We start from the raw sequence: 57,213 nt of genomic DNA on the forward strand, positions 1-57,213 counted from the left end.
TTGCCCTCAGCCATTGCGGTGTTGCGATCACCCCAATGACAAACGAGGCCGGAGCATCATAACAGACGCTCCGGCCTCTCAATGTATAAGGCGGCACTTGTGGTGCCGCCTTGGATCAGCTTGTAGTGCTGATCGTACCCGCGAGCTGGGAGGAGGAGCTGCTCAAGCGGGTCTCGTATTCCGAAAGCCGGGGCGAGTGAGGGAGGATCATCGCGCCGGCCAGAAAATCAGAATACGTAGCTGGTGGCGCCCTTGCGGCGCAGTTCTTCGCGGCTGGTGCCCAGACCCTTCAGCGTTTCGTCGTCGAGGTTCAGCAAGGCGCCGTTGACGTAGCGGGCAACCTGACGTTCACGAGCTTCTACCACGCGGTTGAAAGCACTGCGGAAGAAAGAATTTGCCATGGGAGTAATCCTTTTGGAGCGAGCCTTGTTCGGCGCCCGTTCGATGATTGAGATATAGGTTATTTTGCACTGCACAAGGAGAGGGCTTCCATCATTGGTGATATGCGTCCAGCGCATAGGACGCCGTGAACCTCGCGTTAATTTGACGGTAGATGTGTTCCGTCATTCATCTTCGGACTGGCTGGCACACCCCGCCAAAAATCGTCTAACATGGCATGGTGTTGTCGGAATCAAGCAGCCGGAAATTTGCACCCATGTTTCAGTCTTTCGAAGTAAAGTCGTCCCCACAATTCGGCCGTGAGCGTGTCACCGCGTTGAGGGCGAGGCTGGCCGAACTTGGTATCGATGGGTTTCTCGTGCCGCGTGCCGACGAATATCAGGGCGAATACGTGCCCGCGTCAGCCGAACGGCTTGCCTGGCTTACCGGCTTTACCGGTTCGGCTGGCATTGCACTCATCACGCAGCGTGAAGCCGTGGTTTTCGTTGATGGACGTTACGTGACGCAGCTTGCCGAGCAGGTGGACGGTACGGTCTTCACCGGCGGCGACCTCGTCAACGAACCGCCGCATATCTGGCTGCCGCGCCATGCGCCCAGAGGATTCCGGTTAGGTATCGATCCGTGGCTTCATGCGGGTGCCGAAGCGCGGCGCCTCGAAAAGGCGCTTGGGCAGATCGATGGCGCGCTGGTGCTTCTGGATGGCAATCCGCTCGATGCTATCTGGAATGATCGTCCGTCCGAACCGCTCGGCCCTGTTTCGATCCAGAAGCAGGAGCATGCGGGCCTGCTTGCCGGCGAAAAAATCGCGGAGATCGCCAGGCACGTGAAAGAGAAGAACGCAGCGGCGGTCCTCATAACCGACCCGTCGTCCGTCGCATGGATATTCAATATCCGCGGCGACGATGTTCCGCATACGCCGCATCCTTTGAGCCGCGCCATCATTCCGGCCGAAGGCAAGGCTGAAATCTTTCTGGATCCAATGAAGACCGGTATCGAGGTCTCAGCCTATCTCGCGCAGCTTTCCGTTCAGCGCCCGCCGTCCGAATTTCTCGCCCGACTGTCGGCTTTTGCGAAGGATGGCGGAAAGATCCTGATCGATTCCGAGCTGACGCCGCTGGCGCTGACGAAGGCTATTGCCGCTGTCGGCGGCGAGGTGGTGGAGGCTTCCGATCCCGCAAAACTGCCCCGGGCCTGCAAGAACAGGGCCGAGCTGGATGGCTCGGCTCAGGCCCATCTGCAGGATGGTGTGGCGATGGTGGAATTTCTCCATTGGCTCGATGCGCAGCCGCCCGGTTCGATTACGGAGATCGATGCGGTAAAGGCGCTGGAGGCGGCCCGTACTCGTGTGGGCCAGAACATGCAGAACCCGTTGAAGGATATTTCCTTCGACACAATCTCCGGAGCCGGCGAGCACGGTGCTGTCATCCACTACCGGGTGACGACCGAGACGGACCGCAAACTTGAGGCTGGCGAACTTTTCCTGATCGATTCCGGTGCCCAATATATCAACGGTACGACCGACATCACCCGCACTGTCGCTGTTGGCGCCGTAGCGGAAGACTGGAAGCGCTTCTTCACACTGGTGCTGAAAGGGATGATCGCCATCAGTGCGGCGCGTTTTCCGAAGGGGACGCGGGGCTGCGATCTCGACCCGCTCGCCCGCATTGCGCTCTGGAAGGCTGGAGGGGACTACGCCCACGGAACGGGCCACGGCGTCGGCTCCTATCTTTCGGTCCACGAGGGGCCGCAACGCATCTCACGGCTGGCGACACAGGAGCTATTGCCGGGCATGATCCTTTCCAACGAACCGGGCTACTATCGCCCCGGCTCCTTCGGCATCCGCATCGAAAACCTGATCTATGTGAAGGCGGCAGAAGAGATCGACGGCGGCGATCAGCCGATGCTCGCCTTCGAGACCCTGACATGGTGCCCGATCGACCGCCGGCTCGTCTTGCCGGCGCTGATGACGTTGGAAGAGCTCGGATGGCTCAACCGCTATCATGCCGACGTGCGGGAAAAGCTAATGCCGCTCGTCGATAATCAGGCGGTCAGGGATTGGTTGGTGGAGGCCACCGAGCCGCTGGCGTGAGCCGCGGAACGATCAGAAGCCGAATAGGTGGCGGCTTGCCATTGCCGCCGCCCAGCCGGCGGCGAGCATGATCAGACCCGGATAACGCAAGCTGACGAGAAGCGCCACCGACATGGCGATCTTCACATCCCATCCGCCATTGAAGAAGGCGGGTGCGACCAGTGTGGTCAGGACAGCTGCTGGCACGGCATTCAGCGCCTGTTCCATCCGGGGAGGGATGGTCTTCATCCGCGTGATCAGGACATAACCGCCGACACGCGTGAGAAAGGTCGCAACTGCCGCGGCGAAGATCAGCAGGAGCATTTCCGGGTTGAGAACCTCGCTCATGTCAGGCCTCCGCCTTCTCTGCCATAGGCTCCGGTTCGCTCGCCGGCAGCGGCAGCAATGCCGCCACCGCTACCCCGACCGCCGCGCCAATGCTGACATGCCATGGGGAGCCGACAAAGTGATAGGCGGCAATGGATCCGAGCGTGCTGGCAAGCACGACAGGATAGAAACCGGAGCGCCTGCGAAAACCGAGCACCAATCCCATGAAATACGTCGGCAGCAGGACGTCGATCGCCAATGTCCGCGGGTCGCCCATCATGCTTCCGAACCAGGCTCCGACGGTGCTGAAGAACAGCCAGGGAAAGTAGATCGAAAGCCCGAAACCGAGATACCATTCAAAGCTGACACCCCGGCCGTCCTCACCGCGCTTCACCGACTCGGCAAATTGTGGGTCCGTCAGCAGGAAAAAGGCGAAGAATTTCTGGACCGGTGAGAAGTGGGTGATGAAGCGCGTCAGCGCTGCCGAATAAAGGATATGCCTGAAGTTAACCGCGAAGACCGAAAGCACGATCAGCCAAGGGGCGACATGGTGGCCGAAGAGTTCGATGCCGACCAACTGGCTTGCCCCCGCGTAGACGGTGGCGCTCATGATGGCCGCATCGAGCACCGACAAGCCATTGTCGACAGCCACGGCACCGAACAGGATCGCAAAGGGCGCGGAGGAAATCGCAATGATAGCTCCGCCCTTCAGGCCATCGATGATGTCTTCGCGCTTCATGAAAAAGTCCTTTGGGACGCTTTAGGGCCGTGCCGAATTCAACGCAATTGAATATGGCTGATGGGACGATCGATTTCGCTGAACTGTCATTGGCTGCAGCCGTTCCCGCCGATCAATCAGCTAGCACGTCCTTGCTCGAGATGATGTCGACGCCGTTGGCTTTCATCTCGGCTATCGCAGCCACGACTCCTTCCGGATCGATCCCGCGGCTGGCGTCTTCTATGAACCGCACCTTTACATCCGGCAGCATCTCGACCGCATCGAGCACCGAATATCTGACGCAATAGTCGGTGGCGAGGCCGCAGATATCGAGTTCCGTCACCTGCTGCGCCTTCAGATATCCCGCGAGGCCCGTCAATGCCGCCTGATCGTTGTCGCGGAAGGCGGAATAGCTGTCGACAGCGGGGTTTTCGCCCTTCTGCTGAATATAGTCCACGGCTGCGATGTTGAGGTCCGGATGGAATTCGGCGTCGGGTGTTTCCTGCACGCAGTGATCGGGCCACATCACCTGCAGCTTGCCGGAAAGCTTTCCCATCTCGAAAGGCTTTTTACCTGGATGCTGTGAAGCGAAGCTCCCGTGATTTTTCGGGTGCCAGTCCTGAGACGCGACAATAACGTCGTATCCACCGTCCTCGATCAGCCGATTGGCGATTGGCACCACGTCGTCTCCGTGCGGCACGGGCAGGTTGCCACCAGGGCAGAAGCCGTTCTGGATGTCGATCAGCAGCAGGGCCTTCATTGCGACTTCCTCCGAATCTTGCTTCCAACAAAATGCCCATCACGGCGCCAACGATCAAGCCGGCCAATGCAAAGCGCCTTTCTAGGCAGATCCAAAGGTACCCTTTGGGTTCTGCCTCTGGAATGCCTGCAGCGATTACTCTGGTGTCCGCTCATCCGCTTGAAACATCGCAAAAAATTCCCCCGAGCGATGTTGCCGGCGTCATCGGCGGGCGCTAAATCGTGAGGCATGACACAGGATATCAGCCAGACACTCCGTATCGCCGTCGCTCAGCTCAACCCAACTGTCGGCGATATAGCCGGCAACCTGGCCCTTGCGCGGGAAGCGCGCAGGGACGCCGCCGGCGAAGAGGCAGACCTTGTTCTCTTCACAGAGCTCTTTATCTCCGGATACCCGCCAGAAGATCTCGTCCTCAAACCGGCTTTCCTGGCTGCCTGCCAGAGGGCTGTCGAACAGCTGGCGGCCGATACTGCCGATGGTGGTCCCGGCGTCGTCATCGGCTTTCCGCGACAGGGGGAGGCGGGCCGGCACAACTCGGTTGCCTTGCTGGACGGTGGCAAGATCGTTGCGATACGGGACAAGGTCGATCTGCCGAACTATGGCGAGTTCGATGAGAAACGCGTTTTCACGGAAGGATCGATCTCGGGGCCTTACAACTTCCGGGGCGTCAGGATCGGCATTCCGATATGCGAGGAGATCTGGAACGACATGGGCGTCTGCGAGACGCTGGCGGAAAGCGGAGCGGATATCCTGCTCGTGCCGAACGGTTCCCCTTACTATCGGGGCAAAGTGGATGTCCGCCATCAGGTCGCCCTGCGTCAGGTGATCGAAAGCGGTCTGCCGCTGCTGTTCGCCAACCAGGTCGGGGGACAGGACGAGCTTGTCTTCGACGGCGCAAGTTTTGCTTTCAACGCCGACAAGACACTCGCCTTCCAGATGAGCCAGTTTGAACCGGCAATCACCGTGACCGAATGGAAGAAGGCCAACGACAGCTGGCGTTGTACGCGCGGCCCGATGGCGCGTATTCCCGAAAAGGAGGAAGCGGATTACCGCGCGTGCCTGCTGGGCTTCCGCGACTATGTCAACAAGAACGGCTTCAAATCGGTGGTTCTCGGGCTTTCAGGCGGTATCGACTCGGCGCTCTGCGCGGCCATTGCCGTGGATGCCCTGGGAGAGGAACGGGTGCGCACGGTGATGCTGCCCTATCGCTACACGTCAGAAGAGTCGCTCAAGGATGCGGCCGATTGTGCCAAGGCTCTTGGCTGCCGCTACGACATCGTGGCGATTGCCGAGCCGGTCGACGGATTTTCATCGGCATTGTCGGAATTATTCGAGGGAACGGACGAGGGCATCACGGAGGAGAATCTGCAGAGCCGTGCGCGCGGGACGATCCTGATGGCGATCTCCAACAAGTTCGGTTCCATGGTGGTGACGACCGGCAACAAATCGGAAATGTCGGTGGGTTATGCGACGCTTTATGGCGACATGAACGGCGGCTTCAATCCGATCAAGGATCTTTACAAGATGCAGGTCTACGGGTTGTCCGCATGGCGCAACGAGCATCTGCCGCCTGGCGCGTTGGGATCCGGCGGCGAGGTCATCCCGAAGAACATCCTTGCCAAGGCGCCGTCTGCGGAATTGCGTCCCAACCAGACCGACCAGGATTCGCTGCCGCCCTATCCGGTACTCGACGATATCCTCGAATGCCTGGTCGAGCTGGAAATGGGAACGGAAGAGATTGTAGCCCGGGGTCACGATCTGGCGACCGTCCACCGAATTGAGCACCTGCTTTATCTTGCCGAATACAAGCGGAGGCAATCCGCACCCGGTGTAAAGATCACCAAAAAGAACTTCGGTCGAGATCGGCGCTATCCGATCACCAACCGATTCCGGGACCGGTGAGGGCATGGCGCTGCGGAGTTCTGTCGAGATCTACAATATTCGCACCCGGCAATACCGGGTTGTCTGGCAGACTGAAGCTCTGTTCGAAGCGCCGAACTGGTCGCCGCGTGGTGACTATCTGATGCTCAACAGCGACGGGCTGATCTACCGGCTGTCACCGCTGGGTGACAGCGCTCCCGTTCCAGTCGATACCGGCTTTGCGCGTGAGTGCAACAACGATCATGGCATTTCGCCGGACGGCTCGCTGATCGCCATTTCCGACAAGGTAGAATTCGGCAAGTCGGCAATCTATGTGCTACCGGCGGAGGGTGGTGATCCCCGGCTGGTGACGGAGAAACTGCCCTCCTACTGGCATGGCTGGTCACCGGATGGTGGAAAATTCGCCTATTGCGGTATCCGCGACGATCTCTTCGATATCTATACGATCGATAGGGAAGGCGGCGAAGAGACACGATTGACTTTCGGAGAGGGGCGGAACGACGGGCCCGACTATTCTCCCGACGGCGAATGGATCTATTTCAACTCCAGCCGTACCGGCATCATGCAGATCTGGCGCGTACCTGCGTCGGGAGGCGCAGCGGAACGTATCACCGACAGCAATTACGGCGACTGGTTTCCTCATCCGTCACCAAAAGGAGACAAGATCGTTTTCATCTCCTACGACGCGACGGTATTCGATCATCCGCGCGACCAAAACGTCCGCGTGCGGCTGATGGACATGGATGGCGGTCATGTGGAGACCTTGTTCGAGTTGTTTGGCGGGCAAGGCACAATGAATTCGCCCAACTGGTCGCCGGATGGAAACGAGTTCGCCTATGTGCGCTACTTCCCTGTCGCATGAGGGGCTTGAATGCGTGAGGCCGCTCATGCATAACCGCGACGTCAGGTGCCTGCCGCTGGCAGGAGAATCGGGAATCCGGTGCGAGACCGGAACGTGCCCAACGCTGTGAGGCGGACGCTTGCCGCAAAGTAGATGCCACTGGGATTTCCGGGAAGGCTGCGGCGAGCGGATGAAGCCAAGTCAGAAGACCGGCCTGTCGAGATAGACCGACCCGCGTGGACGGCGGCAAGGTTTTTTTGGTGCCCTGCTTTATTACGCGGGGTGTCAGCATTGTTGGGGATTAACGATGCGACCTGATCTTTTTGCCGATGCCTTGATGCCTGCAGAAGAATTCCCGGAACGTGACCGTGCTGCGGTCTACCGGGCCATAGAGACGCGCCGTGACGTGCGCGATCAGTTTTTACCCGAGCCGCTTCCGGACGATCTCGTTGGGCGGCTGCTTGGGGCGGCGCATGCTGCGCCGTCGGTCGGTTTCATGCAGCCGTGGAATTTTATCCTGGTGCGTGACCCGAAGGTCCGTGAAGCCGCCTGGCAGGCCTTCTCGCGGGCCAATGAGGAAGCGGCGGAGATGTTTCCGCAAGAACGACGCGAGGTCTACCAAAACCTGAAGCTGGAGGGCATCCGCAAGGCGCCGCTCAGCATTTGCGTCACCTGCGATCCCGAGCGGGCAGGCCCCGTTGTCATCGGTCGCACTCATGATCCGCGCATGGACGTATTCTCGTCCGTCTGCGCGGTGCAAAACCTTTGGCTGGCGGCACGGGCCGAAGGTGTCGGAGTGGGCTGGGTCAGCATTTTCCACGAGGCGGACCTGCGGACACTGCTTGGTATCCCCGAGGGAATTCAAATCGTTGCCTGGCTTTGCGTCGGCTACGTCGACCGCCTTTATCGAGAACCGGAGCTGGCGGTAAAGGGCTGGCGCCAGCGGCTCTTGCTCGAGGACCTGGTATTCAACGACAAATGGGGCCGAGCTTGATCACTGCTGGGGTTGTGGGCCGGTAGACTTCGGATTGGCAAGATCAATGCTTGTATCCGGCAGAAACTGGGGGCCCACTATGCGAACCTTCTTGTTCGGATCGTAGGTGCGCTCCAACGGCGGAGGCGGCGGCAGGTTTGCCGCTTTCGTTTCCTTCGGATCTTTTGTCCGCAGGTCGGTCACTCCTGAATAGGGCTCCGGTTTCGGCAATTCGATCCCCTGAACCTTCAGCCGCTCTTTCCGCTCCTCTTCGACATCGGAAGGGAGGCAGCCGTTCGATCGGATCGACGCAAGAATGGCATTGCGTTCATCCGACGAGCGCCAGAGCTGGCGTGCATTCTCCCGATCCGCCGTCAACGCGTCGCGCTCACGCTCCATCGCGCCAAGCGCATCGCGCATCTCGTCGCAGGCGCCGCCATTAGCGCTGCCACCGAAGACGACGATGCTGCCGCCGCAGCCGCTGCGGCGCATCTCGATTCGATGCCGACGAATGTCGCCGTTGATCTCGCTGAGATGTTGCGAATAGCGCCGCATCTCGGCGGTGTTGCCGATGATTTGCGGAGCATTGTTGAGTTGCCGGTAAAGCGCCGCGCAGGTGCCTATATCCCGCGCGGAAGCCATGTCGGGTGCAAGCAGAATTGGGGCGATCAGCAGGTTGCGAATGCGCATCAGTCGATGTCCGGCGATCTCTAGAATCGGTAACCGCATCATGAGGCAGGCCAGTTGACAATATCATAAGCACGCTCTCGCAATCTGCGGAGCCAGTACGGATTATGCGGTTCACAGGCCTAGGACTGCAGAGCGAAATCCGGTTGTGAGGCCTCCACAACAGCCAGCGCTGCCATGTTTACCACGCCGCGCGACGTTACCGAGGGCGAGAGGATATGTGCAGGCAGCGCCGTACCCAACAAAATCGGTCCGACATGAAGTGCATCGGTGAGATTTCGAACGATCCCCAACGAGATATTGGCCGCGTCCAGGTTCGGGAAGATCAGAAGATTGGCCTCTCCGGTCAGCGAGCTGTCTGGCATGGCGCGCTTGCGCAGGTCTTCCGAAAGCGCGGAGCCGCCCTGCATCTCACCGTCGACTTCCAGTTGAGGAGTCCGTTTGCGTACAAGGCTGAGGGCGGCGCGCATCTTTTGTGCGCTTTCGGAATCCCGAGAACCGAAATTCGAATGGCAGATCAGCGCCGCTTTGGGGACGATGCCGAACCGCTGGACTTCCTGGGAGGCGAGAATGGTGATTTCGGCGATTTCCTGTGCGGAAGGATTGTAGTTCACGAATGTATCCGTGAAGAAAATCGCGCCCCGTTGAGAGATCAAGAGGCTCAGGCCCGAGAAGGCGCAGACGCCCTCCCTTTTTCCGATAATCTGCTCGACGTCGCGCAGATGCCGATCATAACCGCCTTCCACGCCGCAAATCAGCGCGTCAGCCTCGCCGCGCTTGACGGCAAGCGCCCCGATTACTGTGTTGTTGGTGCGCACGATGGTGCGCGCAGTCTCCGGGTTGATGCCCCTGCGCCCTACCAGAGCGAAATAATCATCGACATATTCGCGGTATCGAGGATCGTCTTCCGGATTGACGACTGCGAAATCGACCTCAGGCCGAATACGAATGCCAAAGCGCTGAAGGCGCGCCTCGATGACCGACGGGCGGCCGATGAGGATGGGCGTGGCGGTCTTTTCCTCCAACAATACCTGCGCGGCGCGAAGCACGCGTTCATCTTCGCCCTCCGCAAAGATTACGCGCTTTTTCTCGGCGGTCTTGGCGGCGGCGAAAATCGGCTTCATGACAAAGCCAGAGCGCCAGACGAAGCGGTTGAGCTGATCGAGATAGGCGTCGAAGTCCTGGATCGGGCGGGAGGCTACGCCGGTTTCCGCTGCGGCTTTTGCGACGGCCGGTGCGATGCGCAGGATAAGCCGGGGATCGAAGGGTGAGGGGATGAGGTAGTCGGCGCCGAAGACGGGCGTTTCGCCGGAATAGGCGCGAGCGGCAACGTCGGAAACCTCCTCGCGGGCAAGTGCCGCGATCGCCTTGACCGCCGCCATCTTCATTTCCTCATTGATCGTCCGGGCGCCGCAATCCAGCGCGCCGCGGAAGATATAGGGGAAGCAAAGGACGTTGTTCACCTGATTCGGAAAATCCGAACGACCGGTGCAGATCATGGCATCCGGACGGGCGGAGCGGGCGAGTTCCGGCATGATTTCCGGTGTCGGGTTGGCGAGCGCCATGATGAGCGGCTTCGGCGCCATGCGCGCAAGCAGTTCTGGTTTGAGCACTCCGGCTGCAGACAATCCGAGGAAGACGTCGGCATCGTGGATGCTGTCGGCCAAAACACGCTTATCGGATTTCTGGGCGTAGATTTCCTTCCACTCGTCCATGAGCGTGTTGCGGCCGTCGTAGACCAGGCCTTCGATGTCATGAACCCAGATATTTTCCTTCTTCGCTCCGAGCGAAACGAGAAGATGCAGACAGGCAAGCGCCGCCGCACCGGCGCCGGACGTGACGATCTTCACGTCGCCGATATTCTTGCCGGCGAGTTCCAGCCCGTTCAGGATCGCGGCTGCCACGATGATCGCTGTGCCATGCTGATCGTCGTGAAACACCGGGATGTTCATCTTTTCGCGCAGCCGGCGCTCGACCTCGAAACATTCGGGAGACTTGATGTCTTCCAGGTTGATCCCGCCGAAGGTCGGCTCCAGCGCCGAGATGGTAGAAACCATCGTCTCGATACCGCGGGCTTCGATTTCGATGTCAAAGACATCGATGCCGGCGAATTTCTTGAAGAGGACGGCTTTGCCCTCCATGACCGGCTTCGATGCCAGCGGGCCGATATCGCCGAGGCCGAGCACGGCCGTGCCGTTGGAAATCACCGCGACAAGATTGGAGCGGGCTGTAAAATCGGCAGCCGCATCGGGATTGTCGCGGATCGCAAGGCAGGGAGCGGCGACACCCGGCGAATAGGCAAGTGCCAGGTCGCGCTGGTTTCCGAGCGGTTTGGTCGCCTGGATTTCGAGCTTGCCGGGGCGGGGATAGCGGTGGAAGAACAGCGCCTGCTCGTCGAGATCGCCCGTGGCCGGCACGGCCGGCGATTTTGGTTTATCCTGCGCGTTCATGGTTCCTCCTGGCTTGTTTTTTCTGCATGGGCTGATGGTAAGGAGAGACCCTCCTTACATCAATCGGCCGGGTGCGACAGCAGCTAATTTGCGGTGATAGCGGAAATGGAGCGATATCGGAGCGCCGCTGATCGGGGTTTTCCCGGAGCCTGTCATCATCCTGAAACACGAGTCTGGTTTTGAAAAACAAAGAAGCGGCGACGAAAGGACGACTTCGTGACCGGGCAAGTGGAAACAAGGCATTTCAGAACGCTCTTTATTTCGGACGTGCATCTCGGCTCCAAGGCCGCCCGAACTGACTTCCTGCTGGACTTCCTGCGTTATCATGAAGCCGATACCATTTTTCTCGTGGGTGACATCATCGACGGCTGGCGGCTGAAACGGAACTGGTATTGGCCGCAGGGGTGTAACGACGTTGTTCAGAAACTTCTGCGCAAGGCGCGCAAGGGAACACGCATAGTCTATATTCCCGGCAATCACGACGAATTCCTGCGGTCGTTTCCCGGCACGCATTTCGGCGGAATAGAGGTGGCCGAGCGAGCAATTCACGAGATGGCTGACGGCAGGAAATACCTCATCTTGCATGGCGACGAGTTCGATGTCGTCGTTCGCAACGCGCGCCTGCTCGCCTATCTCGGCGACTGGGCCTACGACGCGGCCATCGTCATCAACCTCGGCCTGGCTGCTATCCGCAGACGCCTCGGCATGCCTTACTGGTCTTTCTCCGCCTGGGCAAAGCTGCAGGTCAAACATGCTGTCAACTTCATTGGCGAGTTTCAGCGCGTCGTGGCCGAAGAGGCGCGCCGCCATAACGTGGAAGGCGTGATCTGCGGCCATATTCACCATGCAGTGATGGAGGACATCGACGGCATCCATTATGTCAATACCGGCGACTGGGTGGAAAGCTGCACGGCAATTGTCGAACATCAGGATGGCAGGCTCGAAATGATTTCCTGGCAGCGGGATACCGCTGCCGCCGAGATCAAGGCACTGGCGGCGCCGCAGGTCGTCGAGGACATGCGGGCTGCCTGAACTGCGATACGTGTCAGCTCTGCCTAGGGCCATTTCTTGCCATAGGCATAGGCAGGGCTCTGTGTTAGGTAAGCGGCAAGTTTCAGCAACCTACCCGTGAAATCGTGATTCCTACACAGACGGCGCCCGCCGCGCCCCGGTTCTTCCAATTGCGCTGCGCACTCGCCTATGGCGCACCACTGGGAGTGAACGGCGTCATTTTGCCTTATCTGCCGGTTTGGCTCGACGGACTTGCCTTTTCCGAATTCGAAATCGGGATTGTGCTGGCCGCGCAACTTCTCTTGCGGGTGTTCGCCGCGCCGGTGGCCGGCGTTTTTGCCGACCGGCTGGGGGAGCGGACGCTGATGCTTGTTTGGTCCGGCGCGTTGTCGTTGTCGACGGCGCTGGCCATGTTTTTTACGGACACCTTTTGGCCTGTGCTGTTGATCGTCAGCCTCCAGGCGGCTTTCTTTGCGCCTTATGCGCCGATCGTCGAATCCGTCGCAGTCACAGGTGTCCGGCGTTGGGGATTCCAGTACGGCGCCATGCGCGTCTGGGGCTCAGTCGGCTTCATGGCTGTCGCGCTTATCGTCGGAGAGCTTCAGGGTTACTGGGGTTTTCAGACGATCCCGCCCGCAGTGGCGGTCGGATTTGTGCTAACAGTCTTGGTTGCGTTTGCCGTTCCGAGGCTCGGTCAAGCCGTGATTCGACCCGCCAATGCCGGTTTTAATCCCAGCTCGATCCGTCGTGTCGACTTGCATGTGTTGATGATCGGAGCGTCGATTGCTCAGGCTAGCCATGGAATGTTCTATACCTTCGGCACGATCCACTGGCAGCAGATCGGCTTCTCGAGCGGATCCATCGGAATATTGTGGAGCGCCGCGATCATTTTCGAAATCGTCGTATTTTTGACGGCCGGCAGGCTCGCGAAGTCCGTATCGCCTTGGACGCTGTTGCGGATCGGCTGCGCGGCGGCGATCCTGCGCTGGAGCCTGTTTCCATTCTCGCTGGGGTTCTGGGGCTACATGGCGCTACAGGGCCTGCATGCGTTTTCGTTCGCTTTCGTGCATCTGGGACTTCAACAACGCCTGGTAGAGTCAGTGCAGGAGCATCAGGAATCCACGGTGCAGGGCGCGTATGTCTTCTACAACGGCGTGTTTCTGGCAATTTCGACCATATTGTCCGGTTTTCTTTACCGGCAATTCGGGGTGACGAGTTACCTCGCGATGTCGCTTCTCGCCTTGATCGGGCTGGCAACGATCGCATTTGCGGCTCGCATTCAACCCCAGAGGTCAGGGTCTGGCGGATAAACCAGCGAACCCTCGTAGCGAAGGCCGGTCGGCCTGTCCCTTGCAAGCAGCAATGGCCCGTCGAGATCGGCGTAATCGGCTTCCTGCGCCAATAAAACAGCCGGAGCCATCGCAAGCGAGGAGCCGACCATACAGCCGAGCATGACCAAAAATCCAAGTCGCTGAGCCTCGGCCTTCATGGCCAGTGCTTCCGTCAGGCCGCCGGTCTTGTCCAGTTTGATATTGACTGCATCATAGCGATCGCGAAGGCTTTCGAGATCTTTTGTCATGTGCACGCTTTCATCGGCGCAAACCGAGACCAAGCGCCGGATATTGGCCAGGGCCGCATCCTTGCCGGCGGGTAGAGGTTGCTCGATGAGCGACACGTTCAGTTCCGCCGCGACAGCCATGTGGTGCGAGAGATTTTCTTCCGTCCATCCTTCGTTGGCGTCCACGATGATGCGTGCGTTCGGAGCCGCTTCGCGAACGGCGCGAAGCCGTGATTCGTCATCCTCGGTACCGAGCTTGATCTTGAGGAGCGGGCGTTGAGCATTTCTGCGGGCATCGGCAGCCATAACCGCGGGCTCGCCGAGTGAAAGCGTAAATGCCGTAACGAGAGGCTTCTGGCTGGCTGCGCCAATGAGGTCTGCTACCCGGAGGCCGTCGCGCTTCGCCTCCAGATCCCAAAGCGCGCAATCGACTGCATTCCGTGCGGCCCCCGGTTTCATCCGGGTCTGCAATTCCTCGCGCGTCAGCCCGCTGTCGACAGCCTCCGTGATCGACTGGATATCGGAAAGGACGCCATCAAGGCTTTCGCCATACCGTTTATAGGGCACGCATTCGCCGCGTCCGGAGAAACCGTCTTCGCGGATCGTGCAGGTAATGACTTCGGCTTCAGTTTTCGAGCCGCGCGAAATCGTGAATAAGCCGGCGATCGGAAAAGTTTCTATTGTGGCTTCGAGGTGACGGCGCATGGTTTTACGCATCCTTTTGACGCAAATACCTGTGAGGCGGCTTTATTGCTGATCCTGAAAATGCGATCAACCGTATCGTATTGAAACCTCAAATGACCAGTGACTGCGAAAGAAGCCGTGACGTCCAAGGCAGCCGAAATCAAGGCCGAAGATCTGCCAGGCGGCGAACGTTATCTTTTGGCGGGCGACTGGCGAGGTTCGACAATTTCTCCGATCCTGAATGATCTTGAAAGGCTGGAACGCGCCCAGGGGCAGGGCAGGCTGGAGATCGATCTCAACGGCGTCGGCGGCGTCGATACGGCTGGAGCGTGGCTGATTCGACGGCTGATGACGTCCAAGGTTGAACAGGGCCGCGACGCGGTCCTTACCGGGGGCGAAGGACCGATCCGGGAACTGATCGGCGCATTGCCGGAAAAGGCGCCTGCGCCTCCCGCCGAGAATGGAAAGAAAGGCACGCTTTTCGAGCGGATATTTGCTCCGAGCGGCAAGATCATGGTGGGGCTCGGCGGCGATTTTTATGCTGCCATGCACATTCTCGGTTCGGCGGTCCGCGGCGCGCAGATGAAGTTCGGCCGAGGGGCGGGGGTTTCTCCCGCATCGGTGGTCACCCATATCGACCGGATGGGCGTGCGGGCCGTGCCGATCATCGTGCTGATGTCGTTCCTGATCGGCGCCATCATTGCACAGCAGGGCGCTTTTCAGCTCCGGTACTTCGGCGCGGAAATCTTCGTGGTCGACCTTGTCGGCATACTTCAGCTTCGCGAGATCGGGGTTCTCCTCACGGCGATCATGATCGCCGGCCGCTCGGGCAGCGCGATTACCGCGGAGATCGGTTCGATGAAGATGCGCGAGGAAATCGATGCGCTGACCGTCATCGGCCTCAATCCGGTGGGCGTGCTGATCTTTCCGCGCCTCGTGGCGCTTACAGTGGCATTGCCGCTCCTCACCATCATCGCCAATTTTGCCGCTCTTTTCGGCGCGGCGGTTGTTGCCTGGGCTTATTCGGGCATCACTTTCGACACATATCTGTCACGTCTGCATGAGGCGATCGACCACACGTCCGTTGCATCGGGAATGATCAAGGCGCCGTTCATGGCACTGGCGATCGGTATCGTTGCCGCCGTGGAGGGCATGAAAGTCGGCGGCAGCGCCGAATCTCTCGGGCAACACGTCACGACCTCCGTCGTCAAAGCAATCTTCGTCGTTATCCTCATGGATGCGCTTTTCGCCATCTTCTATTCGGCAATCGATTTTTGATGGGGGCGGGGTTGGAAGAGGCGGTAGAGGGTAACGGCAAGGATAAGCCAAACAGTGGCCAAGTCGTGCTTTCGGTACGTGATGTCACTGTCGGCTTTGGTAATCAGGTGGTGCTCGACCGTTTGAATCTCGATGTCTATCGCGGCGAAATTCTGGGCTTTGTGGGCGCTTCGGGCACCGGCAAGTCCGTTCTGATGCGCACGGTTCTCGGCCTTCTGCCGCACCGGTCAGGCGTGATCGAAATCCTCGGCATCGACTATGACAACGCCTCGGAAGAGGAGCGCATGCAGGTGGACATGCGGTTGGGTGTGCTGTTCCAGCACGGGGCACTGTTTTCGGCGCTGACCGTCAAGGAGAACATCCAGCTTCCGATGCGCGAATATCTCGACTTGCCACAATCCTTGATGGACGAGTTGGCTTATCTGAAGATCGAGATGGTGGGCCTGCCGCCGGATGCCGCCAACAAATACCCATCGGAGCTTTCAGGCGGCATGATCAAGCGTGCCGCCCTGGCCCGCGCGCTTGCGTTGGACCCGGATCTTGTATTCCTGGACGAGCCAACGTCGGGTCTCGATCCCATAGGGGCAGCCGATTTCGATGCGCTGATTGCCAAGCTGCGCGACACTCTCGGGCTGACGGTTTATATGGTAACACACGACCTCGACAGCCTTTTTTCGGTCTGTGACCGTATTGCCGTGCTTGGTCAGAAACGGGTATTGGTGGAAGGTACTCTTGAAGATATGTTTGCTCATGACGATCCATGGGTTCAGTCGTATTTCCGCGGAAAGCGGGCGCGGTCTGTCGTAATTCAAGAAAAGCGGCCGGCTGCGGAAGTAGAGAAGTGAACTAATCCATGGAAACCAGAGCCAATTACGCCCTTGTCGGTTTCTTCACGCTGCTGGTGATCGCCGCCGCCTTTGGCTTCGTCTACTGGATGGCGCAATCCGGTCGTGGTGGACCTACGGCTGAGCTCGCCATCCGCATCCCCGGATCGGCGAACGGCCTTTCCGTCGGCTCACCGGTCCGTTTCAACGGTATTCCGGTCGGTTCGGTCCGTAACCTCACCATCGATCCAGACGATCCGCGCTACTCGATCGCGTTCACGGAGGTAAGAGCGGATGCACCGGTCTACCAATCCACGCAAGCTGCTCTTGAAGTGCAGGGGTTGACCGGAGCGGCTTATATCGAGCTTTCAGGTGGCGCGAAGGGCGAAGAGAACATCCTCCAGAAGTCGTTGGAGACCGGTCGACCGGCCGTTCTGATCGCCGAGCAGTCGAGCGTCACGAACCTGCTCGCCACTGCCGACAAGATCCTCGACCGAGCCGACGCGGCGATCAGCGATATCCAAGGGTTCGTCGCGGATGCGCGCGGGCCGCTCACTCAAACCATTCGCAACGTCGAAACCTTCACCGGGGCTCTGGCTCAAAATTCCGACAGCATCGACAAGTTCCTGAACAGCTTGTCCACGCTGTCTACGACGATCGATCGCGTCTCCGGCACATTGAATTCGACCCTTCAGGCCGCCGAGCGGCTGGTGAGCGCGATCGATGCCGAGAAGATCAACGCGGTCGTGGCCAATACCGAACGAGCCACCCGAAATATCGCGAACGCTTCCGACAATTTTGGCGATCTCGTCGCCAACGTCAGGAACGCGGCGGCAAATTTCGAACAGGCAGGAACCCAAGCCCAGAGCGTATTGCGGCGTGTCGATACGGTGATGAGTTCGGTTAGTCCGGAGCAGGTGAAAACAACTATCGGCAATATAACGGCCGCGTCGGAAGACGCCCGGCAGACGATCAGTTCGGCGCGCGACGTGGTCGACAGCTTCGCCAATCGCAGGGAAGACATCGATCGCGCGGTTGGCGACTTCACCGAACTGGCCCGAAAGCTGAATGAGGCATCCAGCCGCGTCGACGGCATTCTCGCCAAAGTCGATGGCCTCGTCTCCAGCGACGATTCGCAGGGGCTTTTTGCCGAAGCGCGCCGGACGCTCGAATCCTTCCGGACCGTGGCCGACAACATCAACGCGCGAGTCGGCCCGATTGCCGACAATCTGTCGCGCTTCTCCTCAAGCGGTTTGAGGGACATCCAGACATTGGTGAACGACGCCCGGCGCACCGTCCAGTCGCTCGACCAGACAATCAACAATTTCGACCAGAACCCGCAAAGGCTGATCTTCGGCGGGGAGACAGTGAAGCAGTATGACGGCAGGACACGCCGGTGACGCGGGACGCCATTTGGAGACTGGGATTTTGATGACTGGTACGGAGTTATTAACGCGACGCGCAAACCGCCGCCCGCTCCTCGTCGCGCTGCCACTGGTGGCGGCGCTTGTCACCGGCTGTGGCAGCAGCGCGAACAACGATACGTTCGATCTGTCAATCACCCCAGCAGGCCAGGGGCCTTCGGCACGCAACCGGCAGATCCTGATACCCGAGCCGACGGCCGTCAAGCTTTTGAACAGCGAGCAGGTGGTGGTTCGCGTTTCCCCGTCGGAAATCCAGTATCTTGCCAACTCCCGATGGGGAGATCGCCTGCCGGCTCTCGTTCAGTCAAAACTCGTCGAAGCGTTCGAAAACTCCGGTCGTCTCGGTGGCGTCGGTAAACCGGGGCAGGGCCTCGCCATCGACTATCAGGTGGTGACCGACATCCGGGCCTTTGAAGTAAGCGCCGGCAGTCCCCGGGTCGCCGTTGTCGAAATTTCGGCAAAGCTGCTGAACGACCGCAACGGCACTGTGCGCGGCCAGAGCGTCTTCAAAGCCACCTCGCCAGTCTCCGGCTCCGAGAACCGTCATTTTATCGAAGCGCTCGACAAGGCTTTTGCCAAGGTTGGGGCGGAGATTGTCGACTGGGCGCTCAAGTCGATATAGGGCGTCGTTTCACCGCCTGGGGCAGCAGCCAAATCCGCAACTAAAAAGGCCGCCTTTGAGGCGGCCTTTTTAGTCTGTCTATTGTCGTTGCCTTCAGTTGAACCGGCCAGCGGCATGGGCGAGCATCGTATAGACCTTGCCCGTATCCGATGTGAGGTAACTCTGGGTGACAGTCTTGTCGCGGTCAGTGCGGGCGACATCGGCGAGCAGCTTTTCGAAGTCCGCGATGTAGCGGTCGACAGCGGTACGGAATTCCGGCTCCCGCTCGTACTTGCGCTTGATCTCGTCGAACGTCTGCTGACCTTTCAGCGTATAGAGACGGCGAGTAAAGACATCGCGTTCGCCGCGCTGGTAGCGGCGCCACAGGTCGACCGATGCGTCGTGATCGATCGCCCTGGCAATGTCCACGGAGAGCGAATTCAGCGACTCGACCATGTGGCGAGGATTGCGATTGTCTCCATTGCTGCGGGGTGCCGGCGCAGGTTCGGCTGTACGCACCGGCTGCTGCTGGCGTGGTACCGGAGATTCGCCCAGTTCATCGCGCGATGCGCCGCGGAGCAGATTGCTGATCCAGCCGTCATCGCTGGCATTGCCGCCGCGGGGGGCCGGTTCAGGCGCGCGTGAAGCCGGCGTCTGGGCAGGCCGATCAAGCGGAAGCGCGCCTCGCAGCGAGCTTGCGCCATATGTATCGCTGCGAGGAGCAGGCGGAGCGGGCTGCGGCGGGACAGGCGCAGGAGCGGCAGGCTGGGGACGAGCAGGTGCCGGAGCCGGACGGCTGGCGGAAGCCTCCGAAACTTCGAAATTCTGCGTCGAGCGTCCAACCAGGGCAGAAATGTCCTGGAGGGCCTTGATCTGTTCGGCGACTGCACGACGCATTGCGGCAGCGCTTTCTTTGGCCTCTTCCGGAAGATCGAAGGCACCGCGCTTGAGTTCCGAGCGGGTCGTATCCAGCTCGCGCCGGATGTCCTGGGCCGAACGCCGGATTTCATCGGTTGCGCCGGAGAAGCGATTGATGGCTTCCTCGACCGACTGGCGCAGCGTCTCGCGAAGTTGTTCTGCGGCACTGCCGGACCGGTCAGTGGCATCCGACAGAAGCCGCTCGACGTCGGTGAGGGACGCAGAGATACTTCCGCGCATCCGTTCGGAAAGGTCGCGCGTTCTTTTCTCGGCATCCGACAGGGTCGACTCGATGGCACGGGTGGCGTCGCCACCGGCATTGACTAGGGCTTCCCGCATCGCGTCGGCCGTTACTTCGGCGCGATGCTGGGTTTCACCGAGCGTGCGGCCGATGTCGGCGAAGGAGGCATGCAGGCTTTCACGCAGTCGCGAGCCGACCTGCAGGGAGCGTTCCTCGGCCTTTTCGAAAGCGCTGTCCACAAGGCCTGTGAGGTTGCGCATCGTCCCTTCGATTTCTTCCGAGCGCTTGAGCAGGCCGCCTGCCAGGCTGCGGAGCGCATTCTGACGTTCATCCAGGGTGCTGGCGAGGTTAGACTGCGCAGCACCGAGGAGGTCAGATGCCTCAGACAGCACTCTGGAGTGTTCGTCGAAGCGGCTGACGATACCGCCGACTTGCTCAAGCGTCTGGCCAAAGACTTCAGACATCCGCTCGATGTTGGTTTCGAGCATACGGGTCGAACCCGACACGATATCTGCAACATGGCCTGCCGATTGCGAGAAGCGGCTGGCCGTTGCGCCGAGCTTGCGGTCGGCCTCGGCGAGATGTTCAGCAGCGACGTCCGCGGTGCTGCCGATATCCTGCGCTGCCTGCTGAACCATGGCGCTGATGCTGGAATTGCTTTCAGCGAGCTTGTCGATGAGGCTGTTCACAGCCGCGGACAATCCCTGCTCAACATAGCGCATGGTGCCGGCGGCATTTTCAGTGCGCTGGGTGATGGCCGCCAGGGTATCGTTGGTCCGGGTGGCGATGGCGTCGATGAGCGCGGAATTCTCGTTGCGGATTCGGGCAGCGGTTTCCTCGGCCGTCGCAGACAGGCGTTCCGCACCCTGTTGGGCGGCACCCGTGATCTGCTCGACGGCAGCGCGGCCAGTCTCGGCATATTCCTCGACCATCGGTTTTGCCTTTTCGTCGAGAAGGCGGCTGAGTTCGGCCGAGCGGCTGGCGAGCATGGAATTCAAGTCGCGAGTGCGGTTGTCGAGCGCCGAACGGATCGCCTCGCCGCGGGCCGCGAGTGCGCGGTCTACGGCGTCCATGGCATTGTCAAGCTGGTCTGCCGTTTCCGTGAGCGTGGTGCGGATATCGTTGCCGCGTTCGCCAAGCGCCTTCTGGGCATCGTCGAGAGCCTCGGAGATTGCCGTTACCTGCTTCTTCACGAGGCTATCGGCTTCGGCGACCTTGTTGACGATCGCGTTCCCGGCTTCGGAGAAGGCATGTGCGACAGTCGCAGCCTGGCCGGCCAGCCTGTTCTGCGTCTCGGAAATTCGCCCGACGATCTGGATTGAGCGGTCCTCGATCGCCTTGGTAAATTCGCTGTTGCGGTTTGCCAATTCTTCCGTGAACTCGGCGCCTGCGCGGGCAAGCACCTCTGCCGAGCGGGTGGCCTCGCTGTCCATGCTTTGCGCCGCGGCGCTGACGGCTTCGCGTAGTGTCGAGGCGAGGCCGACAGCCTTGCTTTCGATTGTCTTGGTCACATTGTCCAGCCCGATCGTCAGGGCGCGGTCGATCGTGCCGAGACGCTCTTCGATACGGGCGGTGCGTCCGTCCATCGTGTCGGCGATCCTGTCCGTGGCCTCGACGGCAACGCGCTCCAGCTCAGCGGTGCGGCTGTCGAGTGCGGCCGAAAGATTGGTTCCGGCGTCGTTGACCAGCTGGGTGGCATTCACCACTTCGCCGCGGATGCGATCCTCAAGCCCTCCGAACGTCGATTCGATCCGGCTACCGGTCTCCTCGAGAGCCCCCTGAACGCCGCCGACAGTCTGGCGGATACGATTGGAGAAGGCATCCGCCGACCGACCGATCTCGCCGGCGGCATCGGAAAGACGAACGGCAAGGGTGCCGACGTTATCGCGGAGCCGCTCTTCGAGGGATTGCCCGGCAGTATCGATCGCATCCTTCAAGGCGCTGTTCTGATTCTCAAGTGTCATCTCCAGCATACCGGCGCTCGCCGCGATGGAGGTGCTCAGCGATGTTGCCTGATCCTGCATCAGGTCACCGATCTGGTTGCGCGCGTCGCCCAGCGTGTTGGCAAGCAGGCTAGTCCGCTCTTCGAGCGTTTCCCGCATCTGGTCGTGGCCGGAACTGAGGGTTGTCTCGAGCTGCTGATGGCCGAGGCCGATGGTCGCCGCAATCCGCTCCTGCGTGGAGCTCATAACGGTTTCCATCCGCTCCAGGCCGCCGGCCAGGCCTGCTTCAAAGCGGCCCGTGCCGTCGGTAAGAGCGCTTTCGATGCGATTGCTGGCGTTGCCCACGGCCTGTTCGAGCCGCTCTCCGCCGGATTCCAGGATACGCGAAAGCTCCGCGTTGCGGTTTTCCAGCGAGAGGTCGAGATTGAGCTGGTTATCGGCATAGGCGTTATGGATAGCCTCTGCCCGGGCCGCGAAGGACTGCTCGATGCGGCTGTCGGCATCGGACAGCACATTCACCAGCGCCGAGGCCTTGGCGTCCAGCATGCCGGAAAGACGATCTTCGCCAAGCGCGAACGACGTTGCGATTTCCATCGACTTGTCGTCCAGGAGTTCGGCGAGCTTATCGCGGTTGGTGCTCAGAGCTTCATGAATCTCGAACGTGCGACGCCCGAGATCGCCGCTCATGCGTTGTTCGGTTTCGGACAGGGCACGCGCGATAGCTTCCGACTTTTCGTCGAGCATGCCGGTGAGCCGGTCCTCGCCAAGCGCAAAGGACGTGGCGATCTCCATGGACTTGTCTTCGAGGATCTCGGAAATCCGCTCGCGATTGGTCTCCAGCGAGGCCTGCATCTGCGATGCATGGCGCCCGAGATCGCCGCTGAGCCGTTGCTCGCTTTCCGACAAAGTGCGAGCGATATGATCCGCCTTTTCATCGAACATGCCTGCGAGCCGCTCCGGCGCGTTCGACATCAGAGCGTCGATAGCTGCGGTTTTCTGGCTGAGCACCTCGGTCAGATGGTCGTGGCTGCCGGAAAGCGCAGCGATGATCGCACCCGAGCGGATTGCCAGTCCCTGTTCGAACTTGGTCTGGTTTTCTGTGAGCGTATTCAGAAGAGCGCTGTTGCCATCCGTCAGGGTGCTCTCGATTTGTCGATGAGCGCCCGTGAGGCCCTGCTGGAGCTCGCTCGTACGAGACGCGAGCACTTCCTGGATCTCTGCGGTACGGGAACCCAGAACATCCTGGATTTCCGCGGTGCGAGAGCCGAGAACATCCTGGATCTCTGCAGCGCGGGAGCCCAGAGCGTCCTGGATTTCGCTGCTGCGCGCAGACAGCGCATCGGAAAGCTCGCGCGAGCGGCTTTCGAGCATGGAGTCTAAAACTTCCTGGCCGGTGCCGAGTGTGGTGGCAAGCGCGAAGGATTGATCTGTCAACGATGAGCTGATGCGTTCGATGCTGGAGCTGAGAATATTCTCGATAGACTCCGAGCCGCTCGCCACCGTCTCGTTGATACGCGCCAGGCTGTCCATCAGCTTGCTGTCGAGCGAACCGGCCCGCTGATCGAATGCGGAGGTAAATTGAGAAACGCTGTCGTCGAATGTGGTGCTGAGGTGCCCCACGGTCGCCTGCAGGCGTTCCTCGAAGAAGCTGGAGCGCATGTCGAGGTCCATGACGACATCCTCGACGGTCGTCTGAAGGCTCTGGCGGAAGGAGGAACCCTTTTCCTCCAGCGAGCTGTTGAGGCTCGACAGTATTTCGTCGAGCGAGCCGGTAAGGGTCCTTTCGCTGCTGGAAAGCCCTTCCGTAATCTCTCGCGTGCGGGCCAGCAGGGTCTCGTTGAGCTGCCGGGTGCGATCTGCGAGCGCGGCATTCAATTTCTCGGTGTTGGCGTCGAGAGACGAGGCGCGGGTTTCGAACTCGGTCAGGAGCGCTTGGCCGCGCGTAGAGAGCACCGAGGTAAGCTGATCCATCCGCTCATCAAATTCATGGGCGAGCGCAAAGCCGGAGGAGTTCAAGGTTTGGAGCAGGTTTTCTGCCTTGGTGGTCAGCAGCGTTCCGAGCGCCTCGCCGGCGGCATCGGACTTCTCCATGAGTGCGGCTGCCCGGGTATCGATCATCGAGGCGAAGGCTTCGCCCGAGGTCGCAAGACGGATCGAAATCTCCTCCGTGGCCAGCGAAAGTTCTTCCTTGAGCTGATCGTGGGCGCCAACGATCGACGAGCGGATACGCTCGGCATGATTGACGATCGCATCGCGCTCTGCGCCGAGTTCGTGAACGAGACCGCGGACGCGCAGTTCATTGTCGGTAAAGCTGCGCTCGAGTGCGTTAACTTCCGAATGTACCAGCGTTTCGAGTTCTGTGGCGCGGGCGATCGTGCGTTCGATGCCTTCGTTCATCGCGGAGACTTCACGGCGCACGGCCTGGCCGACGCTCATGATGCGCTCGGAGGCGATGGTCTCCGGCTCGGAAAGGCGAAGCGCCACCTCCGCCATGGAGCGGGCGGCGTTTCTGAGGTCCTGTGCCCGCGCCATCATGATGGCGAACGCGAAGAACAGCATGATCGGGATGAGGATACCCACTGCGAGGGCGACAATGCCTGGAGCGGCAAGCACGCCTGCAACGGAGGTGATTTCCCAAAGCTGGTTGCCGTAAATTACCTGTCCCAACCCGATGCCGGCCACCGCCCAAAGAAGGGAAATGATCACAGCATTGCGGATAGCGGAGCGCATGGCGCCGCCTTCGAGCGTCCTGAGGATCGCGCTGGCGCTGCGTCTGCCGGCATCGTTCGCAGGCTGGAACGTCGGCGACTTGGCTGCAGCTTCGGAGACGGCCGACCTGAACGACTCGGCGGGCTCCTCTTGATGTTGCGGAGAAGACGGACGCTGCTTGGGTGTGTCTGACACTCTTGTCTCCGAGGCATGGGGCGCGGATCTGCTGCGCGGCGACTCATCGTTGAAATTGATCTTCAGAGCTTCTTCCAGCGCCTGGAAAGCCGTCTCGTCGATCGACTCGCTGCTCGTTTTCTTCGCCATGCGGTTACGCCTCGTTACATACTCGCCCGGCAATCCCATCAGACGCGCTGCCGCCCGCAGACCGACAGATGGAACACTGCCTGCCGGAAACCCGTGCCCCATCATGGGGCTTGAGTTTCCTATTCATTTTCATGTCGGACGGCCGTTCTTTCAAACGGATGATAATGAAAGCTTACCAACCTGCCATCCGTGGCAAAAGGAGAATATTCCCCGCCACCTTAGTCGTACTGTAGTGGCACATTCGGCTCCCTGGCACAATTAAAACGCCGGCCAGGGAGATCCGGCGCTGAATGTTGTTAACAGAATTTAAACCATCGCCAGATGCAAAAGTCCTAAAATCTCGGGAGCTTAGCAGAAATTAACCATATGGGAAGATTTCAGCCCCGATTGTGCCGGAATTTAACGGGATAGCCGGCTCCGACCCGCACAATTCGGGACATGTAAGAACAACAACAAGGAAACCTCCCATGGCAGTGGCAGCCGTCAGTATTGCGTTTGAAGCCCCCGAACACCAAGGCGGCGCTTGCCCGTCTCAATCCCGACCGATTGATCTTGTCCATCTCGCGACACAGACCATGGGCGACAAGGCTCTGGAGGTTGAGGTGCTTCAGATGTTTGCACGCCAGGCTCGGCGGGCGCTGCAGGATCTTGCCGTCGCGGACACGACCGCTACCGTCGCAATAGCTCATCGCCTGAAAGGGGCGGCCAACGCAGTCGGCGCCTTCAAGGTCGCCATTGCGGCCCAGAAGCTCGAGGACAGTGGCGCAGATACGGCCCTCAAGGCAGCTGTCGGGGCTGTGGTCGTGGAAGCGGAGAACTTCATCAACAAGCTCTGCCGCTGAGAGCGCCCCTTTATACATAGGGCGCCCGTGGAACAGCCCGCGGCGCCCGAAAATGTTGACTGCGCCGGGGTTTTATTGGAAGACAGCGCGCTTAAATAGAGCAGCAACCTTCAACATCCCGGATTTCCAATATCATGACGAAAATTTCGATCGTTGCCTTTGACGGAACGCGCTTCGATATCGAGGCCGAGCCGGGCTCCACGGTTATGGAGAATGCGGTTCGCAATTCCGTTCCCGGCATCGAGGCCGAATGCGGCGGTGCCTGCGCCTGCGCCACCTGTCATGTCTATGTCGATGAAGAGTGGACCGAAAAAGTCGGCCCGCCGTCTCCGATGGAAGAAGACATGCTCGATTTTGCATTCGAGGTGAAGCCAACCTCGCGTCTTTCCTGTCAGATCAAGGTCAAGCCGGAACTCGATGGCCTCGTGGTCAACGTGCCCGAGCGGCAGGCCTGATCACACTTCGGATTGCCGGCGAAAAAAAAAGCCTCGCTGCGCAGGAACGGCAAGCGAGGCAAGGCGGGCGCATCACCGACAGGCGAGGGAGGAGACACCTGCGGCTGAAGACGCGCCAGGAGAACAAAACGCAGGAGACCGTTACGCGGAACGCTTGAAACCGCTGCTTGCGACGCCCGGCGGTACCGATAGCGCGCTGATTGGTTATACCTTCCGCCCCAATCTCTGAAACATGCGGCAGGTAAGTTATGTCTTACTTCTATCCGAGATTCGTATTTTAGACTATCACCATAAATCACCTGTCATTGACAGGATGATGCGCAAGCTTCGCAAAAGGTTCGCGGGTGGTCTATTTGCCGCCCCGTTTCAGGCGGTATTGCAGCAGTCGCATCATACGGGCATCGAAATTGGCTGCCTCGACCTGATCGAATCGCAGCTGCTCGCGGTCATGCGCCTCCAGAATACGGCGCGTCGTGTCCGCCACCCGTTTTTCCAACGCGTCGCAGCTTTTCTGGGAGGGAAGCGCCAATAGCTCTCTTTCCAGCTGACGGGCGTGGTTGCGGGCGATCTCGGCGTGCCTCTCCTCGTGCCGCTTGATATCGGCCGACAGGGTATCCCAGATGAAGCGGAGGTCGTTGGCGGCCCGGCCACGGTTGCTCCAGCGGGGAAGTATGATGCGGGTGCGAAGCGTCACACGAGCGCCGCCGATTGAGCAATTGCCGCCCTTTTCCACGTAGGTAGCGTCGCCCCCGAATTTGATTTCGGTCGCACCGGGATGGCGATGGCCCGAGGTGCGGGTCATCGGTCCTCGTTTCTCCAATTCCTTGTCGAGGTCTTCCGCCGTGCGACCGCCGATCCGGAAATAGGAATAGGTCTTGCTGATCAGAGGTTCGGCGGTGGCTGGCGCAGAGATCACGCAGGAGACAAGAATTGCACCGAAAAGTCGGTGGACTCTGCGCATCAAAAACATTCTGGGGCCTGCGACGTTGAACTTGGGGTTAGCTTGGGGCATAGCCAGAAGGAGCGCAACATAAAGGCATCAAATTTTGCGTGATCCTTCGACAGATGGGCGGCGGGTGGTATCGCGCTGCAACAGCACGTGGCGCGTGGGGCACGGCCGAACCCTCGAACTCGGTTTTCAAGGCCATATCATGGCGATCATCAATGTCACGCCTGATTCGTTTTCCGATGGCGGGCGTCACGCAACTCTGGAAAGCGCCTTCGTTCATGCGATGGCTTGCGTAGAAGACGGCGCAGTCATCCTCGATATCGGTGGTGAATCAACGAGGCCGGGTGCGGCCGAAATTGCGCCTGCCGAAGAGCAGGATCGTGTCCTGCCGGTGGTCGAGAAGCTGCGCGCTGAGACGGACGCGCTCATTTCGATAGATACCTACCGCGCCGAGACAGCCAGGCTCGCGGTCGCAGCCGGCGCCCATATCATCAACGACGTGCACGGCCTGCAACGCGAGCCCCTTATTGCCGATGTCGCTGCGGCGACAGGCGCCGGGGTGTGCATCATGCATACTGGCCGTGGACGGGAGCAGGAGAGGCTTGCCGACAGGATCGACGACCAGGAGTTCTTTTTGACGGAGTCCGTGAGCATTGCACGAAAGGCTGGGGTGCCGGATGAGGCGATCGTGCTCGATCCGGGTTTTGGTTTCGCGAAGAACAAGGACGATGACCTGGAATTGATCGCCCGCTTTCCCGAGTTGCACCGGCTTGGTTTTCCACTGCTGGCCGGCACGTCCCGCAAACGCTTCATCGGCGCCGTGACGGGCCGCGAGCGGGCGGACGAACGCGATATCGGCACTGCCGCAACCACCGCCATGTTGAGGCTTGCAGGCGCGTCCATATTCCGTGTTCACAATGTCGCGGCCAACCTGGATGCGCTGAGGATGGCGGATGCCGTGCTGGCGGCGGCCTGGGCCGGTGAAGAGAAGAGAGGCTAGTCATGGGCATCTATACTATCACGCTGAAAAACTGCGGCTTTTATGCAAAGCACGGTGCCTTCGAGCAGGAAGCGTCTCTTGGCCAGCGGTTCTTCCTGGACGTGGTGATGGACGTGGAGGCGGACGACGCTCTCGAAAATGACAATGTCGCGAGCACGGTTCATTACGGCATAGCCTACGAAATCGTGGAGAGGGTCGTGACCCAGAACCGCCGCAACCTGATTGAGACGCTTGCTAAAGACGTGGCCAAGGCATTGTGTGCATGGTCCCCGCAGATCAGGCGTGCGGATATTACGGTGCGCAAGCCAAGTGTCCCGATTCCGGGCATCCTGGATTATGCAGAGGTCCGTGTTGAACACTTTGCCTGAAGACGCCTTGCATATTGCTGCGCTTGGGTTGGGAGGCAATATAGGCGACCCGCCGGCAGCAATGGCGGAAGCTTTGCGACAACTGGATGCGAGGGATAGCTGCCGCGTCGTATCGGTCTCCAGACTTTATTCCACGCCGCCATGGGGCAAGACGGATCAGGCGGATTTTTTCAATTGTTGCGCGCTGGTGGAAACGCGGCTCGATCCGGAGGATCTGCTCGAAATTTGTCTATCGATCGAGCGGGCAATGAAGCGCGTGCGTCTGGAGCGTTGGGGGCCGCGCATCATCGACATCGACATCCTGACTTATGGTTCTCGTGAAATGAAGACCTCGAAACTGGAAGTGCCGCATCCGCGGATGACGGAGCGCGGCTTCGTGATCATGCCGCTTGCGGACGTCGCGCCTGATCTTATCGTGAAGGGAAAGGTGGTGCGCGACTGGCTTGAAAACGTCGATACGGCGGGCATCAAGGTCGCGGAGGAGAGCCGGGACTGGTGGCGGCGCGTGTAAGCGCGCGCCGTCTACTGTTTGATCGAGCCGACCGCGATCGAATCCATGTCGCGATCCAGGGAAAGCCCGATAACGGGTACCATCTGGTCCTCGACCTTGACCGAAATGGTGATGTTCATCTTGTTTTCGTCGCGCAGGCTGGCGACCATGGCGCCATTGAGCTTGGCACGATTGATGCCCATGACCACCTTGTCGCCATTGACCGAACCGGAAATGATATCAAGTCCCTTGCCATCGGCACCATCCAGAAACCTTCCGGTGTAGCCACGGCCGTTTTGGGTGATGACGGCAGACATGGGCTGCTGGAAAACGCCGACGCGGCAGGTCCCGTCGAGCTTGATACCGATGTCTCCCTCCGGCGTGGGAGCGCCAGTCAGATTGCAGCTGAATTTCGTGCCCTTGTATTTGCCGGCGACGATTTCACCAGGCCCCTTCCATACGCCGGCGACCGATTGAAAGAAGGCCTTGTCGCGGGGAGCAGCCTCGGCTTCGGGCGCCATGGCGGAGGTTGCCGCAACGGCTAGAACGGCGAGCCCGCCGAGAAGCGAAAAGAAGCGCGGATACATAAACTTTCCTCTGGCAAGCAGCGACTGTAAGAGGCCTGTAATTTAAGCTGGAATGGTTAACGAGTGGTATCGGCGACGGAGGCTGCGCCATCCTGCGCCCGCCGATCATTCACTTTTGGAACCGCCGATCGACGCGATATCCGAAAGAAAATCGCCTATTCCAGGCCGTTTGACTGCCCTGAACGGCAACGGTCTGCAGAGATCCATCGCAGCAATTCCAATGCGGGCGGTGAGCAAGCCATTGATCACTCCTTCACCCAGCCGGCTTGAGAGTTTCGAGGCCAATCCATGGCCCAGGACCTGCTGTGCAAGGCTGTCCCCAACCGCGATCGAGCCAGTTACTGCAAGATGCGCAATTACGTCACGCATGAGCCGCAGCAGACCGAAGGTTCCGGGCCTGCCACCGTAAAGCTCGGCCATGGCCCGGATGAGCCGCGTGACTTCGAAGAGCACATAGGCGAGATCGACAATGGCGCGCGGGCTGACGGCCGTGACGATCGAGACTCTCTTGGCTGAGCCGAGAATCAGCGAGCGGGCCTTACGATCGAGCGGCGCCAGCAGTTCCCGTTCCGCGAGATCGAGAAGCTGCGGGCCGTCTATGATTTCGTCCTTGGTGGCGTCAAGCGCCGTGCGGCCCCTGGCGGTCTCCGCGCGGTGACTAAGCAGTTTGCCGAGTGCGGCCACGACCGAGCGCGCGGCCAGCGGACGGGGGGATCGGACCGCTTCCTCCGCCTCCACCTTCAATGTCTGGACGGCCGAAAGCCGCATCATTCCGAATATTTCGCGCCCCACGATCACCGCCAGCGCGAGCATTCCAAGCCCGAGCGCGGCCAGTGCCGCATAACCCAACCAATCGGCGCGCGCGAAGAGATCACGGATGACGCGATCGGCCCAGAGGCCGAAGGCTAGCGACAGGAAGGTACCAAAGGCGCCGATCGCGAGGTTGGCGAAGGAAAATCTTCTTCGGGCCCGAGGCTGGGCAACAGGGATCGCTTCCGTGGTTAACTCGGAGGGTGAGATGAATGGATCCTGCTCGTCCGGTGTGATGGCGACGTCATCGGCAAAACTGCGCGGACTGCGCCGAGCGGGTGTAACCACATCGCTTTGCGGCGTGTTCTTTTCTTCCACATCGAAGGAAGCAGGCCGACGGGTGCCGCTCTCGGATTTTTCGGGCGGTCTCATGCGAGGCGGTCTCCAAATAGAAACTGCATGGCGCGGTCCAATCGGATATGCGGAACGGAGAGTTTTATGCCGCCATTCGTCTCATGGAGTGCGGGCGGGCGGAAACGCACGACGTTGAGTTCCGGAAGCTCCGCATTTGGTTCATCGAGATGTTGAAACAGCGAATCAGGATTTTCAGGCAAATCACCGGGAAATATAGCTGTTTTTCTGTTTCCGTCGAAGCATTCGCCATTGATCGTTTCGCCTGCAATTGGCGTGCCGACGATCACCGGCAAAAGATGGTTGCCTTCCTTCACCGTGGCTTCCCTGGTGGCACGGACCGAGGCGATCGCCATGACTTCGATGCCGGCGCCGGCCATGCCGATCCGCTGGATTGCCCGATCCACGAGCCGGCCGGTCAGCCTCTCCAGCCGGTCATGGCTTTCGTGGTGCAGGTGATCGGCCTTCGTCGCCGCCACCAGAACCTTGTCGATCTTGCGCCCGACCAGAGACGAGAAAAAGCTGTTATGGCCGGGCTGGAAGCAGGTGAGCACGTCCGCGAGTGCGCGCTCCAGATCCTGCACCGCTTCGGGGCCGCGATTGATGGCCTGCAGTGCGTCGATAAGGACGATCTGCCTGTCCAGTCGGGCGAAATGTTCGCGGAAGAAGGGTTTGATCACGACGTTTTTGTAAGCATCGTAACGCCGCTCCATCATCGCCCTGAGCGAGCCTTTGGGTGCCTTGGTTGCAGGCAAGTTCGGCAGGGGCGCAAATGTCAGCGCCGGAGAACCTTCCAGATCACCCGGCATCAGGAAACGACCGGGGGGCAGGGTGGAAAGGGAACGCTCGTCAGCCTTGCAGGCCCTGAGATAGGCGGCAAAGCTTTCTGAAAGTCGGCGCGCCGTCATTTCATCGGCCGGTGCGTCCAGATCGACGCTCGCCGCCAGCGCCAGCCATTCCTCCGAGAGAGCCTTCCTGATGCCGGTGCCGGCAAGCGCTACGGTCTTGTCGCTGAATTCGCGAAAGTCTTGGGCGAGAAGCGGCAGGTCGAGCAACCATTCGCCTGGATAGTCGACGATGTCGATCGAGATTCGGCCGCGGGAGAACATGCGGTTCCAGCCGCTCGCGCTCTCATAATCCAGCGTGATGCGCAGTTCCGAAATGGCTCGCGTGGAATCTGGCCAGATTCGGTCCCGCACCAATGCCTGGATGTGGTCCTCGTATTGGAAGCGTGGTATTGCATCGTCCGGCTGCGGTTCGAGCCTGACCGCTGAAATCCGGCCGGACCGCATCGCTTCGAAAAGCGGCAGGCGGCCGCCGTTCAGCAGATTGTGGACAAGCGAGGATATGAATACCGTCTTGCCGGCGCGCGACAGGCCGGTAACACCAAGTCTGATCGTCGGATGGATGAGACCCGAGGCGCGGTCGGCGAGATTGTCGAGCGCAATGCGGGCGTCATCGGTAAGGCTGGTAAGCGAAGGCGGCAAAATGTCGTTCCGGGTCCAGAGTTTCCGATAATATAGGATGCGCAGAAAGCGACGCAAAGGCGACGCAGTATCTTACCTGGTCACGTCAGCCCCTCAGGCCGTCAAAAAATCCACCAGGGTCCAAGCGGCAGCAGTGCCGGCGGAGAACCCGCGATAGTCCAGAACCGCGAGGCCGGCGGGCGGATAGCCGCCTGGAATGGTGGCTATCATCTGATCTGAGCCGATCAGTGCTTCCAGAAGCTCTTCCATCGTCGGGTTGTGGCCGATCAGCATTACCGATTGGCTTTCCTTCTGACCTTCGAGAATGGCCAGATAGGTCCCGAGGGAGCCATTGTAGAGTTCGTCGATGTAAATCGGCTCGATCATCTCGCTGACGGCGCGACGGATCGCCTCGGCCGTCTGGCGGCAGCGCACGGCGGTCGAACTGATGACAGTCTCAGGCAGATAACTGCGGTCCGCGGCTTTGTCTGCGACGATTTCAGCCTCTGCAAAACCCTGATTATCCAGCGGCCGCTCGAAATCATGCTGGCCCGGCTCCGCCCAGCCCGATTTGGCGTGGCGCAGGAGATAGATGCGGGAAGGAGGAGGAGTGATCGTCGTCATACCCGGCGCCGGAACTGAGATTGGAATGGATGGTTAGCCTTTCGGCAGGATGTTCGTCAACTCCAGGGAAGTTCCGGCGTTTCGCACTACAAGTCTGTCGGATGCGGCTGAAGAAGATAGGAGCAGGGAAATAAAAGCATAAAAAATAGCCGTTTAGCTGATTTTTATGACGATTTTAAAAATGCTTTAAAGACCGGCGCAAGGCTTGAACCAGCATAGTTGAATAGGATATAGAGGCGCCGCATGAGATGTTCTTCAGGAGAATCGCGTTGAGTGAGAAGATCGATCTTGGCAATTATGTGCTCTCGGAAGACGACGAGTTCATGAATGCAAATCAGAAAGCGTATTTCCGGGCAAAATTGATCGCTTGGAAGAATGACATCCTGAGAGAAGCGCGGGAAACCCTGGGCCATCTGGCTGAAGAAAGCGCCAATCATCCGGACCTCGCGGACAGGGCCTCCTCTGAAACCGACAGAGCTATCGAACTTCGTGCCCGCGACCGTCAGCGGAAGCTGATTTCCAAAATCGACGCCGCCCTTCAGCGCATCGACGATGGCACCTACGGGTATTGTGAGGAAACTGGAGAGCCAATCGGCCTCAAGCGGCTCGACGCTCGTCCGATTGCGACGCTGTCGATCGAGGCCCAGGAACGCCACGAGCGCCGCGAAAAGGTCTATCGAGACGAATAAATTTTCCGGTTCTGCAGCGAACTAGTTCAAGGCACGGTTTTTCCGTGCCTTCTTTGTTTGTGCAAGTCGCCGGATGGAGCGCCGAACTATTTATCGCGGGTCGCGGACATTTCGCCGAAGATCCGGGTAACTTCGGTTTGCAAGGACGGTTCGGGTGTTGCGCCAGTGACAAGCGGCACGGCCGCCTCGTGAGGCGGCGTCCGGCGGTTCGACTGGCCAAGGATTGCCGGGTCACGGGTGGCCAAGTTGTGCGCCATCTCTTCCTCGAGCAGCCGGTCAAAATCGCTGCCGAGCTGTTGCGGCTTGTCCGCCGCGGACTGGAGCGATGCAGGGACCGTTTGCGGGGTGACTGGCACGATGCGCGACTCCTCAGCGTCCTGCGACACCTCTGGACGCGCGACATCAATTCTATTGGTCGAGCTGGCGAGGGGATGGGCGGTGGTCGCGGCTGCCGCCAAAGCGGCAATCGGTCGTGACGGTTCGGCCTGTGCCTCGGGCGCCGGTCGAGCAGGCAATTCTACTTTCGGCGCTGCGGTTGAGGCTGGGGCCGACGTTCCTGCGGCCCGCACGGGCATCGCTGACGATGAGCGGGGCGGCTCGCGAAGCGGGAGACCCTCCCGAACGGCCTGGCCCCGAGGTTCCGCTGCAGATGGTCGCTGGGGCGGGGCCGGACGCGGCTCGACCGGCATTGCCCGGTTTTCCGCAGGTGGTTCGGCGGGGGGGGCGGAAGGCAAGTCGCGTGATACCGGACGTAAAGACGCTGCCGGCGTCAAGTTGGCGGCGGTCGATATCCCGCTTTCGATGACGATATCGGTGGGGCCGCCGATCATGATCAGATGTTCGATATCGTCGCGGCGAACGAGGACGAGGCGGCGGCGCGTGTCGACCGCAGCGGCATCAAGCACCTGAAGCCGAGGTTGACGGTTCTTTCCGCCTCGAACGAAGGGAGACGGACCGTTTCGGCCGCGAATCATCCACAAGACGCCTGCTAGCAGGAGAAGGCCTACACCCACTCCGACGACGGCGATCACGAGGCGGCTGCCATAGGTGCCTAAAAGGTCTCCGAACATGTGTTGCCACTCCTCATGCGAATGCTGGCGTAAAAGACGATTTTTTTCCTGCCGAGGCAAGCTGCCGATCGCCGTTGTCAAACCTGACAACCGGCCTGAAATGACAAAGATAGGTCAGCTTGGCAAACTGTCCCGGGTTTTGTGGCCTTGTGGAGCTTTTTGCCGACTATGCAAGTTGCTAAGAAGGAATCGCGGGATTCTTCCCGCGGGTGACCAGGGCCGCGAGGCTGGCCGAAATGCGAGGAATTGATGACGAAGTTGCAGCAAGGCGGCAACTACGAAGCGCCATTGGTGGAACGGAGCGCACGCGGCGGCACCATCGTCCGGATCGTTCTTCTGGCTCTCGTGCTTTGCGGCGTTGCGGCCGGTTTTGTGTTGTTCCAGCACGCACTCGACAATGAGGTCGTGCTCGGTCTGCTCGGTATTCTTGCCATGGTGGGGATTTTTTTTCTTGTCTCCTCCCTGATAGGCCTCGTCGAGCTCATGCCGCAATCGCGATCGGACGAACTGGCACGCGGTTTTCTAGCCAGTCATCCCGACGGCATCCTCATTACTGATCCCAAGGGGCGTGTTCTTTACGCCAACGCCGCCTATGGCCGGATGACCGGTGCGACTAAGGCGAGCAATGTGCAATCGCTGGAAGCGCTGCTTTCCAGGACCCGCGAATCGACGGAGGCTCTTTACCGTTTGACCACCGCGTTGCGGGAAGGCCGCGAGGGGCATGAGGAGTTCAGGCTGCTGCAGCCGCTCGGTCGAGCGACGGGCAACGGTTCCGGTGCGCACTGGTATCGCCTCAAGGCGCGGCTACTTGGAGCTTCCGGCAAGAGCCAACTCGATATCTGGCAAATCACCGACATCACCTCCGAACGCGAGGATCAGGAGCGCTTCTTCCGCGAATTGCAGAACGCGATCGATTATCTTGACCATGCCCCGGCCGGTTTTTTCTCTGCCGGACGGAAGGGCGAGATCTTCTACCTCAATGCGACGCTAGCCGAATGGCTGGGTATCGATCTGACGAAGTTCACGCCGCGCTCGATGACGATTGCGGATATGGTGGCAGGCGAGGGCATGGCGCTGATCCAGTCCGTTCAGGCGGCCCCCGGACTGAAACGGACGGAAACCCTGGACCTCGATTTGCGCCGCACCAACGGCCAGAGCCTGCCCGTTCGCCTTGTGCACAATGTCAGCGCCACCCGCGATGGCGCGCCGGGCGAAAGCCGCACGATCGTGCTGGCGCGGCCGAAGGGCGGGGAAGGGGATCAATCCGCGTCCGCCATGCGGTTTACCCGGTTCTTCAACAATACGCCGATGGCGATCGCATCAGTAGACGGCGCGGGCAAAATCCTCCGCATCAACGCACCGTTCCTCAAGCTGTTTGCAGGGGTGGTTTCGCGCGACGAGATCGACTCGGGCGTGGAACTCGAGCGCATCGTGCACGAGAACACACGCCAGCAGCTGATGCAGGCGCTTGCCGCCGCCAAGGACCGGCAGGGGGACATTCCGCCGATTGACTCTCGCCATCCGGGCGATGAGAATCGTTATGTGCGCTTTTATGTGAATGCCGTGATCGACGAGAGCGACGAGGCGCCCGAGGAAGCGGCCATCGTCTACGCCGTGGAGACGACCGAGCAAAAGGCGCTCGAGACCCAGATGGCCCAAACCCAGAAGCTGAACGCGGTGGGAACGCTGGCAGGCGGCATCGCCCACGACTTCAACAATGTTTTGACGGCGATCCTGCTTTCCTCCGACCATCTTCTTTTACAGGCGCGTCCCTCGGACGCGAGTTTTGCAGATCTCATGGAGATCAAGCGGAACGCCAATCGTGCGGCGGTGCTAGTGCGGCAGTTGCTTGCCTTCTCGCGCAAGCAGACCATGCGTCCGGCGGTGCTGAACCTCACGGATGTCGTCGGTGACCTGCGCATGCTGGTAGACCGGCTGATTTCCGGCACGAATGTGAAGCTGGAAGTGGATTACGGACGTGACCTGTGGCCGGTCCGCACCGACCTTTCGCAGTTCGAACAGGTGCTGATCAATCTGTGCGTCAACGCCCGCGACGCAATGCCGACTGGCGGGACGATCCTGATCAAGACACGCAATGTGTCTGCGGAGGAGGCGTCGGATTTCCACCAGGCCGACCTCCCTTCGGAAGATTTCGTCATGGTCGAGGTCTCCGATACCGGCACGGGAATCCCGCCTGCAATCATGGACAAGATCTTCGAACCCTTTTTCACCACCAAGGAAGTCGGGAAGGGAACTGGGCTTGGCCTTTCGATGGTATACGGCATTGTCAAGCAGTCCGGCGGTTATATCTATCCCGAATCGGAAGTCGGTCGCGGGACCAGTTTCCGGATATTCCTGCCGCGCCACATTCCCGAGACGCCTGCGGTCATTCCAGGAGCTGCGGCTACCGCCGAGCCAGCGCCTTCCGTGCCTGTTCCGCCGGCGTCTGCCGCCGAGGACATGGACCTCACCGGAAAGTCCGCAGTCGTGCTTCTGGTCGAGGACGAGGAGGCGGTGCGTCGCGGCGGCAAGCGGATGCTGGAGACGCGCGGCTACACGGTCCACGAGGCGGGTTCCGGCGTAGAGGCGCTCGACATCATGGAAGAGCTGGAGGGTAGGGTCGACATCGTCGTCTCCGACGTGGTGATGCCGGAGATGGACGGACCGACGCTGCTTGCCGAGCTCCGCAAATCGTATCCGGACCTGAAATTCATCTTCGTGTCCGGCTATGCCGAAGATGCGTTTGCCCGCAACTTGCCGGCCGATGCCAAATTCGGTTTCCTGCCGAAGCCGTTCTCGCTGAAACAGCTCGCCGTCGCCGTCCGGGAAATGCTCGATTCGGATTAGGAAGATGCCGATCGAAATTCCGAACTTCCGCGATTCGTCCCGCAATTGCAGCGAGACGTTTGTTTTCTCAAGTGAATTTCCATGTGATTCATTGGCGTGAACATGACGGGAACGGAAGCCGAATAGCTATTTTCCGTCAAACTGTTGATCGGCTATTGCCAAATGAGAACAAAATAGGTACATCAGCTTTATCGGCTGCTTCATTGCTTGCGCGGCGGCAATAACCTAAAGGATGGGATCCATGGCACAGAATAGTTTGCGGCTGGTAGAGGAAAAAGGCGTGGACAAGAGCAAGGCGCTGGAAGCGGCACTGTCGCAGATCGAACGTTCCTTCGGCAAGGGATCGATCATGAAGCTCGGCTCGAACGAGAATATCGTCGAGATCGAAACGGTTTCCACGGGCTCTCTGAGCCTCGATATCGCACTCGGAATTGGCGGTCTGCCCAAGGGCCGCATCGTCGAGATCTACGGCCCGGAAAGCTCGGGCAAGACGACGCTCGCATTGCAGACGATCGCCGAAGCGCAGAAGAAGGGTGGCATCTGCGCCTTCGTTGACGCAGAACACGCGCTCGATCCGGTCTATGCACGGAAGCTTGGCGTCGATCTCCAGAATCTCTTGATCTCGCAGCCGGATACGGGCGAGCAGGCGCTTGAAATCACCGATACGCTGGTCCGCTCCGGCGCCGTCGATGTTCTCGTCGTCGACTCGGTCGCAGCGCTGACACCGCGCGCCGAAATCGAGGGGGAGATGGGTGATAGCCTGCCGGGTCTGCAGGCCCGCCTGATGAGCCAGGCTTTGCGTAAGCTGACCGCCTCTATCTCCCGCTCGAACTGCATGGTCATCTTCATCAACCAGATCCGCATGAAGATCGGTGTCATGTTCGGCTCTCCGGAAACCACCACCGGCGGCAATGCGCTGAAATTCTATGCTTCGGTTCGTCTGGATATCCGCCGCATCGGCCAGGTGAAGGAACGCGAAGAGGTCGTGGGCAACCAGACGCGCGTGAAGGTCGTCAAGAACAAGATGGCGCCTCCCTTCAAGCAGGTTGAATTCGACATCATGTATGGCGAAGGCGTTTCCAAGACCGGCGAACTGATCGACCTCGGCGTCAAGGCCGGCATTGTCGAGAAGTCCGGCGCCTGGTTCTCCTACAACAGCCAGCGTCTCGGTCAGGGCCGCGAGAACGCGAAGCTCTTCCTGCGCGACAACCCAGAGCTTGCCCGCGAGATCGAGATGTCGCTCCGCCAGAATGCGGGCCTGATCGCCGATCGCTTCCTGCAAAATGGCGGGCCGGATGCCGACGACGGCGACGCCGCCGCAGAAATGTAAGCGGTTCCGCCGCATTCAGGGTTTTCCCTGGCCGCTTACTTTTGAGCCGGCCGCCATCGAAAGATGAGCGGCCGGTTTCTCGTTCGGTTGGGGGGTGGAGCGGCTGGACAGTTGGGGGTGCGGACGATACAAGCCTTTGGTTTCGAATAACAGCATCGCATCCGGCGGTAAAAAGGGCCTAGCATGAGCGGCGTGAATGAAATTCGGTCGACCTTTCTCGACTATTTCCAGAAGAATGGACACGAGGTCGTGGCCTCAAGTCCGCTGGTGCCGCGCAACGACCCGACGCTGATGTTCACCAATGCCGGCATGGTGCAGTTCAAGAATGTCTTTACCGGTCTGGAAAAGCGCCCCTATTCGACGGCTGCCACCGCGCAGAAATGCGTGCGCGCAGGCGGCAAGCACAATGACCTCGACAATGTGGGGTATACCGCGCGCCACCACACCTTCTTTGAGATGCTCGGCAATTTTTCCTTTGGCGACTATTTCAAGGAACGCGCGATCGAGCTCGCCTGGAACCTGATCACCAAGGAATTCGGCATCGACCGGAACCGCCTGCTGGTGACCGTGTACCATACGGACGATGAAGCTTTCGGCCTCTGGAAGAAGATCGCTGGGCTGGCTGACGAGAAGATCATTCGTATTGCGACAAGCGACAATTTCTGGGCCATGGGTGATACTGGCCCCTGCGGCCCGTGCTCGGAGATCTTCTACGATCACGGCGACCATATCTGGGGAGGTCCTCCCGGTTCGCCGGAGGAGGATGGCGACCGGTTCATCGAGATCTGGAACCTCGTCTTCATGCAGTATGAGCAGGTGACGAAGGAGGAGCGGATCGATCTGCCGCGTCCGTCGATCGACACCGGCATGGGCCTGGAGCGGGTTGCGGCTCTTCTGCAGGGGCAACACGACAACTATGACATCGACCTTTTCCGCGCGCTGATTTCAGCCTCGGAGGAGGCGACCGGCGTCAAGGCCGAAGGTGAACGCCGGGCCAGCCACCGCGTCATCGCCGACCATCTGCGTTCGTCCGCCTTTCTGATTGCCGACGGCGTTCTGCCGTCCAATGAAGGTCGTGGTTACGTGCTCCGCCGCATCATGCGCCGCGCCATGCGTCATGCGCAGCTTCTCGGCGCTCGTGACCCGCTGCTCTTTAAACTCCTGCCGACGCTGGTGCAGCAAATGGGCCGCGCCTATCCGGAACTGATCCGGGCCGAAGCGCTGATCGCCGAGACGCTGAAGCTTGAGGAAACCCGCTTCCGGAAGACGCTCGAGCGCGGACTTTCTCTCCTTTCCGATGCAACAACGACGCTCGGTAAGGGCGACATGTTGGACGGAGAAACTGCCTTCAAGCTCTACGACACCTATGGTTTCCCGCTTGATCTGACGCAGGATGCGTTGCGTGCTCGCGAAATCGGCGTGGACATCTCCGGGTTCACCGATGCGATGGAGCGGCAGAAAGCCGAAGCCCGCTCCCATTGGGCCGGCTCAGGCGACAAGGCAACCGAGACGATCTGGTTTGAGCTCAAGGAGAAATTCGGCGCGACCGAGTTCCTCGGCTACGATACCGAGACCGCTGAAGGCGTGGTGCAGGCGATCGTGCGGGATGGCAAGACGATTGAGAGCGCTGCTACCGGAGAGCAAGTTCAGGTCGTCGTGAACCAGACGCCGTTTTATGGCGAATCCGGCGGACAGATGGGCGATACCGGTGTGATCTCCACCGACAATGCCACGCTGAATGTTACGGATACCCAAAAGAAGGGCGAGGGTCTCTTTGTCCATACCGCGACGGTTGCTGCAGGTATGCTGAAGGTGGGCGAGGCGGTCGCGTTGACGGTCGATCATGTCCGCCGGTCGCGTATCCGATCCAACCACTCCGCCACCCACCTCCTGCATGAAGCGCTGCGGGAGGTGCTGGGCACGCACGTCGCCCAGAAGGGGTCGCTGGTGGCGCCGGAACGTCTGCGTTTCGACGTATCGCATCCGAAGCCGATGACAGCCGAGGAATTGCAGAAGGTTGAGGACATGGCGAATGCCATCGTCCTTCAGAATGCGCCGGTCGCCACCCGCCTGATGAGCGTCGATGACGCGATCGCGGAAGGCGCTATGGCCTTGTTCGGCGAAAAGTATGGCGATGAGGTGCGTGTCGTCTCGATGGGCAAGGCCATTGCGGGCCCGAAAGCCGGCAAGCCCTATTCCATCGAGCTCTGCGGCGGAACGCATGTCAACGCAACGGGTGATATCGGTCTCGTGCGTATCCTTTCGGAGAGTGCTGTGGCAGCTGGCGTGCGCCGTGTCGAAGCCGTCACGGGCGAAGCGGCCCGTGCCTATCTTGCCGAGCAGGATGAGCGGGTGAAGACGCTTGCCGGTGCACTGAAGGTGCAGCCGGCCGACCTCGTTTCCCGAGTCGAGGCCTTGGTCGACGAACGGCGCAGGCTCGAGCGGGAACTGGCGGAAGCGAAGCGCCGGCTCGCCATGGGTGGCGGGCAGGGCGGTTCGACCGATGATGTCCGCGAAATCGCAGGCATCAAATTCATGGGTAAGGCATTGGCGGGCATCGACGCCAAGGACCTGAAAGGGCTGGCAGACGAAGGTAAGGCAAACCTCGGTTCCGGCGTGGTCACTCTGGTCGGCGTCTCGGAAGACGGCAAGGCGAGTGCGGTCGTGGCGGTAACGCCTGACCTTACCGGCCGCTTCAGCGCGGTCGACCTGGTGCGGATTGCCTCTGCAGCACTCGGCGGCAAGGGTGGCGGCGGTCGACCGGACATGGCTCAGGCCGGCGGTCCGGATGGCGCCAAGGCCAATGATGCGCTCGAGGCGGTTGCGGCTGCGCTGGGCGCCTGACCAATCTGCAGGGAAGGCGGGCTGAACCCGCTTTCCCTCTTCAAGGGAAGACCAATGGGCGTGAACGCCATGATTGAGGACGAACTTGAAGGGGCCATTGACGGCCTGCTGCCCGCTCTGTTTCGCGACGCGCCAAGTTCCGTCTCGTTCAACAAGCTGCGCAAGCGCCTGCTCCGTCAGGTGCGCCAGGCGTTTGACGATTTCCAGATGCTGAAAGGCCAGAAGCGCTGGCTCGTCGGTCTTTCGGGGGGCAAGGATTCCTATTCCCTGCTGGCGATCCTGCTGGATCTTCAATGGCGCGGCCTTCTGCCGGTCGAATTGATGGCCTGCAACCTGGATCAGGGACAGCCGAATTTTCCCAAACATGTGCTGCCGGATTACCTTGCGTCGATCGGCGTGAAGCACCGGATCGAGTATCGCGACACCTATTCCATCGTGAAGGAGAAGGTGCCGGAGGGCGCGACCTATTGTTCGCTCTGTTCGAGGCTCAGGCGCGGCAACCTCTACCGGATCGCGCGAGAGGAGGACTGTGATGCTCTCGTTCTCGGGCATCACCGCGAGGACATTCTGGAAACCTTCTTTATGAACTTCTTCCACGGCGGCAGGCTCGCTGGCATGCCGGCAAAGCTTCTGAATGATGAAGGGGATTTGATGGTCTTGCGGCCACTCGCTTACTGCGCCGAGGACGATCTGGCAAAATTTGCCTCCGCCATGCAGTTTCCGATCATCCCATGCGACCTTTGCGGATCGCAGGACGGCCTTCAGCGCAATGCGATGAAGGCGATGCTTGTGGATATCGAGGCTCGCATGCCGGGCCGCAAGGACGCGATGCTGCGAGCTCTTGCCCATGTCAATCCGTCCCACCTCCTCGACCCGAAACTTTTCGATTTTTCCGGCCTCCAAGCCACAAGAACCTGAGACTTTTCAATGACCCCTCCGCTAGACGTCACCAAGCTTGCCGACCTTTTGCGCCTTGCTGCCAAATCCGAGATTTTGCCGCGCTTCCGAAGGCTGGGAAATGACGATGTCCGCTCCAAGAGCGAGCCGACCGATCTGGTGACGGAAGCGGACGAAGCGGCAGAGCGCTTGATCCGGCGCGAGATGGAGGCGATCGCCCCCGGTGCGCTTTTCGTTGGGGAAGAATCGGTTGCCGCCGATCCGTCCTTGCTCGGCAAACTCGCCGATGCGGAATTCGCGGTGGTCGTCGATCCGGTCGACGGCACTTTCAACTTCGCCTCCGGCATTCCGGCCTTTGGCGTGATGGCGTCGGTCGTGTGGAAGGGCGAAGTGATTGCTGGCATCATCTATGATCCCATGGGTGACGACTGGATCATGGCTGAAAAGGGTGCCGGTGCTTTTCTGCGCCGGCCGGATGGCGAGGCGATCCGACTTTCCGTTGCCAAATCCCGTGCGATCGATGCGATGGTCGGCATGGCTTCGCCCGGCTATTTCTTCGGGGAAGATCGCGAACGCATCCTCGGCAATCTCGCCAAGGTCCGATTCTTTGCAAACTATCGCTGCTCGGCTCACGAATATCGCACCTTCGCGGGCGGCCACGTACAGTTCGTACTCTACAATAAGCTGATGCCCTGGGATCATCTGGCCGGTACGCTGATCGCTGCCGAGGCGGGCGGTTATATCGCCCGCTTCGACGGCTCAGCCTATCGCCCGCACCACGTCGATGGCGGCCTCCTCGTCGCCACCGACAAGGAGAGCTGGCAGATGCTGCGCGACGAGATCATCGGGCACTAAACGGCTCGATCATTCCGGCCTTCGACGGTCCAACGCTAGACCCGTGGGTTATGCGGCTGGAAGAGTTTTCCCTTCTCGCCGATCAGCACGAAGATCAATCCGACAATAGAGACGGAAAAGAAGCCGACGACCAGTGGCAGCGCAGTACCGTCGAAAGCCTGGCCAATGGCCACGCCGATAAATGATCCGCCGACCGTACTCATGAAGCCAAGCGCCGAAGAAGCCGTGCCGGCGACGTGTCCGAGCGGCTCCATGGCCAGCGAGTTGAAGTTGGACCCGATCCAACCGAATTGAAACATCGCGAGAGAAAAGAAGACGAGGAACAGCAGGATCGGCATCGGCTGCGGGCCGAATATCTGCACGAGCATCCATATGAAGGTGATCGTTATGAAGCCGAAAAGCGAGCCGTGGGAGAGGCGCCGCATGCCGAAACGACCGACGAAGCGAGCGTTGAGGAAGGAAGACAGGGACATGAAGACGGCAACCGCCGCAAAGGCGACCGGAAACCATATCCCGAGCTCATAGATTCCCACATAGATCTGCTGCGCCGAATTGATGAAACCGAACAATGCCCCGAAGATGAAGGTGCTGGCGATCGTGTAGCAGAGCGCAATCCGGTTGGTCAGCACGATGCGGAACGCATCGAGGATAGAGGAGGCCGTAAAAGGTCTGACGTCGGCGGAATCAAGAGTCTCGGGCAGGCGGACATACATCCAGAAGCCCATGGCAAGCGAAATGACCGCTATGAACGCAAAGATCAGGTGCCATTCGCCGAAGAACATGATGACCTGTCCGGTTCCGGGGGCGATGATCGGTACGATCATGAACACCATCATGATAAGCGACATGACTTCCGCCATCGCACGACCGCCATAAACGTCGCGGACGATGGAGATGGTGATGACACGCGTAGCAGCGGCGCCAGCGCCCTGGATGAAGCGCAGGATAAGCATCGTGGCGAAGGAGGGAACGACGATGATGCCGATCGAGCAGACGACATAGATTCCGATGCCGAACAGCATGGGTATGCGCCGGCCAAAGCGGTCGGAGAGCGGTCCATACAGGAGCTGGGCGACACCGAGTCCAAAAATATAGGAAGAAACCACATATTGCCGGTGGTTTTCGCTTTCGACGCCGAGCGAGGCGCCAATCTCTTGAAGTCCCGGAAGCATGATGTCGATGGCAAGCGCGTTGAGAGCCATCAGCATAGCCATCATTGCTATGAACTCGGGCCGGCTCATGCCGCGCAAGCGATCAACGGCCGTTTGTGAAAAATTTGTCACAGCACTTTCCTAAACAATGGGAAAGGCGCCGTGGGAGCGGCGCCTTGAAATTCATTCTCAAAAATCTGGGGCGTCGCCCGGCGCATTCATGCTGCGCCGCGAACGGAGATTCCCTGCTCCTGGAGATGGCTCTGCAGCTCGCCCGACTGGAACATCTCGCGGACGATATCGCAACCGCCAACGAACTCGCCCTTGACATAAAGCTGCGGAATGGTGGGCCAGTTGGAATAATCCTTGATGCCCTGGCGAATGTCCGCGTCGGCGAGCACATTTACACCCTTATAGTCCAGACCCAGATAGTCGAGAATCTGAACGACCTGGCCCGAGAAGCCACACTGCGGGAACTGGGGCGTGCCCTTCATGAAGAGAACGACGTCGTTCGTCTTCACTTCGTTGTCGATGAATTCGTTAATTCCGCTCATGTCATATCCTTTCACATGCGGTTTCAAGGACCGCTGCGCTGCGTTATCTTCCCTAAATAGCAATGTGGCCGGTGGAATTCCAGCGGAATAACCTCGGTATGGCCTGCGAGGCGTATCTAGCGACTGCGCTGCTTGCTGCGGCTTGCAGCGGTGCGCCGGCGGCTAACCTGTTTCCGGGCCGGCCGTGTGGCGCGGGATGTTTTCTTGACGAAGCGGCCGGTCGAAGCAGATCGCGTCTGTCGTTTTTTCCGCTTGGTGGTTGTGCGACCGTGGGACTTCTTCAGAAGCTCCTTCACGACATTTTCCACCACGCCCGTGATGATCTCCTTGATAAGGTCGGGCATCGTCAGCTCAATCTGCGGGAGCTGATGTCTGTAGAGCCAAAGCGTGCAAAACTCCGCCCATATTGCCCTTCAGCGCCTCGTAGACCATCTGATGCTGTTGCACGCGGCTTTTGCCGCGGAACTGCTCCGCCACCACCTCGGCTGCGTAGTGATCGCCATCGCCGGCGAGGTCCCGAATTGTCACCCTGGCACCTGGAATGCCTGCCTTGATCAGATCTTCGATTTCACCGGGTCGCATTGCCATGATGTATTCCTTTTCTCCTCCGCAGACTCATGCGGACCTTTTTTAGGAGAGAGTGCCCCAAACCCGTTCTTCGGTCAAAGCGGGATAGCGGAAAACCTCAGATTTCAGATGCCTCTGAAGCTCAATGATTCGAGAGCGAGTGCTTGAACCGGGTGAGGCTCGCCTTGGCGCGTTTTCCAAGCGGTTCGACCTGCTGACTTCTCGAAAAGCGGAAAATCCAGGCAGCACTGAAAGTGAGAATCATGAAGCCATAGGATTCGAGACTTTCTTCCATCACCACGATGTCCAGTTGCTCGGCAAGCTGGCTGAGACCGAGTACCACGGCTGCGAACCCCAACGGCCATGAGAGGCGGGGATGAATGGCGCGGGAGATGCCACCTCTGTGACGATACTCGAAAACGATCGTCGCGATCAGTAGGATCAGAACAGCTGCTGCGATAATAATCGGCAGCCACGTCTTCGAGACGCAATAAACTGTCACACTTCCACGGCATATTGGCATCTCGCGAGCAAAGAAGACGACTGAAATACAAGTTAAAGCAGTGGCGACGAAGCGAGCCAATATGCGTGTCTTTGTGGCTGCAACGATCCCCAGCAATGCGGTGATCGCCAGCGACAAGGATTGCAGATCCTCGATCGGGCCGTCCTCTGCGAAGATCACGGAAGTGGGCATTCCCAGCTTTGCGAAGATCAGCCAAGCGAGGGCGTTCAGGCAAAGTGTAACGATGAGCGCGTCAAGCCAGATGCGCTTGTATTGCCAGGTGGGGCCTGACGACCGCAACCAGGCCAGGATCCGTGTGTGCATTTTTCGCGTGATATCCAGTTCGTAAACATGGATTTTTACGCGGCAGGATCGAGTCCATCAATCCCTGCGGAGCCATAAATATCAGAGACAACAGCGGATTTCGCTGTTGTCTCTGGAGAATTGTCGCTGGAATTCAGTTGGTTCAGGCCATGAATTGTGGAAACCAGCTTTCGTTGGCGTTCACAAGGTCGGTGACTGAGACATCGAGAAGCTCATCGACAATCAGATTTTTCCCGGTCACTGTTCCGAGCAGCCGGAATGGTACGCCTGTGCTCTCTGCGCTCGCCTGCACGAAGTTGGCCAAGTCAGCCGACACGGCGATCACGTAACGTGCCTGATCTTCACCGAAGAGAAGAGCATGCGCCGGTCCGCGCTGTTCCTTGAGGCTGACCTTCATGCCTTTACCCGATGCCATCGCCATTTCTGCCAAAGCAAGGGCAAGTCCGCCCGAGGAAATGTCGTGGCAGGCGGTGACCTGACCGTTGCGGATCATGGACCGGACAAATTCGCCATTGCGGCGTTCGGCGGCGAGATCGACTTCCGGCGGCGGACCGTCGATCGTGTCGAGGATATCGCGCAGGTAGATCGAGGAGCCAAGGTGGCTGCCGTCGGTCCCGATCATGATCAGCCGATCGCCTTCACTGGCCGAGCCGATCTTCGCCATCTTCTGCCAGTCGGGCAGCAGGCCGACACCAGCGATTGTCGGCGTCGGAAGAATCGCGATGCCATTCGTCTCGTTGTAGAGCGACACGTTGCCGGATACGATGGGGAAATCGAGCGCCTTGCAGGCTTCACCTATACCCTTGATGGCACCGACCAACTGGCCCATGATCTCAGGCTTTTCCGGATTGCCGAAATTGAGATTATCGGTGGCGGCGAGCGGTTCCGCGCCGGTCGCGCAGATATTTCTCCAGCATTCGGCGACAGCTTGCTTGCCGCCTTCGAAGGGATCGGCCTCGACATAGCGGGGCGTGACGTCGGAGGAAAAGGCGAGGGCTTTCGTCGGATGGTTGTCGACGCGTACCACGCCGGCATCGCCACCGGGACGCTGCAGCGAATTGCCCTGGATCAGCGTGTCATACTGTTCCCACACCCAGCGGCGGCTGGACTGGTTCGGCGAGCCGACGAGCTTCAACAAGGCGTCATTGTAGTCTGCCGGTGCGGCAACTTGCGATGCGGGAAGGGGAGCGCGGCCGTTCGACTGGATCCAGGGGCGGTCATATTCCGGCGCCTCGTCTCCCAGTTCCTTGATCGGCAGGTTCGCCACTTCCTCGCCCTGATGCAGGATGCGAAAGCGCAGGTCGTCCGTCGTCTTGCCGACGATTGCGAAATCGAGGCCCCACTTATGGAATATTGCCTCGGCTTCCTTTTCCTTCTCCGGCTTCAGCACCATGAGCATGCGCTCTTGGCTCTCCGAGAGCATCATCTCATAGGCGGACATGCGGTCTTCGCGCACCGGAACCTTATCCAGGTCCAGTTCGATACCGAGATCGCCCTTTGCACCCATCTCGACCGCGGAACAGGTAAGGCCCGCGGCTCCCATGTCCTGAATGGCGATGACTGCGCCGGTTCCCATCAGTTCGAGGCAGGCTTCCAGCAGGCACTTTTCGGTAAAGGGGTCGCCGACCTGCACGGTCGGGCGTTTTTCTTCGATCGACTCGTCGAATTCGGCGGATGCCATCGTCGCGCCACCGACCCCGTCGCGCCCCGTCTTTGCTCCGAGATAGACCACCGGCAGACCGACGCCTTCAGCTTTGGAATAAAAGATGGCATCGGTGCGGGCGAGGCCGGCCGCGAACGCGTTGACCAGGATGTTGCCATTGTAGCGCGGATCGAATTCCACTTCGCCGCCCACCGTCGGCACGCCGAAGGAATTGCCATAACCTCCGACGCCGGCGACGACGCCCGAGACCAGGTGTTTGGTCTTCGGATGATCCGGTGCACCGAATCGAAGTGCATTCATGGCCGCAACCGGTCGCGCGCCCATGGTGAAGACGTCGCGGAGAATGCCGCCGACGCCGGTAGCCGCGCCTTGATAGGGCTCGATATAGGAGGGATGGTTATGGCTCTCCATCTTGAAGACGACACAATCGCCGTCGTCGATATCCACCACGCCCGCATTTTCGCCCGGCCCCTGGATGACGCGGCGACCTTTGGTCGGCAATGTCCGCAGCCACTTCTTCGAGGATTTGTAGGAGCAGTGCTCGTTCCACATGGCCGAGAAGATGCCGAGTTCCGTAAAGGTCGGCTCGCGGCCGATCAGATCGAGAATACGCTGGTACTCGTCCGGTTTGAGGCCATGGGAGGCGACGAGTTCAGGGGTGATCGCGATGCTGTTCGGAATGGTCATGATCTACTCTGGATGACAGGGCCAAGCTTTGGCGCTCTTTAGCCTATGTCGCCGAAAGGTGCGACAGGAAAATGCTGCCTTGCAAGGTGACAGGCTAAGTATATCCGGGACAAAAAAAGCGCCGCAACGCGGCGCTTCATTCTTCAACGGGACGTGTGATCCGTCAGAACTTGTAACCGACCGCTATGCCGGCGTAGGAAAGGCCATCGTTCTGGTCGCAAATATCCGCATTGGAGGAATGTTCGATCGTGGCGAGAACGCGCCAGTTTTCCGTTATGTTGTAACCCACGGCGGCTGATTCATGAAACTGGGCACGGCAACCTACATTCGGCCGATCGTTGGGATTATCGAGGCTTGCATCGGTAAGCGAGCCGCCGAAACCGAGATCGATGAAGAGTTTGTCGGTGACATTGGCGGTCCAGGTAAAGCCCGCAAAAACCTGATTGGCGCCGCCGGAGGTCGACACGATCGCGCCGACATGCACCCTTGGACGCAGCATATGATCAAGGAAGCTTTCGGCGTGTCGTTGATCGAACGGGTCGAAAAAGACTGTGGCGGAAGGGAAAAGCCCTGGTTCGAACGTCTTCTTGTCATGGATTGATCCGGAGAGGCCGATACGGACTTCGTCGAAGAGGCGTTCCTGGGCCAGCGCCGCCGATGATATGGCGGACGCCGTCAAGACGGTCCCGACGACGCAACCCAACAGTGCTTTGTTCATTCCTATCGCCCTTCATGCGGACCACTGGCTCGCGGTCAATACGATACGCGTTGGCGCTCGCATTCTCCCAAGCGGAAGTGGTACAGCGAGAGGCGATAGCCGTCCAGCAACCTTAATTGGTTGTTATGAATTGCGGCGAAAAAACGTAAAGATTCATGCGGTTCGGTGCAGCTCTGCAACAGGTCGCGAGTGCAGGAGATTTGCCCGGTTCAGCAGCCGCTTGTGCCGCCGGCCCAGCGCAGAACGTCGCGCTTGATTCGTTCGCCGTCGGCAGTACCCATCAGCGGTCCGAAAGCGTCGAGACGGGCAGGATTGCCTTCCGCCTGGACGACGAGGACAGGTCGCGATTCCGGACTATTGCGCGGAACTGCAAGGATGCGAGGGCGGCCGGAGAAGGAGTTCAACTCAGGCGCCAACCGGTATGGCTTGAACGCTGCGTCTCCGGATTTGAACCAGCACGAGTTTGCCGCAAGCGCGACGCGTTCCATCGTCGGCAATGCGGCGCGATTCGGGCCGGATGCCGGGCGCTCCGACTGGCATGCGGAAAGCAGAAGGCCGAGGGCCGAGACGGCGAGTACCACGTGAAGGCGGATGGAGGGGGCCATCATAACGTCCTAAGGTGAAATCAGGATATCCAGTCGTCGAGCAGGAGACGACAACGTCAGGCGGTGGCGGCCACCACGTCCAGCGCAGAGGCAAAGATGCCGCGCCCGTCACTGCCACCGTGTGCGGCTTCGATCAGGTTCTCCGGATGCGGCATCATGCCGAGCACATTGCCGCTGCGGTTCATGACGCCTGCGATGTCACTCAAGGAGCCGTTCGGATTTGTGCCCTCTGCATAGCGGAAGACGACCTGCCCATTGTCTTCCAGAGAGGACAACAGTTTGGAATCGACAAAGTAATTGCCGTCGTGATGGGCGACGGGGCAGCGGATCACCTGGCCCTTTTCGTAAGCACGGGTGAAATCCGTTTCGGCATTCACCACCTCGAGCTTCACTTCCTTGCAGACGAACTTCAGCGACGAGTTGCGCATCAGCGCTCCGGGCAGCATGCCTGCCTCGACGAGGATCTGGAAGCCGTTGCAGACACCCAGCACCTTGACGCCTCTATCGGCCTTTTCCTTGATGGCCTGCATGACCGGCATGCGGGCGGCGATCGCACCGCAGCGCAGATAATCGCCATAGGAAAAGCCGCCTGGAATAACGATCAGGTCAACATCGGGAATTTCGGTCTCCGTCTGCCAGACGGTGATCGGCGCCCTGCCGGAAATCTTGGTGAGGGCGGCAATCATGTCGCGGTCGCGATTGAGACCGGGAAGCTGGACGACGGCGGATTTCATGGGGCGTTTCAACCTCAATGGCCTCGAAAGTATCCGGTTCCGAGGCAGTTGCAGATATCGATCCGGCGCCTGCAGCGCCGAATCCGCGTCTTAGTCGAGGGAGATCGCGTAGTTTTCGATCACCGTATTGGCGAGGAGCTTTTCGCACATGGCCTTCAGATCGGCCTCGGCTTTGGCCTTGTCGGCACCGTCGAGTTCGATGTCGAAGACCTTGCCCTGCCGCACATGGCCTACCCCGGCAAACCCGAGACTGCCGAGTGCGCCTTCGATCGCCTTGCCCTGCGGGTCCAGAACGCCATTCTTCAGCGTGACCGTCACGCGTGCCTTGATCACTGATCTAACCCCCGAATTTACTTGACCAGAACCGGACCCGTGCCCCGGATCGGTTCGTTTTCGTTGATGATGCCGAGACGGCGCGCTACTTCCGAATAGGCTTCCAAAAGGCCGCCCATATCGCGGCGGAAACGATCCTTGTCCATCTTCTCCCTGGTCTCGATGTCCCAGAGGCGGCAGCTATCCGGCGAAATTTCATCGGCGAGGATGATGCGCATCATGTCGCCTTCGAAGAGGCGGCCGCATTCGATCTTGAAGTCGACAAGCTGAATTCCGACCCCGAGGAACAGGCCGGAGAGGAAGTCGTTGACGCGAATTGCAAGCGCCATGATATCGTCCAGTTCAGCGGGGTTCGCCCAGCCGAATGCGGTGATGTGCTCTTCGGAAACCATTGGATCGGCGAGCGCATCGGACTTGTAGTAGAATTCGATGATCGAGCGGGGAAGGACCGTGCCCTCTTCGATACCGAGCCTGCTCGAAAGTGATCCGGCGGCAACATTGCGCACGACGATCTCGAGGGGAATGATTTCCACTTCCTTGATGAGCTGCTCGCGCATGTTCAGCCGGCGGATGAAATGCGTGGGAATGCCGATCTTGTTCAGATGGGTGAAGATGTACTCGGAGATACGGTTGTTGAGTACGCCCTTGCCGTCGATGACGTCATGCTTCTTTTTGTTAAAAGCGGTGGCATCGTCCTTGAAGAATTGGATCAGCGTGCCGGGTTCAGGGCCTTCATACAGGATCTTGGCCTTGCCTTCGTAGATACGGCGGCGACGGTTCATAGTTTCTTGTCTCGTTGTTGGCGCCGCTCGCGGGCGCGATGGATGATGTTTGAGCGGTCCCTTATCGGAAAAGAAAGCGTTTCACAATGCAGGCCTCCAAAAGCTTTATGGGGCGAAGGTTTTGCGTAAAGCACTATCAGGAATCATCTGCCGGCCAGAGTACAGGGATTCCTGAAGCTTGTATTTCAGCCATCGCCAATGCCGAGCAAAAAGGGCGGCAATAAACAGGAAAAGCGGGGGTGCACACTTTTCGCGCTCCGAATTGAGCCTTGGCCGGTTAACGCCTCGCAATAGAGCGGTACGGTCAATCGCGCCTACCTGTTGACCCTCGACCACAAAGTTCCAGAGGACATAGCCATCAAATTGCGTCATGATTTCGGCGCAGCGCACCAGCCGTTTATAACGGATCACCTGCGACAACGACCGTCTCGTGCAGGAAGAGTTTGGTTTCGGTCAATTTTGCATCGGGATTTCGTCTGCCAACGAGCCTGAATCGATCTCGGCCAATTGCGCTTCGTTCCTCTTTTGATTAAGGGGGCAGGGCAAAAGTCCAGCTTGGGAGACCCGAAATGAGCGGCATCAGTGATCGCGAAAAAGCCTTCGAAAACAAGTTCGCCCACGATCAGGAGCTGAAATTCAAGGCGCTCGCCCGCCGCAACAAGCTCATCGGCCTTTGGGCTGCCGGTCTGCTCAGCAAAGCGGACGCGGAAGCCTATGCCAAGGAAGTGGTCGTCGCCGATTTCGAAGAGGCGGGTGACGAGGATGTTTTCCGTAAGCTGCGCGGTGATTTCGATGCAGCCGGCATTTCCGTCTCCGACCAGGATATTCGGGTGAAGATGATCGATCTGCTCGCTGATGCCGTAAAGCAGATCGAAGAGCAGTAAGTCTCATTTATTGAGGTGAAGACAAAGCCGCGCCGATCGGGCGCGGGGCTTTGAGCTATTGGGCTGAAGATTCCGTGGCCGCAAAGTCTTCTTATCAAGATCGCGGGATCGGGCCGCGGGCTCGCCATTTGTCCGACCGAATGAAATCGGCAATCGCAGGCCCGGGCATCGGCCTTGCGAGTGCGTAGCCCTGTAGAACGTCGCATCCGAGATCGCGCAGGATCCGTATATGCTCGGGTGTCTCCACGCCTTCGGCGATGACTCGAATGTTTAGTGACTTACCGATTTCGATGATCGAACCTACGAGCTTTCTTTGCTCTTGCGATTGAGAGACGAGGCGTACCAGTTGGCGATCGATCTTCAGGGCCCGAGGGCACAGTCGAATGAGGCCGATGATTGACGCATGTCCCGTGCCGAAATCGTCGATATCGATATCGATGCCGAGTTTCCTGAGCCGGGACAGGTTCTTCAGGACGCGATCGTCGCACTCGTCGAGGAATATCGATTCCAACAGCTCGAACGAGACGGTGCCGGGCTCGATCTTCAGCTTCTTCAGCTTTCGCGACAGCGACGGATCGTGCAGCCGACGGTAGGAAACGTTGACCGAGAGTTTCGGTATCGAGATGCCGTCACGCCGCCATGCGCGAAAATCCGCGAGCGCCTTGTCGAGAATTATCGCGTCGATCGAGGCCACCGCATCCAACTCTTCGGCGGTTTCGAGAAATTTATCCGGCGACAACATCCCGTGCTCCGGATGCATCCATCGTGCGAGCGTTTCCACCCCGGCGATCTCAAGGGTCGTGGCATCGAATTGGGGTTGGTAGAAGGGGATGAATTCGTTGCGTTCGAGGCCTAGCAAAATTTCATCGGACAGACGTTTGATGCTGATGATCTCGTTCTGGGTCTCCGCAGAGAAAAACTCATGACGGTTGCGGCCCTGGTTCTTGGCCCGGTAGAGTGCGATATCGGCGTTGAGAAGAAGATGGCGGGCGTCGAATATAGGTCCTGTTTCACAAGCGATACCGACACTCGCGCCGAAGCGGCAGTCATGACCTTCATATAAAACAGGCTTGCGTAGCTCCTTGATAATGCGTTCCGCAAGATTGGACAGCTTGCGCGGTGATCCCTGGAAGTTTGACAGGATGACGAATTCATCGCCCCCGATGCGGGCCACGAAATCACCCTTGCGAACAGTGTTTTTCAGGACGGTCGCGGTGTGTTTCAGCATCGCATCGCCGGCGCTGTGGCCAAGCGTGTCGTTGATTTGTTTGAAGCGGTCGAGGTCGATATGCAAGATAGCCAGGCCATGCCCGTTGCGGCCGCACTCGGCTGCCATGTGGTCCAGCATCTCATCCAGGTACCGTCTGTTGGGCAGATCCGTCAGATAGTCGTGCATCGCGTTGTGTTCGATGCGGCTGCGAGCGGCTTCGAGATCCCGATTGCGGGCCTCGGCAAGCATTTTGGCCCGTTCGAGCTCGCGATGCAGCATCACGTCGGCCGTCACATCCCAATTGGCCCCGACCATCTTCTGGTGACCGTTGCCATCGATGAATGGCATGGTGCGGGTGCGGATAACACGCTCGGAGCCGTTCTGGAGGACGACCCTGTACTCGTCGGAAAAGCGCTCGGGCCTGGCGAGGTGTCTGCGAACATTCGCCTGGACGCGCTCTGCATCATCAGGGTGAAGAAGGCTTTCCCATAGTCCGCCAATCACCACGGTCTCACTTTTTTCCAGTCCGTAGATCCGGAACATCCGCTCGTCCCAGTCGACTTCGCCGGTATCAAAGTCGGATTCGTAAACGCCTATGCCTGAAATTTCCAAAGCCATATCCAGCCGGCGCGACATGCGCGCCATAGCCTCTTCGGCTGCCTTGCGGGCGCTTATGTCAGTGTCAGTACCGACGACGCGCGTGGCATTGCCGCGGGCATCCCATTCGACACATGCGCCCCGGCATTCGATCCATATCCAGTGACCCTGTTTGTGGAGCTCCCTATATTCAAAAACGGCAAAGGCTGGGTCGCCCGCATTTTGGCGTTCCATCGCATGAACCACATGAGCCCGATCATCCGGATGCACCAGTTCCAGCCAGGCCTGCGTACTCGCAGCAAGCGGATCTTCTGGAGACATTCCGCGGATCTGCCGCCACACGGGCGAGTAGTATTTCTGGCCGGTGGCGTAGTTATGATCCCATACACCCGAGACCGAACTCACAAGAGCATTGTTCCAGCGACTTTCGCGTTCGGCGAGATTCTCGATGTGTCGCTTCTGTTCGGTAATATCCGACAAGAGGACGGCAATGACTGTCTGTCCGTTAAAGGCAGTGGCGAGTGGCGCCAACGAGACGAGTGCCGCTCGGCTCGCAGCTTCGGATTTGTCGAGTCGGACTTCCAGCCTTTGGGGTGTGAGACAGGCGACCAGATCGTCGAGCTTTTGGCTAAAGGTCGAGCGGTCCTGCGTGTGAACAAAATCTGCGAAAAACCTCGGTTGGCAACTGTCGCCGATCCATTCGCTTCGAAACGCGGCGTTGGCAAATAGCAGCAGACCGGCGTCATCGATTGCAGCCATCGCAAAGGGAAGAACCTCAAAGACCGTTTCAAGCACGCTGATATCAACTCCGCTGCCGAAGTTCAGAGGGCTTGAAAGAACATTTGACGGCATCTGTGCGCTGCCTGGCTCGGTGCTGGGGAGAGCGCAAGTTAGCAAAAGTCAATTAAATTCTACTTAAGATTGCCGTCCGAATTGCTGCACCTGAAATTCCGGAGGGCTTCATTCAATTCGCGCCTAAGGTCTCAAGCGGCTCAGGAATTGGGCAAATACCATTGTTCCTTCCGGCCACGGCCCGTGGCCCGACTCCGCGTTGATATGACCGGCATAGCCAGCATCAACGAGCAGCGAACCCCACGCGGAGGCAATATCGTCGGCGTGTTCGAAGGAGCCGAATGGGTCGTTGCGGCTGGCGACAGTCAAGGAAGGAAAGGGAAGAGGATCGCGCGGATAGGGACCAAAAGTCATCAGGTGTTTGGGCCGTATGGCGGGATTGTCGACTTCAGGCGGAGCCACGAAAAAAGCGCCCGCGATGGTGTTTCTGAAATGCGGAATTGCGTGGATGACAGACGGGATTCCGAGTGAATGGGCCACCAGCACCACGGGACGGCTTGAGGCGTTCACCTCTTCGGCAACGCGAGCAACCCAATCGTCGCGCACCGGCTTCGACCATTCCGCTTGTTCGACGCGTCGGGCTGTCTTGAGCTTTGCCTCCCAGCGGCTCTGCCAATGGTGGGGACCGGAATTGGTATAGCCCGGGATGATCAGGATATCGGCTTCAGAGGCTTTCATGAGAACGCGATTTGAGTAGCAAAATGATCGAAGTCAAGTGAGAGGCGACATATGCAGAAAATTTTGCTAGAATATCGGCGCCGGTTACCTTGCGAAGCGTGTCGGCTCTTTTTCGTCGGACGTACATAGCTCGTCGATCGGTTTAGTGCACCTCTGATCCCGTTTCCCCATGCGGGCTCTCATGTGAGTAAATGCCGCTGCGGTCACCTCTTGGCTCGAAATGCTGCAGCGTGCGGAAAGCTAGGCTGAGGAGGAGAACCTTATGACGGCGTTTCATATCATGGCCGGAGCGGACAGCGGTTTTGCGCGCCCGGCAATCCGAAAGATCGGGATTGCAGACATCACCGAAGCGCTCAGAATGGGCTGGAGCGATTTTCGCGAAAAGCCTTCGCACTACGTGTTCTTGTGTCTGATCTACCCGCTCGCCGGTGTATTCCTGATGGCCTGGAGCGCGGGTGCCAATCTGCTGCCCCTGCTTTTCCCGCTGATGTCGGGTTTTGCCCTGCTCGGACCGGTGGCGGCGCTCGGCCTCTATGAAATAAGCCGCCGGCGCGAAAATGGCGAAGACAGTTCGTGGCGGCACGCCTTCAGTGTGCTGCGATCGCCGGCATTGCCGTCCATTCTGGCCGTCGGCTTTTTCCTGTTCGTGCTTTTCATATCATGGCTCCTGGTCGCACAGTCGATCTACGCCGCCTATTTCGGCGACGTGCCGCCGAGTTCGTTCTCGGCTTTCTTCAATGAGGTTATGACGACCCCTCAAGGCATGGCGCTGATATTGTGGGGAAACCTGGCTGGCTTCCTTTTCGCAGTGGTAGTCCTGGCGACGACGGTGGTCGCGTTTCCACTGATGCTCGACCGGGACGTCGGGGCGGCGGCTGCGATCGACACGAGTGTGCGGGCAACAATTGCCAACCCTGTGCCGGTCGCCCTGTGGGGACTGATCGTGGCCGCCTTGCTAGTCATCGGGACGATTCCGATCTTCGCAGGGCTGGCGGTCATCATGCCCATCCTCGGTCATTCGACCTGGCATCTTTATCGCAAGCTCGTGGTATCTCCTTCGGTCCCGGCCCAAAGATGAAAAGAGCCCCTGGTCGCGGAGCTGCGGCCAAGGGCTTTGCAAAAGGCGCTATTAGCTATCAGCCAAAGACACGGCTGAAGATCGTATCGACGTGTTTGGTGTGATAACCGAGATCGAATTTTTCGCGGATATCCTCTTCGGTGAGCGCCGCACGGACTTCCTCGTCGCCGAGCAGCTCTTCCAGAAAGTCCTTACCTTCCT

Annotated in this window: 52 protein-coding genes and 1 riboswitch (1 of these 53 only partly in view); of the genes, 23 read left to right on the forward strand and 29 right to left on the reverse strand. The window is 59.4% G+C overall.

The window, feature by feature from the left end; translation table 11 throughout:
- Positions 1–227: 227 nt before the first annotated feature.
- The gene (locus EDE09_RS28330) at positions 228–401 is read right to left on the reverse strand and encodes a hypothetical protein (RefSeq protein ID WP_165924259.1); all 174 of its coding nucleotides are present in this window, start codon (positions 399–401) and stop codon (positions 228–230) included.
- 254 nt (positions 402–655) lie between these two features.
- On the opposite strand from EDE09_RS28330, the gene EDE09_RS22280 reads away from it, so the two are divergent.
- The gene (locus EDE09_RS22280; RefSeq protein ID WP_132412985.1) at positions 656–2,488 is read left to right on the forward strand and encodes an aminopeptidase P family protein; all 1,833 of its coding nucleotides are present in this window, start codon (positions 656–658) and stop codon (positions 2,486–2,488) included.
- Positions 2,489–2,500: 12 nt separating this feature from the next.
- Here EDE09_RS22280 and EDE09_RS22285 read toward each other — a convergent pair whose 3' ends face one another.
- The 3 genes from EDE09_RS22285 to pncA form a co-directional block, all read right to left on the reverse strand.
- Positions 2,501–2,815, reverse strand: a complete 315-nt coding sequence (locus EDE09_RS22285) for an AzlD family protein (protein WP_112798419.1) — start codon at positions 2,813–2,815, stop codon at positions 2,501–2,503.
- 1 nt (position 2,816) lies between these two features.
- The gene (locus EDE09_RS22290; RefSeq protein ID WP_112798417.1) at positions 2,817–3,533 is read right to left on the reverse strand and encodes an AzlC family ABC transporter permease; all 717 of its coding nucleotides are present in this window, start codon (positions 3,531–3,533) and stop codon (positions 2,817–2,819) included.
- A gap of 112 nt (positions 3,534–3,645) precedes the next feature.
- Positions 3,646–4,272 (reverse strand): bifunctional nicotinamidase/pyrazinamidase, encoded by a 627-nt coding sequence (gene pncA, locus EDE09_RS22295; RefSeq protein ID WP_112798413.1) that lies wholly within the window; start codon positions 4,270–4,272, stop codon positions 3,646–3,648.
- A gap of 228 nt (positions 4,273–4,500) precedes the next feature.
- Between pncA and EDE09_RS22300 the strand changes: the two genes are divergently transcribed.
- The 3 genes from EDE09_RS22300 (at position 4,501) to bluB (ending at position 7,988) form a co-directional block, all read left to right on the forward strand.
- A complete protein-coding gene (locus tag EDE09_RS22300) occupies positions 4,501–6,174 on the forward strand; it encodes an NAD+ synthase (RefSeq protein ID WP_112798411.1) in 1,674 nt (557 codons plus the stop codon).
- Positions 6,175–6,184: 10 nt separating this feature from the next.
- Complete coding sequence (locus EDE09_RS22305) at positions 6,185–7,015, forward strand: TolB family protein (RefSeq protein ID WP_112798536.1); 831 nt, start codon at positions 6,185–6,187, stop codon at positions 7,013–7,015.
- Positions 7,016–7,041: 26 nt separating this feature from the next.
- A riboswitch (cobalamin riboswitch) is annotated at positions 7,042–7,227 on the forward strand.
- Between the two features lie 74 nt (positions 7,228–7,301).
- Complete coding sequence (bluB, locus tag EDE09_RS22310) at positions 7,302–7,988, forward strand: 5,6-dimethylbenzimidazole synthase (protein WP_112798409.1); 687 nt, start codon at positions 7,302–7,304, stop codon at positions 7,986–7,988.
- Here the strand turns inward: bluB and EDE09_RS22315 are convergent, their stop codons facing one another.
- Together EDE09_RS22315 and EDE09_RS22320 are read right to left on the reverse strand one after the other, a co-directional pair.
- The gene (locus EDE09_RS22315; RefSeq protein WP_112798407.1) at positions 7,989–8,657 is read right to left on the reverse strand and encodes a hypothetical protein; all 669 of its coding nucleotides are present in this window, start codon (positions 8,655–8,657) and stop codon (positions 7,989–7,991) included. It abuts the gene before it with no gap.
- 119 nt (positions 8,658–8,776) lie between these two features.
- The gene (locus EDE09_RS22320; protein WP_112798405.1) at positions 8,777–11,104 is read right to left on the reverse strand and encodes an NADP-dependent malic enzyme; all 2,328 of its coding nucleotides are present in this window, start codon (positions 11,102–11,104) and stop codon (positions 8,777–8,779) included.
- Between the two features lie 216 nt (positions 11,105–11,320).
- Here EDE09_RS22320 and EDE09_RS22325 point away from each other — a divergent pair, with 216 nt between their 5' ends.
- On the forward strand, positions 11,321–12,136 hold the full coding sequence (locus EDE09_RS22325; protein ID WP_112798403.1) for a UDP-2,3-diacylglucosamine diphosphatase: 816 nt from the start codon (positions 11,321–11,323) through the stop codon (positions 12,134–12,136).
- A gap of 104 nt (positions 12,137–12,240) precedes the next feature.
- The gene (locus EDE09_RS22330; protein WP_112798401.1) at positions 12,241–13,425 is read left to right on the forward strand and encodes an MFS transporter; all 1,185 of its coding nucleotides are present in this window, start codon (positions 12,241–12,243) and stop codon (positions 13,423–13,425) included.
- Here EDE09_RS22330 and dgcA read toward each other — a convergent pair.
- Entirely contained in the window at positions 13,395–14,378 is a 984-nt protein-coding gene (gene dgcA, locus EDE09_RS22335) for an N-acetyl-D-Glu racemase DgcA (RefSeq protein WP_112798399.1), read from the reverse strand. The two genes, EDE09_RS22330 and dgcA, sit on opposite strands and share 31 nt — an antisense overlap.
- Positions 14,379–14,495: 117 nt before the next feature.
- On the opposite strand from dgcA, the gene EDE09_RS22340 reads away from it, so the two are divergent.
- Genes EDE09_RS22340 through EDE09_RS22355 form a run of 4 tightly spaced genes read left to right on the forward strand, consistent with a single transcriptional unit; the run spans position 14,496 to position 18,505 of the window.
- A complete protein-coding gene (locus EDE09_RS22340; protein ID WP_162712326.1) occupies positions 14,496–15,635 on the forward strand; it encodes an ABC transporter permease in 1,140 nt (379 codons plus the stop codon).
- Positions 15,635–16,480 carry an ABC transporter ATP-binding protein gene (locus tag EDE09_RS22345; protein WP_112798397.1) on the forward strand — a complete coding sequence of 282 codons (846 nt, stop codon included), beginning with the start codon at positions 15,635–15,637 and terminating at the stop codon, positions 16,478–16,480. The genes EDE09_RS22340 and EDE09_RS22345 overlap by 1 nt, the downstream gene beginning before the upstream one ends.
- An 8-nt stretch (positions 16,481–16,488) precedes the next feature.
- Positions 16,489–17,859, forward strand: a complete 1,371-nt coding sequence (locus EDE09_RS22350) for an MlaD family protein (protein ID WP_105370030.1) — start codon at positions 16,489–16,491, stop codon at positions 17,857–17,859.
- Positions 17,860–17,890: 31 nt separating this feature from the next.
- Positions 17,891–18,505, forward strand: coding sequence for an ABC-type transport auxiliary lipoprotein family protein (locus tag EDE09_RS22355; RefSeq protein ID WP_105370029.1), 615 nt, complete (start codon positions 17,891–17,893; stop codon positions 18,503–18,505).
- Between the two features lie 93 nt (positions 18,506–18,598).
- Here the strand turns inward: EDE09_RS22355 and EDE09_RS22360 are convergent, their stop codons facing one another.
- Positions 18,599–24,619 (reverse strand): hypothetical protein, encoded by a 6,021-nt coding sequence (locus EDE09_RS22360; protein ID WP_112798393.1) that lies wholly within the window; start codon positions 24,617–24,619, stop codon positions 18,599–18,601.
- 467 nt (positions 24,620–25,086) lie between these two features.
- Between EDE09_RS22360 and EDE09_RS22365 the strand changes: the two genes are divergently transcribed.
- Entirely contained in the window at positions 25,087–25,461 is a 375-nt protein-coding gene (locus EDE09_RS22365) for an Hpt domain-containing protein (protein WP_207914882.1), read from the forward strand.
- 134 nt (positions 25,462–25,595) lie between these two features.
- A complete protein-coding gene (locus EDE09_RS22370) occupies positions 25,596–25,916 on the forward strand; it encodes a 2Fe-2S iron-sulfur cluster-binding protein (RefSeq protein WP_105370027.1) in 321 nt (106 codons plus the stop codon).
- Between the two features lie 349 nt (positions 25,917–26,265).
- On the opposite strand, the gene EDE09_RS22375 is transcribed toward EDE09_RS22370, so the two are convergent.
- Entirely contained in the window at positions 26,266–26,877 is a 612-nt protein-coding gene (locus tag EDE09_RS22375; protein ID WP_162712324.1) for a DUF922 domain-containing protein, read from the reverse strand.
- Between the two features lie 190 nt (positions 26,878–27,067).
- Between EDE09_RS22375 and folP the strand changes: the two genes are divergently transcribed.
- Genes folP through folK form a run of 3 tightly spaced genes read left to right on the forward strand, consistent with a single transcriptional unit; the run spans position 27,068 to position 28,744 of the window.
- On the forward strand, positions 27,068–27,865 hold the full coding sequence (folP, locus tag EDE09_RS22380; RefSeq protein ID WP_112798387.1) for a dihydropteroate synthase: 798 nt from the start codon (positions 27,068–27,070) through the stop codon (positions 27,863–27,865).
- Between the two features lie 2 nt (positions 27,866–27,867).
- Positions 27,868–28,233: a dihydroneopterin aldolase gene (gene folB, locus EDE09_RS22385; protein ID WP_132412987.1), complete on the forward strand. Its 366-nt coding sequence runs from the start codon at positions 27,868–27,870 to the stop codon at positions 28,231–28,233.
- Positions 28,202–28,744, forward strand: a complete 543-nt coding sequence (folK, locus tag EDE09_RS22390; protein ID WP_205839292.1) for a 2-amino-4-hydroxy-6-hydroxymethyldihydropteridine diphosphokinase — start codon at positions 28,202–28,204, stop codon at positions 28,742–28,744. The genes folB and folK overlap by 32 nt, the downstream gene beginning before the upstream one ends.
- An 11-nt stretch (positions 28,745–28,755) precedes the next feature.
- Here the strand turns inward: folK and EDE09_RS22395 are convergent, their stop codons facing one another.
- From EDE09_RS22395 to EDE09_RS22410, 4 genes are all read right to left on the reverse strand, one after another.
- Positions 28,756–29,310, reverse strand: a complete 555-nt coding sequence (locus EDE09_RS22395; protein ID WP_105370023.1) for a hypothetical protein — start codon at positions 29,308–29,310, stop codon at positions 28,756–28,758.
- A gap of 105 nt (positions 29,311–29,415) precedes the next feature.
- A complete protein-coding gene (locus EDE09_RS22400) occupies positions 29,416–30,492 on the reverse strand; it encodes a TIGR01620 family protein (RefSeq protein ID WP_112798385.1) in 1,077 nt (358 codons plus the stop codon).
- A complete protein-coding gene (locus EDE09_RS22405) occupies positions 30,489–31,958 on the reverse strand; it encodes a YcjX family protein (RefSeq protein ID WP_112798530.1) in 1,470 nt (489 codons plus the stop codon). Before EDE09_RS22405 ends, EDE09_RS22400 begins: the two co-directional genes overlap by 4 nt.
- 93 nt (positions 31,959–32,051) lie before the next feature.
- Positions 32,052–32,561, reverse strand: coding sequence for a histidine phosphatase family protein (locus tag EDE09_RS22410; RefSeq protein WP_112798383.1), 510 nt, complete (start codon positions 32,559–32,561; stop codon positions 32,052–32,054).
- A 269-nt stretch (positions 32,562–32,830) separates the two neighbouring features.
- Between EDE09_RS22410 and dksA the strand changes: the two genes are divergently transcribed.
- Complete coding sequence (gene dksA / locus EDE09_RS22415; RefSeq protein ID WP_105370020.1) at positions 32,831–33,250, forward strand: RNA polymerase-binding protein DksA; 420 nt, start codon at positions 32,831–32,833, stop codon at positions 33,248–33,250.
- A gap of 86 nt (positions 33,251–33,336) precedes the next feature.
- On the opposite strand, the gene EDE09_RS22420 is transcribed toward dksA, so the two are convergent.
- Positions 33,337–34,320: a flagellar biosynthetic protein FliO gene (locus EDE09_RS22420; protein ID WP_112823771.1), complete on the reverse strand. Its 984-nt coding sequence runs from the start codon at positions 34,318–34,320 to the stop codon at positions 33,337–33,339.
- A 249-nt stretch (positions 34,321–34,569) separates the two neighbouring features.
- On the opposite strand from EDE09_RS22420, the gene EDE09_RS22425 reads away from it, so the two are divergent.
- The 5 genes from EDE09_RS22425 to EDE09_RS22445 all read left to right on the forward strand — a co-directional run bounded on the left by EDE09_RS22425 (position 34,570) and on the right by EDE09_RS22445 (position 43,093).
- On the forward strand, positions 34,570–37,167 hold the full coding sequence (locus tag EDE09_RS22425; RefSeq protein ID WP_132412989.1) for a PAS domain-containing sensor histidine kinase: 2,598 nt from the start codon (positions 34,570–34,572) through the stop codon (positions 37,165–37,167).
- A gap of 241 nt (positions 37,168–37,408) precedes the next feature.
- Entirely contained in the window at positions 37,409–38,497 is a 1,089-nt protein-coding gene (gene recA / locus EDE09_RS22430; protein WP_105370016.1) for a recombinase RecA, read from the forward strand.
- A gap of 183 nt (positions 38,498–38,680) precedes the next feature.
- Positions 38,681–41,341: an alanine--tRNA ligase gene (alaS, locus tag EDE09_RS22435; protein WP_112803183.1), complete on the forward strand. Its 2,661-nt coding sequence runs from the start codon at positions 38,681–38,683 to the stop codon at positions 41,339–41,341.
- A 54-nt stretch (positions 41,342–41,395) separates the two neighbouring features.
- Positions 41,396–42,259 carry a tRNA 2-thiocytidine(32) synthetase TtcA gene (gene ttcA / locus EDE09_RS22440; RefSeq protein WP_112803185.1) on the forward strand — a complete coding sequence of 288 codons (864 nt, stop codon included), beginning with the start codon at positions 41,396–41,398 and terminating at the stop codon, positions 42,257–42,259.
- Positions 42,260–42,268: 9 nt separating this feature from the next.
- The gene (locus EDE09_RS22445) at positions 42,269–43,093 is read left to right on the forward strand and encodes an inositol monophosphatase family protein (RefSeq protein WP_105370013.1); all 825 of its coding nucleotides are present in this window, start codon (positions 42,269–42,271) and stop codon (positions 43,091–43,093) included.
- A gap of 35 nt (positions 43,094–43,128) precedes the next feature.
- Here the strand turns inward: EDE09_RS22445 and EDE09_RS22450 are convergent, their stop codons facing one another.
- The 12 genes from EDE09_RS22450 to EDE09_RS22505 all read right to left on the reverse strand — a co-directional run bounded on the left by EDE09_RS22450 (position 43,129) and on the right by EDE09_RS22505 (position 52,133).
- Positions 43,129–44,334, reverse strand: a complete 1,206-nt coding sequence (locus EDE09_RS22450) for a multidrug effflux MFS transporter (protein ID WP_105370336.1) — start codon at positions 44,332–44,334, stop codon at positions 43,129–43,131.
- A gap of 128 nt (positions 44,335–44,462) precedes the next feature.
- Positions 44,463–44,798 (reverse strand): Grx4 family monothiol glutaredoxin, encoded by a 336-nt coding sequence (grxD, locus tag EDE09_RS22455; RefSeq protein ID WP_105370012.1) that lies wholly within the window; start codon positions 44,796–44,798, stop codon positions 44,463–44,465.
- A gap of 116 nt (positions 44,799–44,914) precedes the next feature.
- Complete coding sequence (locus EDE09_RS22460) at positions 44,915–45,142, reverse strand: hypothetical protein (RefSeq protein WP_105370011.1); 228 nt, start codon at positions 45,140–45,142, stop codon at positions 44,915–44,917.
- A 7-nt stretch (positions 45,143–45,149) separates the two neighbouring features.
- Positions 45,150–45,386, reverse strand: a complete 237-nt coding sequence (locus EDE09_RS22465) for a BolA family transcriptional regulator (RefSeq protein ID WP_105370010.1) — start codon at positions 45,384–45,386, stop codon at positions 45,150–45,152.
- 121 nt (positions 45,387–45,507) lie between these two features.
- Positions 45,508–46,191 carry a hypothetical protein gene (locus EDE09_RS22470; RefSeq protein ID WP_112803187.1) on the reverse strand — a complete coding sequence of 228 codons (684 nt, stop codon included), beginning with the start codon at positions 46,189–46,191 and terminating at the stop codon, positions 45,508–45,510.
- A 142-nt stretch (positions 46,192–46,333) separates the two neighbouring features.
- Entirely contained in the window at positions 46,334–48,541 is a 2,208-nt protein-coding gene (gene purL, locus EDE09_RS22475) for a phosphoribosylformylglycinamidine synthase subunit PurL (RefSeq protein ID WP_132412991.1), read from the reverse strand.
- A gap of 163 nt (positions 48,542–48,704) precedes the next feature.
- Entirely contained in the window at positions 48,705–49,259 is a 555-nt protein-coding gene (locus EDE09_RS22480) for an acyloxyacyl hydrolase (protein ID WP_105370007.1), read from the reverse strand.
- A 209-nt stretch (positions 49,260–49,468) separates the two neighbouring features.
- Positions 49,469–49,864, reverse strand: a complete 396-nt coding sequence (locus EDE09_RS22485; RefSeq protein ID WP_105370335.1) for a hypothetical protein — start codon at positions 49,862–49,864, stop codon at positions 49,469–49,471.
- Between the two features lie 56 nt (positions 49,865–49,920).
- Positions 49,921–50,598, reverse strand: a complete 678-nt coding sequence (gene purQ / locus EDE09_RS22490; RefSeq protein ID WP_105370006.1) for a phosphoribosylformylglycinamidine synthase subunit PurQ — start codon at positions 50,596–50,598, stop codon at positions 49,921–49,923.
- 90 nt (positions 50,599–50,688) lie between these two features.
- Complete coding sequence (purS, locus tag EDE09_RS22495; protein ID WP_105370005.1) at positions 50,689–50,931, reverse strand: phosphoribosylformylglycinamidine synthase subunit PurS; 243 nt, start codon at positions 50,929–50,931, stop codon at positions 50,689–50,691.
- Between the two features lie 17 nt (positions 50,932–50,948).
- Positions 50,949–51,713, reverse strand: coding sequence for a phosphoribosylaminoimidazolesuccinocarboxamide synthase (purC, locus tag EDE09_RS22500; RefSeq protein WP_105370004.1), 765 nt, complete (start codon positions 51,711–51,713; stop codon positions 50,949–50,951).
- Positions 51,714–51,818: 105 nt separating this feature from the next.
- Positions 51,819–52,133, reverse strand: coding sequence for a hypothetical protein (locus EDE09_RS22505; protein ID WP_112823770.1), 315 nt, complete (start codon positions 52,131–52,133; stop codon positions 51,819–51,821).
- Positions 52,134–52,282: 149 nt separating this feature from the next.
- On the opposite strand from EDE09_RS22505, the gene EDE09_RS22510 reads away from it, so the two are divergent.
- Positions 52,283–52,597, forward strand: a complete 315-nt coding sequence (locus tag EDE09_RS22510) for a DUF1476 domain-containing protein (RefSeq protein ID WP_112803193.1) — start codon at positions 52,283–52,285, stop codon at positions 52,595–52,597.
- 94 nt (positions 52,598–52,691) lie between these two features.
- On the opposite strand, the gene EDE09_RS22515 is transcribed toward EDE09_RS22510, so the two are convergent.
- Together EDE09_RS22515 and EDE09_RS22520 are read right to left on the reverse strand one after the other, a co-directional pair.
- Positions 52,692–55,256 (reverse strand): EAL domain-containing protein, encoded by a 2,565-nt coding sequence (locus EDE09_RS22515; protein ID WP_132412993.1) that lies wholly within the window; start codon positions 55,254–55,256, stop codon positions 52,692–52,694.
- A 123-nt stretch (positions 55,257–55,379) separates the two neighbouring features.
- Positions 55,380–55,934: an alpha/beta hydrolase gene (locus tag EDE09_RS22520; protein WP_105370000.1), complete on the reverse strand. Its 555-nt coding sequence runs from the start codon at positions 55,932–55,934 to the stop codon at positions 55,380–55,382.
- A gap of 262 nt (positions 55,935–56,196) precedes the next feature.
- Here EDE09_RS22520 and EDE09_RS22525 point away from each other — a divergent pair, with 262 nt between their 5' ends.
- A complete protein-coding gene (locus tag EDE09_RS22525; RefSeq protein WP_112803195.1) occupies positions 56,197–57,012 on the forward strand; it encodes a DUF2189 domain-containing protein in 816 nt (271 codons plus the stop codon).
- 58 nt (positions 57,013–57,070) lie between these two features.
- On the opposite strand, the gene purB is transcribed toward EDE09_RS22525, so the two are convergent.
- Positions 57,071–57,213: the end of an adenylosuccinate lyase gene (purB, locus tag EDE09_RS22530; RefSeq protein WP_112803197.1), read on the reverse strand. Its footprint extends 1,159 nt past the window's final position; only the last 143 of its 1,302 coding nucleotides appear in the window; its start codon lies off the right edge, out of view; it ends in the stop codon at positions 57,071–57,073.

The sequence above is a fragment of the Neorhizobium sp. S3-V5DH genome (assembly GCF_004343065.1).
Classification (GTDB): domain Bacteria; phylum Pseudomonadota; class Alphaproteobacteria; order Rhizobiales; family Rhizobiaceae; genus Neorhizobium; species Neorhizobium huautlense.

Excerpts from the sequence above, each read along its gene's own strand:
- grxD (WP_105370012.1), bottom strand. The coding sequence starts at position 44,798 with ATGAGCGGAATTAACGAATTCATCGACAACGAAGTGAAGACGAACGAC.
- EDE09_RS22445 (WP_105370013.1), top strand. The coding sequence starts at position 42,269 with ATGACCCCTCCGCTAGACGTCACCAAGCTTGCCGACCTTTTGCGCCTT.
- folB (WP_132412987.1), top strand. The coding sequence starts at position 27,868 with ATGGGCATCTATACTATCACGCTGAAAAACTGCGGCTTTTATGCAAAG.
- EDE09_RS22365 (WP_207914882.1), top strand. The coding sequence starts at position 25,087 with ATGGCAGTGGCAGCCGTCAGTATTGCGTTTGAAGCCCCCGAACACCAA.
- purQ (WP_105370006.1), bottom strand. The coding sequence starts at position 50,598 with ATGAAATCCGCCGTCGTCCAGCTTCCCGGTCTCAATCGCGACCGCGAC.
- EDE09_RS22290 (WP_112798417.1), bottom strand. The coding sequence starts at position 3,533 with ATGAAGCGCGAAGACATCATCGATGGCCTGAAGGGCGGAGCTATCATT.
- EDE09_RS22280 (WP_132412985.1), top strand. The coding sequence starts at position 656 with ATGTTTCAGTCTTTCGAAGTAAAGTCGTCCCCACAATTCGGCCGTGAG.
- pncA (WP_112798413.1), bottom strand. The coding sequence starts at position 4,272 with ATGAAGGCCCTGCTGCTGATCGACATCCAGAACGGCTTCTGCCCTGGT.
- EDE09_RS22485 (WP_105370335.1), bottom strand. The coding sequence starts at position 49,864 with ATGGCCCCCTCCATCCGCCTTCACGTGGTACTCGCCGTCTCGGCCCTC.
- folK (WP_205839292.1), top strand. The coding sequence starts at position 28,202 with ATGCAGAGGTCCGTGTTGAACACTTTGCCTGAAGACGCCTTGCATATT.
- dgcA (WP_112798399.1), bottom strand. The coding sequence starts at position 14,378 with ATGCGCCGTCACCTCGAAGCCACAATAGAAACTTTTCCGATCGCCGGC.
- EDE09_RS22480 (WP_105370007.1), bottom strand. The coding sequence starts at position 49,259 with ATGAACAAAGCACTGTTGGGTTGCGTCGTCGGGACCGTCTTGACGGCG.
- EDE09_RS22350 (WP_105370030.1), top strand. The coding sequence starts at position 16,489 with ATGGAAACCAGAGCCAATTACGCCCTTGTCGGTTTCTTCACGCTGCTG.
- EDE09_RS22460 (WP_105370011.1), bottom strand. The coding sequence starts at position 45,142 with ATGCCCGACCTTATCAAGGAGATCATCACGGGCGTGGTGGAAAATGTC.
- EDE09_RS22315 (WP_112798407.1), bottom strand. The coding sequence starts at position 8,657 with ATGCGCATTCGCAACCTGCTGATCGCCCCAATTCTGCTTGCACCCGAC.
- EDE09_RS22520 (WP_105370000.1), bottom strand. The coding sequence starts at position 55,934 with ATGAAAGCCTCTGAAGCCGATATCCTGATCATCCCGGGCTATACCAAT.
- EDE09_RS22420 (WP_112823771.1), bottom strand. The coding sequence starts at position 34,320 with ATGTTCGGAGACCTTTTAGGCACCTATGGCAGCCGCCTCGTGATCGCC.
- EDE09_RS22400 (WP_112798385.1), bottom strand. The coding sequence starts at position 30,492 with ATGAGACCGCCCGAAAAATCCGAGAGCGGCACCCGTCGGCCTGCTTCC.
- alaS (WP_112803183.1), top strand. The coding sequence starts at position 38,681 with ATGAGCGGCGTGAATGAAATTCGGTCGACCTTTCTCGACTATTTCCAG.
- EDE09_RS22370 (WP_105370027.1), top strand. The coding sequence starts at position 25,596 with ATGACGAAAATTTCGATCGTTGCCTTTGACGGAACGCGCTTCGATATC.
- folP (WP_112798387.1), top strand. The coding sequence starts at position 27,068 with ATGGCGATCATCAATGTCACGCCTGATTCGTTTTCCGATGGCGGGCGT.
- purC (WP_105370004.1), bottom strand. The coding sequence starts at position 51,713 with ATGAACCGTCGCCGCCGTATCTACGAAGGCAAGGCCAAGATCCTGTAT.
- EDE09_RS22320 (WP_112798405.1), bottom strand. The coding sequence starts at position 11,104 with ATGAACGCGCAGGATAAACCAAAATCGCCGGCCGTGCCGGCCACGGGC.
- EDE09_RS22345 (WP_112798397.1), top strand. The coding sequence starts at position 15,635 with ATGGGGGCGGGGTTGGAAGAGGCGGTAGAGGGTAACGGCAAGGATAAG.
- EDE09_RS22425 (WP_132412989.1), top strand. The coding sequence starts at position 34,570 with ATGACGAAGTTGCAGCAAGGCGGCAACTACGAAGCGCCATTGGTGGAA.
- EDE09_RS22470 (WP_112803187.1), bottom strand. The coding sequence starts at position 46,191 with ATGCACACACGGATCCTGGCCTGGTTGCGGTCGTCAGGCCCCACCTGG.
- EDE09_RS22410 (WP_112798383.1), bottom strand. The coding sequence starts at position 32,561 with ATGACGACGATCACTCCTCCTCCTTCCCGCATCTATCTCCTGCGCCAC.
- EDE09_RS22360 (WP_112798393.1), bottom strand. The coding sequence starts at position 24,619 with ATGGCGAAGAAAACGAGCAGCGAGTCGATCGACGAGACGGCTTTCCAG.
- EDE09_RS22450 (WP_105370336.1), bottom strand. The coding sequence starts at position 44,334 with ATGAGCCGGCCCGAGTTCATAGCAATGATGGCTATGCTGATGGCTCTC.
- EDE09_RS22395 (WP_105370023.1), bottom strand. The coding sequence starts at position 29,310 with ATGTATCCGCGCTTCTTTTCGCTTCTCGGCGGGCTCGCCGTTCTAGCC.
- EDE09_RS22285 (WP_112798419.1), bottom strand. The coding sequence starts at position 2,815 with ATGAGCGAGGTTCTCAACCCGGAAATGCTCCTGCTGATCTTCGCCGCG.
- EDE09_RS22465 (WP_105370010.1), bottom strand. The coding sequence starts at position 45,386 with ATGGCAATGCGACCCGGTGAAATCGAAGATCTGATCAAGGCAGGCATT.
- EDE09_RS22300 (WP_112798411.1), top strand. The coding sequence starts at position 4,501 with ATGACACAGGATATCAGCCAGACACTCCGTATCGCCGTCGCTCAGCTC.
- EDE09_RS22375 (WP_162712324.1), bottom strand. The coding sequence starts at position 26,877 with ATGCGCAGAGTCCACCGACTTTTCGGTGCAATTCTTGTCTCCTGCGTG.
- EDE09_RS22515 (WP_132412993.1), bottom strand. The coding sequence starts at position 55,256 with ATGCCGTCAAATGTTCTTTCAAGCCCTCTGAACTTCGGCAGCGGAGTT.
- EDE09_RS22510 (WP_112803193.1), top strand. The coding sequence starts at position 52,283 with ATGAGCGGCATCAGTGATCGCGAAAAAGCCTTCGAAAACAAGTTCGCC.
- bluB (WP_112798409.1), top strand. The coding sequence starts at position 7,302 with ATGCGACCTGATCTTTTTGCCGATGCCTTGATGCCTGCAGAAGAATTC.
- EDE09_RS22525 (WP_112803195.1), top strand. The coding sequence starts at position 56,197 with ATGACGGCGTTTCATATCATGGCCGGAGCGGACAGCGGTTTTGCGCGC.
- purL (WP_132412991.1), bottom strand. The coding sequence starts at position 48,541 with ATGACCATTCCGAACAGCATCGCGATCACCCCTGAACTCGTCGCCTCC.
- EDE09_RS22355 (WP_105370029.1), top strand. The coding sequence starts at position 17,891 with ATGACTGGTACGGAGTTATTAACGCGACGCGCAAACCGCCGCCCGCTC.
- ttcA (WP_112803185.1), top strand. The coding sequence starts at position 41,396 with ATGGGCGTGAACGCCATGATTGAGGACGAACTTGAAGGGGCCATTGAC.
- EDE09_RS28330 (WP_165924259.1), bottom strand. The coding sequence starts at position 401 with ATGGCAAATTCTTTCTTCCGCAGTGCTTTCAACCGCGTGGTAGAAGCT.
- recA (WP_105370016.1), top strand. The coding sequence starts at position 37,409 with ATGGCACAGAATAGTTTGCGGCTGGTAGAGGAAAAAGGCGTGGACAAG.